General features: G+C 35.7%; 50 protein-coding genes, 1 riboswitch and 1 other annotated feature (2 of these 52 cut by a window edge). Of the genes, 36 read left to right on the plus strand and 14 right to left on the minus strand.

The genetic code is table 11. The features are described from left to right. The 3 genes in view from AC4CVH_RS00580 to AC4CVH_RS00590 are tightly spaced (at most 4 nt apart) and all read right to left on the minus strand, a layout consistent with a single transcriptional unit that may run on beyond the window. Positions 1-504, minus strand: partial view of a SpoVR family protein gene (locus tag AC4CVH_RS00580; protein WP_490785767.1) — the 5' end (the start) only. 768 nt of this gene lie to the left of the window's left edge; only the first 504 of its 1,272 coding nucleotides appear in the window; its start codon is at positions 502-504; its stop codon lies beyond the left edge, outside the window. 4 nt (positions 505-508) lie between these two features. After that, on the minus strand, positions 509-1,693 hold the full coding sequence (yhbH, locus tag AC4CVH_RS00585; RefSeq protein ID WP_490785768.1) for a sporulation protein YhbH: 1,185 nt from the start codon (positions 1,691-1,693) through the stop codon (positions 509-511). A 4-nt stretch (positions 1,694-1,697) separates the two neighbouring features. Beyond that, complete coding sequence (locus tag AC4CVH_RS00590) at positions 1,698-3,620, minus strand: PrkA family serine protein kinase (protein WP_490785769.1); 1,923 nt, start codon at positions 3,618-3,620, stop codon at positions 1,698-1,700. Positions 3,621-3,827: 207 nt separating this feature from the next. Between AC4CVH_RS00590 and AC4CVH_RS00595 the strand changes: the two genes are divergently transcribed. The 6 genes from AC4CVH_RS00595 to feoB all read left to right on the plus strand — a co-directional run bounded on the left by AC4CVH_RS00595 (position 3,828) and on the right by feoB (position 10,936). Further along, positions 3,828-5,147, plus strand: coding sequence for a replication-associated recombination protein A (locus AC4CVH_RS00595; protein WP_490785770.1), 1,320 nt, complete (start codon positions 3,828-3,830; stop codon positions 5,145-5,147). Between the two features lie 22 nt (positions 5,148-5,169). Further along, on the plus strand, positions 5,170-5,904 hold the full coding sequence (locus AC4CVH_RS00600; RefSeq protein WP_490785771.1) for a metallophosphoesterase family protein: 735 nt from the start codon (positions 5,170-5,172) through the stop codon (positions 5,902-5,904). 30 nt (positions 5,905-5,934) lie between these two features. Then, a complete protein-coding gene (gene hemA / locus AC4CVH_RS00605) occupies positions 5,935-7,143 on the plus strand; it encodes a glutamyl-tRNA reductase (RefSeq protein ID WP_490785772.1) in 1,209 nt (402 codons plus the stop codon). A 15-nt stretch (positions 7,144-7,158) separates the two neighbouring features. Continuing rightward, on the plus strand, positions 7,159-8,433 hold the full coding sequence (gene hemL / locus AC4CVH_RS00610; protein WP_490785773.1) for a glutamate-1-semialdehyde 2,1-aminomutase: 1,275 nt from the start codon (positions 7,159-7,161) through the stop codon (positions 8,431-8,433). Between the two features lie 140 nt (positions 8,434-8,573). Beyond that, complete coding sequence (locus tag AC4CVH_RS00615; RefSeq protein WP_490785774.1) at positions 8,574-8,795, plus strand: FeoA family protein; 222 nt, start codon at positions 8,574-8,576, stop codon at positions 8,793-8,795. Between the two features lie 20 nt (positions 8,796-8,815). Continuing rightward, positions 8,816-10,936, plus strand: coding sequence for a ferrous iron transport protein B (gene feoB, locus AC4CVH_RS00620; protein ID WP_490785775.1), 2,121 nt, complete (start codon positions 8,816-8,818; stop codon positions 10,934-10,936). A 52-nt stretch (positions 10,937-10,988) separates the two neighbouring features. Here feoB and AC4CVH_RS00625 read toward each other — a convergent pair whose 3' ends face one another. From AC4CVH_RS00625 to AC4CVH_RS00635, 3 genes are read right to left on the minus strand one after another with little or no spacing between them, the layout of a single operon-like run. After that, entirely contained in the window at positions 10,989-11,801 is an 813-nt protein-coding gene (locus AC4CVH_RS00625; RefSeq protein WP_490785776.1) for an amino acid ABC transporter substrate-binding protein, read from the minus strand. A 36-nt stretch (positions 11,802-11,837) separates the two neighbouring features. Further along, a complete protein-coding gene (locus AC4CVH_RS00630; protein ID WP_490785777.1) occupies positions 11,838-12,506 on the minus strand; it encodes an amino acid ABC transporter permease in 669 nt (222 codons plus the stop codon). A gap of 15 nt (positions 12,507-12,521) precedes the next feature. Then, positions 12,522-13,259 (minus strand): amino acid ABC transporter ATP-binding protein, encoded by a 738-nt coding sequence (locus tag AC4CVH_RS00635; RefSeq protein WP_490785778.1) that lies wholly within the window; start codon positions 13,257-13,259, stop codon positions 12,522-12,524. Positions 13,260-13,305: 46 nt separating this feature from the next. Next, positions 13,306-13,545, minus strand: a binding site (T-box leader). A 155-nt stretch (positions 13,546-13,700) separates the two neighbouring features. On the opposite strand from AC4CVH_RS00635, the gene AC4CVH_RS00640 reads away from it, so the two are divergent. From AC4CVH_RS00640 to AC4CVH_RS00655, 4 genes are all read left to right on the plus strand, one after another. After that, positions 13,701-14,516: a tetratricopeptide repeat protein gene (locus tag AC4CVH_RS00640; RefSeq protein ID WP_490785779.1), complete on the plus strand. Its 816-nt coding sequence runs from the start codon at positions 13,701-13,703 to the stop codon at positions 14,514-14,516. A gap of 63 nt (positions 14,517-14,579) precedes the next feature. After that, positions 14,580-14,659: riboswitch (ZMP/ZTP riboswitch) on the plus strand. Between the two features lie 101 nt (positions 14,660-14,760). Then, a complete protein-coding gene (gene pflB, locus AC4CVH_RS00645; protein ID WP_490785780.1) occupies positions 14,761-16,992 on the plus strand; it encodes a formate C-acetyltransferase in 2,232 nt (743 codons plus the stop codon). Between the two features lie 5 nt (positions 16,993-16,997). Then, positions 16,998-17,741 (plus strand): pyruvate formate-lyase-activating protein, encoded by a 744-nt coding sequence (gene pflA, locus AC4CVH_RS00650; RefSeq protein ID WP_490785781.1) that lies wholly within the window; start codon positions 16,998-17,000, stop codon positions 17,739-17,741. A 107-nt stretch (positions 17,742-17,848) separates the two neighbouring features. After that, positions 17,849-18,388, plus strand: a complete 540-nt coding sequence (locus AC4CVH_RS00655; RefSeq protein WP_490785782.1) for a protein kinase — start codon at positions 17,849-17,851, stop codon at positions 18,386-18,388. Positions 18,389-18,445: 57 nt separating this feature from the next. Here the strand turns inward: AC4CVH_RS00655 and galU are convergent, their stop codons facing one another. The 3 genes from galU to AC4CVH_RS00670 form a co-directional block, all read right to left on the minus strand. Continuing rightward, positions 18,446-19,330 (minus strand): UTP--glucose-1-phosphate uridylyltransferase GalU, encoded by an 885-nt coding sequence (galU, locus tag AC4CVH_RS00660; protein WP_490785783.1) that lies wholly within the window; start codon positions 19,328-19,330, stop codon positions 18,446-18,448. 15 nt (positions 19,331-19,345) lie between these two features. Further along, entirely contained in the window at positions 19,346-20,938 is a 1,593-nt protein-coding gene (locus AC4CVH_RS00665) for a glycosyltransferase 87 family protein (protein ID WP_490785784.1), read from the minus strand. 150 nt (positions 20,939-21,088) lie between these two features. Beyond that, on the minus strand, positions 21,089-21,640 hold the full coding sequence (locus AC4CVH_RS00670) for a hypothetical protein (RefSeq protein ID WP_490785785.1): 552 nt from the start codon (positions 21,638-21,640) through the stop codon (positions 21,089-21,091). A 107-nt stretch (positions 21,641-21,747) separates the two neighbouring features. Between AC4CVH_RS00670 and AC4CVH_RS00675 the strand changes: the two genes are divergently transcribed. From AC4CVH_RS00675 to AC4CVH_RS00685, 3 genes are all read left to right on the plus strand, one after another. Further along, entirely contained in the window at positions 21,748-22,347 is a 600-nt protein-coding gene (locus tag AC4CVH_RS00675; RefSeq protein WP_490785786.1) for a nitroreductase family protein, read from the plus strand. Between the two features lie 131 nt (positions 22,348-22,478). Continuing rightward, positions 22,479-23,849 (plus strand): ATP-binding protein, encoded by a 1,371-nt coding sequence (locus AC4CVH_RS00680; RefSeq protein ID WP_490785787.1) that lies wholly within the window; start codon positions 22,479-22,481, stop codon positions 23,847-23,849. A gap of 21 nt (positions 23,850-23,870) precedes the next feature. Continuing rightward, complete coding sequence (locus tag AC4CVH_RS00685) at positions 23,871-25,055, plus strand: pyridoxal phosphate-dependent aminotransferase (RefSeq protein WP_490785788.1); 1,185 nt, start codon at positions 23,871-23,873, stop codon at positions 25,053-25,055. Between the two features lie 53 nt (positions 25,056-25,108). On the opposite strand, the gene larE is transcribed toward AC4CVH_RS00685, so the two are convergent. Both larE and mntR read right to left on the minus strand, forming a co-directional pair. Continuing rightward, the gene (gene larE, locus AC4CVH_RS00690) at positions 25,109-25,909 is read right to left on the minus strand and encodes an ATP-dependent sacrificial sulfur transferase LarE (protein WP_490785789.1); all 801 of its coding nucleotides are present in this window, start codon (positions 25,907-25,909) and stop codon (positions 25,109-25,111) included. Between the two features lie 92 nt (positions 25,910-26,001). Continuing rightward, positions 26,002-26,472, minus strand: a complete 471-nt coding sequence (mntR, locus tag AC4CVH_RS00695) for a transcriptional regulator MntR (protein ID WP_490785790.1) — start codon at positions 26,470-26,472, stop codon at positions 26,002-26,004. A gap of 146 nt (positions 26,473-26,618) precedes the next feature. Between mntR and AC4CVH_RS00700 the strand changes: the two genes are divergently transcribed. After that, positions 26,619-27,494: an NAD(P)-dependent oxidoreductase gene (locus AC4CVH_RS00700; protein WP_490785791.1), complete on the plus strand. Its 876-nt coding sequence runs from the start codon at positions 26,619-26,621 to the stop codon at positions 27,492-27,494. Positions 27,495-27,587: 93 nt separating this feature from the next. Next, positions 27,588-28,832, plus strand: a complete 1,245-nt coding sequence (locus tag AC4CVH_RS00705; protein ID WP_490785792.1) for a transglutaminase domain-containing protein — start codon at positions 27,588-27,590, stop codon at positions 28,830-28,832. Here AC4CVH_RS00705 and proC read toward each other — a convergent pair. Beyond that, positions 28,821-29,630 (minus strand): pyrroline-5-carboxylate reductase, encoded by an 810-nt coding sequence (gene proC / locus AC4CVH_RS00710; protein WP_490785793.1) that lies wholly within the window; start codon positions 29,628-29,630, stop codon positions 28,821-28,823. The two genes, AC4CVH_RS00705 and proC, sit on opposite strands and share 12 nt — an antisense overlap. Positions 29,631-29,736: 106 nt before the next feature. On the opposite strand from proC, the gene proB reads away from it, so the two are divergent. The 7 genes from proB (at position 29,737) to AC4CVH_RS00745 (ending at position 37,408) form a co-directional block, all read left to right on the plus strand. Further along, positions 29,737-30,546 carry a glutamate 5-kinase gene (gene proB / locus AC4CVH_RS00715; RefSeq protein ID WP_490785794.1) on the plus strand — a complete coding sequence of 270 codons (810 nt, stop codon included), beginning with the start codon at positions 29,737-29,739 and terminating at the stop codon, positions 30,544-30,546. Between the two features lie 22 nt (positions 30,547-30,568). Continuing rightward, positions 30,569-31,825, plus strand: a complete 1,257-nt coding sequence (locus AC4CVH_RS00720) for a glutamate-5-semialdehyde dehydrogenase (RefSeq protein ID WP_490785795.1) — start codon at positions 30,569-30,571, stop codon at positions 31,823-31,825. A gap of 135 nt (positions 31,826-31,960) precedes the next feature. Next, positions 31,961-33,958, plus strand: a complete 1,998-nt coding sequence (locus AC4CVH_RS00725) for a methyl-accepting chemotaxis protein (RefSeq protein ID WP_490785796.1) — start codon at positions 31,961-31,963, stop codon at positions 33,956-33,958. A gap of 80 nt (positions 33,959-34,038) precedes the next feature. Further along, positions 34,039-34,908 carry a DUF1002 domain-containing protein gene (locus AC4CVH_RS00730; protein WP_490785797.1) on the plus strand — a complete coding sequence of 290 codons (870 nt, stop codon included), beginning with the start codon at positions 34,039-34,041 and terminating at the stop codon, positions 34,906-34,908. A gap of 88 nt (positions 34,909-34,996) precedes the next feature. Further along, on the plus strand, positions 34,997-35,329 hold the full coding sequence (locus tag AC4CVH_RS00735) for a cytochrome C biogenesis protein (protein ID WP_490785798.1): 333 nt from the start codon (positions 34,997-34,999) through the stop codon (positions 35,327-35,329). Positions 35,330-35,641: 312 nt separating this feature from the next. After that, on the plus strand, positions 35,642-37,069 hold the full coding sequence (gene hydG, locus AC4CVH_RS00740) for a [FeFe] hydrogenase H-cluster radical SAM maturase HydG (protein WP_490785799.1): 1,428 nt from the start codon (positions 35,642-35,644) through the stop codon (positions 37,067-37,069). Between the two features lie 12 nt (positions 37,070-37,081). Further along, on the plus strand, positions 37,082-37,408 hold the full coding sequence (locus AC4CVH_RS00745) for a hypothetical protein (protein ID WP_490785800.1): 327 nt from the start codon (positions 37,082-37,084) through the stop codon (positions 37,406-37,408). A gap of 80 nt (positions 37,409-37,488) precedes the next feature. Here the strand turns inward: AC4CVH_RS00745 and AC4CVH_RS00750 are convergent, their stop codons facing one another. Next, positions 37,489-37,863: a helix-turn-helix domain-containing protein gene (locus tag AC4CVH_RS00750; RefSeq protein WP_490785801.1), complete on the minus strand. Its 375-nt coding sequence runs from the start codon at positions 37,861-37,863 to the stop codon at positions 37,489-37,491. A 281-nt stretch (positions 37,864-38,144) separates the two neighbouring features. Here AC4CVH_RS00750 and AC4CVH_RS00755 point away from each other — a divergent pair, with 281 nt between their 5' ends. The 12 genes from AC4CVH_RS00755 to AC4CVH_RS00810 all read left to right on the plus strand — a co-directional run bounded on the left by AC4CVH_RS00755 (position 38,145) and on the right by AC4CVH_RS00810 (position 55,597). After that, on the plus strand, positions 38,145-38,333 hold the full coding sequence (locus AC4CVH_RS00755; protein WP_490785802.1) for a helix-turn-helix domain-containing protein: 189 nt from the start codon (positions 38,145-38,147) through the stop codon (positions 38,331-38,333). A 191-nt stretch (positions 38,334-38,524) separates the two neighbouring features. Next, positions 38,525-40,474 carry a DNA gyrase/topoisomerase IV subunit B gene (locus tag AC4CVH_RS00760; RefSeq protein ID WP_490785803.1) on the plus strand — a complete coding sequence of 650 codons (1,950 nt, stop codon included), beginning with the start codon at positions 38,525-38,527 and terminating at the stop codon, positions 40,472-40,474. Between the two features lie 23 nt (positions 40,475-40,497). Beyond that, positions 40,498-43,365, plus strand: a complete 2,868-nt coding sequence (locus AC4CVH_RS00765) for a DNA topoisomerase IV subunit A (protein ID WP_490785804.1) — start codon at positions 40,498-40,500, stop codon at positions 43,363-43,365. Between the two features lie 191 nt (positions 43,366-43,556). Next, positions 43,557-44,261, plus strand: coding sequence for an MIP/aquaporin family protein (locus AC4CVH_RS00770; protein WP_490785805.1), 705 nt, complete (start codon positions 43,557-43,559; stop codon positions 44,259-44,261). A 107-nt stretch (positions 44,262-44,368) separates the two neighbouring features. Beyond that, positions 44,369-44,929 carry a glycerol-3-phosphate responsive antiterminator gene (locus tag AC4CVH_RS00775; RefSeq protein WP_490786297.1) on the plus strand — a complete coding sequence of 187 codons (561 nt, stop codon included), beginning with the start codon at positions 44,369-44,371 and terminating at the stop codon, positions 44,927-44,929. Between the two features lie 51 nt (positions 44,930-44,980). Next, positions 44,981-46,477 (plus strand): glycerol kinase GlpK, encoded by a 1,497-nt coding sequence (gene glpK, locus AC4CVH_RS00780; RefSeq protein ID WP_490785806.1) that lies wholly within the window; start codon positions 44,981-44,983, stop codon positions 46,475-46,477. Between the two features lie 91 nt (positions 46,478-46,568). Next, on the plus strand, positions 46,569-47,141 hold the full coding sequence (locus AC4CVH_RS00785) for a DJ-1 family glyoxalase III (protein ID WP_490785807.1): 573 nt from the start codon (positions 46,569-46,571) through the stop codon (positions 47,139-47,141). After that, positions 47,131-48,378, plus strand: coding sequence for a M16 family metallopeptidase (locus tag AC4CVH_RS00790; protein WP_490785808.1), 1,248 nt, complete (start codon positions 47,131-47,133; stop codon positions 48,376-48,378). The genes AC4CVH_RS00785 and AC4CVH_RS00790 overlap by 11 nt, the downstream gene beginning before the upstream one ends. Before the next feature lie 17 nt (positions 48,379-48,395). Next, positions 48,396-50,147: a single-stranded-DNA-specific exonuclease RecJ gene (gene recJ / locus AC4CVH_RS00795; protein ID WP_490785809.1), complete on the plus strand. Its 1,752-nt coding sequence runs from the start codon at positions 48,396-48,398 to the stop codon at positions 50,145-50,147. A gap of 18 nt (positions 50,148-50,165) precedes the next feature. Continuing rightward, positions 50,166-51,230, plus strand: coding sequence for an undecaprenyldiphospho-muramoylpentapeptide beta-N-acetylglucosaminyltransferase (murG, locus tag AC4CVH_RS00800; protein WP_490785810.1), 1,065 nt, complete (start codon positions 50,166-50,168; stop codon positions 51,228-51,230). 359 nt (positions 51,231-51,589) lie between these two features. Continuing rightward, complete coding sequence (gene nifJ / locus AC4CVH_RS00805) at positions 51,590-55,135, plus strand: pyruvate:ferredoxin (flavodoxin) oxidoreductase (RefSeq protein ID WP_490785811.1); 3,546 nt, start codon at positions 51,590-51,592, stop codon at positions 55,133-55,135. Positions 55,136-55,258: 123 nt separating this feature from the next. After that, positions 55,259-55,597, plus strand: coding sequence for a DUF1292 domain-containing protein (locus AC4CVH_RS00810; RefSeq protein ID WP_490785812.1), 339 nt, complete (start codon positions 55,259-55,261; stop codon positions 55,595-55,597). A 71-nt stretch (positions 55,598-55,668) separates the two neighbouring features. Here AC4CVH_RS00810 and AC4CVH_RS00815 read toward each other — a convergent pair whose 3' ends face one another. Then, positions 55,669-56,313 (minus strand): HAD-IB family hydrolase, encoded by a 645-nt coding sequence (locus tag AC4CVH_RS00815; protein ID WP_490785813.1) that lies wholly within the window; start codon positions 56,311-56,313, stop codon positions 55,669-55,671. A gap of 150 nt (positions 56,314-56,463) precedes the next feature. On the opposite strand from AC4CVH_RS00815, the gene AC4CVH_RS00820 reads away from it, so the two are divergent. Together AC4CVH_RS00820 and AC4CVH_RS00825 are read left to right on the plus strand one after the other, a co-directional pair. Then, positions 56,464-57,282 (plus strand): aminotransferase class IV, encoded by an 819-nt coding sequence (locus AC4CVH_RS00820; protein ID WP_490785814.1) that lies wholly within the window; start codon positions 56,464-56,466, stop codon positions 57,280-57,282. 17 nt (positions 57,283-57,299) lie between these two features. After that, positions 57,300-57,671 carry the start of a flagellar assembly protein A gene (locus AC4CVH_RS00825; RefSeq protein WP_490785815.1) on the plus strand. The gene runs 1,575 nt beyond the window's last position, so 372 of the gene's 1,947 nt are visible here — the first part of the coding sequence; it begins with the start codon at positions 57,300-57,302; its stop codon lies beyond the right edge, outside the window.

Genomic DNA, 57,671 nt, shown 5'->3' on the forward strand with positions numbered 1-57,671 from the left:
TTCTGTCTGGAATTTTACAGCATGGGCTGCATTCAATATTTTTTCAACTTCTTCATATCCTATGCTCGGATCGTTTATATAACTGCGTATTATGTCAGCATCATTTTTAAACATTTCTATAGTATAGTCTGCACGGGTACCCTGGCTGAAAAGTCTGTTGTTTTTGAAAAAATCATTGTGTCCGTACACATGAGCCATGGTAAGTATCTGCAAAAGGAGAGTGTTGTCCTTCATAAGATAGGCTATGCAGGGATTTGAATTTATGACCATTTCATAAGGCAAACCTGCAAGGTTGTATCTGTACAGTGATTCAGAACGGTCATAAGCTTTTCCAAAACTCCAGTGTGGGTATCTTGACGGCATACCAAGGTAAGCTTCATACCCTATCATATCTTTAAAGCCGACAATTTCGAATTCCTGTGGATAGAAATTGAGACCGGATTTTTTAGCTGCAGCTTCAATTTTGATGCACCAGTTTTTTAAGCCGGATAATGAATAGTCCATTAAATCACTCCGTTTCAAATTCTTTTTTTAATATTTTTTTTAAGGATTTCCACAAGTCACCTTTTTCATTTATGGTTACAGCTGTAAAATTCTTTTTTTTAATGCCTCTTTCAAAGATTTCCTTTATATTGCTTCCATAAGAGCTTGGAATAATTTCAGCGTAGCTGAACAGATTGCACACACCACTTAATTTTCTTCCGTATTCGAGTGCCCTGTCGTTGTCTTCAATCCAGTTGTCACCGTCGCTTACATAAAACGTGTATATGTTCCAGTAGGCTGGATTGTAGTTTTCGTATATGACATCGAAAGCTTTTTTAAGGCCGCTTGATATATAGGTTCCACCGGATTCAACCTTATGGAAGAATTCATTTTCAGTGACAAGTTTGGCGGTTGTGGAATGAGCTATGAATTTTACTTCTACGTTGTTGTATTTCATTCTTATGAATTCATATAGTATGAAGAAGAAGGAACGAGCAAGGAATTTCTTGGTATTGTCCATGGAACCGGAGGTATCCATTACGCATATTATTGATGCATTAAGCTCGCGTTTTGGCTTTTCCTTGATTCTAAAATATCTCAGGTCATCTTCCCGAAACGGGAATCTTTTGTTTTTAATATCGCAGATTTTACCACTGTTTTGTTCTTGAAGTGTACGTTTTGTGCTCTGACGTCTTTTTAATTTTTCAACCACGCTTCTTTTCTTTGCAAGCCTCGGGTTTATTCCTTTCTTTTGATAACCGGATTTCTTATTTGAATGTTTTGATATAAGTTCCTTGAATCTTTTTTTATCCATCAGGGGAAGTTCAAGATCTTCAAGGAGATATATCATAAGGTCTTCGAGAGTTATCTCGGTTTCATATATATCTTCACCTTCTTCATTTCCGGGTTTTCCATCCATGCCGGGAATTTTATCCTCTGGAAGTCTTCCTATTTTGTCTCCCTGTTTTTGAGATCCATTTCCACTTCCAATCTGTGAACCTCCATTTCCGTAAATGAAACGATATTCCTTTATCCCTTTTATAGGGATTTTTATCTTCTTGTTTCTGCTTTGTCCTATGATACTTTCTTCTGATATTATGTCTGCAAGATTTTCCTTTATTGATTTTTCTACAAGCTGTCTGTGACGCCGTCTGTCTTCTAGGGATCTGTCATGATGGCTTGCTGAATCGAATTCCCTGAAAATGGCCATAAAATCAGTCCTTCCATAAATTGTTAGCAGCGTATTTTAATATGACGTCACAGCAGTTGTCACAATATCCGTTTGCTTTCATCTCTTGTACCATGGAGTTGTATTTTTCATCCTGTTCCTTGTTTCGAACTTTTGATTTTGTTATAATTCTTGAAAGTTCCTTTACAGAAGTTGTGAGCTTTTTTTCTATAGCTTCTTTTAGAGGCTCATAGGAAGTATAGTCCATTTTGCCGCCGTTTCGTATTACGTAGAACATGTATGAGGTAACATCACTTCGGAAGCCCTTTGAAGAACTTTCGGATATACCTATGTGTTCCTCGATGGATCTCATGAATTCTTCATCAGGGTCGAGTTCTTCACCTGTTGACTGGTCTTTTATTTTATTTTTATTTACAAAGGCTTCTGCATGGTCGAGATAATTGTCAAACAGACTTTCGGCCTGTTCTCTGAAACTGTGAATAAAGGCTCTTGTGACTTCTTTTTCAAGAAATTTATTGTATTCCTTTCTTATAGTGTCTTTTAAAAATGTAATATATCTTTTTTTGCTGTCCTCTGCAGTGTCAAGGTCTTTTACTGACTTTACAAGGCTATCCATGACACTTAGTGGATTTATGCAGTTGTATTCGGAGTTTGAAAGTGCGTTGTCGAGAGCTTTTATAATGAATCTTGTAGATATTCCGGACATTCCTTCTCTCATACCGGCTTCTTCCTTGAGCTCTGAGTAATCTATTTTTTTTGTAGTACCTTTTTCTACGATTTCTTCTCCGTTGTAGATTTTGAGTTTTGTCATTGGATCGACTTTGTTTGATGGCGACAGTCTGGATAGTATGGCGAACATTGCGGCGATTTCAAGGGTATGAGGTGCAATATGGGCGTTAAATCTGCTCTTTGACAGTATTTTTTTATATATCTTGACTTCTTCATTTAGCTCCAGGCAGTAGGGAACTTCTATCTTTACTATCCTGTCAAGAATTGCCTCATTTGTATGGTCTGACTTGAATTTGTTCCATTCGGATTCATTGGAGTGGGCGAGTATTATACCGTCAAAATATATCATTGATCCTTTTCCCGGTGAAGGAATTGACTTTTCCTGGGTTGCAGTTATTATAGTGTGCAAGTATTCAACATCATTTTTGAACACTTCTATGAATTCTACGAGCCCGCGGTTGCCTACGTTGAATGCGCCATTTAATGAAAATATTCTTGGATCATCTTCAGGATACATGTCCATTTTGGATATATCAATAGAACCTGTTAGAACGGAAGTATCCTGATTGTTGGGATCGACAGGAGGTACAACTCCTATCCCTTTTCTGGAGCGTATTGAAAAATCTGTGGTTACAACTGGAAATTTTTCATACTCCCCGTTGTATTCATGCTTTAGTCTGTATTTGCATACGGGACACAAGTCTCCTTCAATTTCAACATTGAGTTTTTCCTCAAAGTCATGCCTAAGATGCTTTGGAATAAGATGGAGAGGCTCCTCCCTCATAGGACAGTCTTTAAGGGCATATATTGGTTTTGCAGTTTCAAGAGCTTTTTTTATTGATTCTACAAGTGATGATTTGCCGGCACCTACAGGTCCTACAAGGTATAGAACCTGTCTTGATTCTTCACCATTCATTGCAGCAGAATGAAAATAATTTACAAGTTTCATGATTACCCGGTCAATCCCGAAAAAATCATTTTTAAAGAAGTTGTATTTTTTTATGGTTTCATTTCCGTATAGTTTTTTAATCCTTGGGTTTTCCTCGGGTTTTAAAATTTCATATCCCTTGTTTACTATTATGTCGTACATTCTTTTGTGAGCTAGTTTTATTATGTCTGGATTTTCCTTTATAATTTGAAGGTATTCCAAAAATGTCCCCTCAAATGTTTCTTTCCTGCTTGCTTCCCTGTCTTTTTTTATTATATCTTTAAAGTCCATTAATATCCTCCTATATACTTCCTTATTTATTAAATGTTTACGCATAATAATTATCTATTATGTATAATGATAGACAGGTATTTATTAAATTATATGAATATGCAGCTTTTTTGGCACTTGAAATTTTGATTTTGTACAAAAAATACTTTGATGTGTCTGCATTTGTGATAGTATTATATTAGATAAATTTATGGTGAAGGTGTTTTTATGGATTATATGCAAAGTTCCATGTTTGACAGAAAGGTGTCATCTCCACTTGCGGAAAGGATGAGACCTGAAAGTATTGATGATTACATAGGTCAGGAGCATATACTGGGCAGTGGGAAAATGCTCAGAAATCTTATATACTCTGATAATATAGGTTCTATGATATTTTGGGGACCGCCGGGGGTTGGAAAAACAACTCTGGCTATGATAATTGCAAAGATTACAAAGGCAAGGTTTGTTACATTCAGTGCAGTTTCCTCAGGAATAAAGGAAATAAAGGAAGTAATGGAGAAGGCAAGAAAAAACAGACAGATGGGCATAAGGACCATAATATTTGTAGATGAAATCCACAGGTTCAACAAGGCACAGCAGGATGCGTTTTTACCTCATGTTGAGAAGGGAAATATAATTCTAATAGGTGCGACGACGGAAAATCCTTCTTTTGAAGTCAATTCGGCGCTTCTTTCAAGATGCAGGGTGTTTGTACTGCGTTCACTTACTGTAGACAATATAGTGGCGCTTCTTAAAAAAGCCATAACCGACAAACGTGGATTTGGATATATGGACATAAAAGTTTCAGATTCAATGCTAAGACTTATTGCAGTCTATGCAAATGGGGATGCAAGAACAGCATTCAATACCCTTGAAATGGCGGTTATGAGTTCTTCGGATGGAAGTGGAAGGGCTTTTATAACAGAAGATATTGTAAAACAGTGTATAGGTAAGAAAGCACTGCTTTATGATAAGGATGGAGAAGAACATTACAATTTAATTTCAGCATTTCACAAGTCAATGAGAAACAGTGATGCAGATGCGGCGCTCTACTGGCTTTCAAGGATGCTGCAGTCAGGGGAGGACCCACTGTACATTGGAAGAAGAATAATTCGTTTTGCTTCCGAGGACATAGGCATGGCAGATTCTTTTGCACTCCAGGTGGCGACTTCTGCGTACCAGGCGGTGAAATTCATAGGAATGCCGGAGTGTGGGGTGAATCTTGCCCATGCGGCAGTTTACATGGCAGTATCTCCAAAGTCAAATGCAGTTTATGCGGCGTACAATAAGACTAAAAATGATGCGCTTGGTACAATTGCAGAGCCTGTACCTCTTCATCTCAGAAATGCACCGACAAAGCTTATGGACGACCTTGGATATCATAAAGGGTATAAATATTCTCATGATTTTGATGGAAAGGTGGCTGATATGCAGTGCCTTCCAGACAACTTGAAGGATAAAAGATATTACATTCCAACGGAAGAGGGAGCAGAAAAAGAAGTGTCGCATAGATTGCTTGAAATAGAGAGACTGAAAAATAAATCCTGAATTTATGGGGAGGGTGTCTGTTGTGAAGTATTTTATAATGTCGGATATTCACGGCAACCTTGAGGCTCTTGAGTCTGCACTTGAAGTTATAGAAAGAAGAGGTTCCGGAAAAATTGTTGTACTTGGTGATATTGTGGGATACATGTGTAATCCAAATGAATGTATAGAAAAAGTGAAAAATTTTGACTGTATCAAGGGAAACCATGACTATGCAGTGGTTAACCGTGAAATGCTTGGATGGTTTAATGAGAATGCAAAGAAGGCTCTCCTCTGGACAATATCAAAACTTGAATACGAAAAAATCGAATTCCTTGATTTGCTTCCTTATGTAAGAAATTATGAAGGATTTACAGTAGTACACGGAGATATTACAGCACCGGAAAAATTTAATTATATAAAGGGAGACAGGGGAATTCTTAAAATAAACTTTGAAAAGATGGAAAAGAATGTTTTGCTTGTTGGACATACTCATTATCCATGTGTGTTTGTTAGAAATAATACAGGAAAAATAAGTCATGTATATGATTTAAATAGCAGGATGAATCTTGATGTGGAAACATGTAAATACATAATAAATGTAGGAAGTGTTGGACAGCCAAGGGATGGAGACAAGAGGGGATGTTTTGTGATGTTTGATGATGAAAACATGAGCATTGAGTATGTGAGGTTTGAATATGATATCTTTAAAACAGCGCAAAAAATGATTGAAAATCATATGCCTGAAATGCTGTATAAGCGGTTGTATATTGGAAGATAGCAGTAGATATGTATATTGGAGTTGATGGATATGATACAACTTGTAGGAATAAGAAGTAATTGTGGTATTGATGTAAGACAGAAGTTTTCTATTGTACCTGCAAGGCTTTATGCGAGTCTGAAGAAGGCTGGGGAAGTACTTGGAAGCATTGTAATTGTGAGCACATGTAATAGGACGGAAGTTTATGTGGATTCCGAAGTTGAGGGTAAAAAACTCATAGATATTTTATTTGAATGCCTTGGATGGGACGTTGGTATTGTAGAATATGTTTTTTATACAGGGCAAAATGGCGCAGTAAAGCATCTCTTCGAAGTCAGTTGCGGATTTCATTCGCGAATTCTCGGTGAAGACCAGATACTTGGACAGATAAAAGATGCCTATGAATCAGCTGTAAAAGCCCAAACGGCAGGAGGGCGGCTTCACAAACTTTTTCAGTGTGCACTTTCCTGTGGAAAAGAGTTCAAGCATACGTGCAAAATGTACGAAATACCTGTATCTGTTCCATCTATAGCTGTAAAAGAGGCAGAAAGTAAAAGATGTGCAAATTACATGATTATAGGATTTGGAAAGATAGGCAAACTGATTTTGAAATACTTGAATAGAACCCGTGCGGAAAAAATATATGTCGTATCAAGAAATCCTGAAAAGGCAGCTTTATCTTTAGAAGGCAGTTCTAGTGGAATAAAATTCGTGGAATTTGATGACAGAAAGAAATTTTACAGTTCCATAGATTGTATTTTCAGCTGTACATCAGCTCCCCATGAAATAATAAGTAAGGGCGAACTTCCTAATTCAAAAATCAGGATATTTGATCTTGCAGTACCGAGAGATGTGAGTTTGGAAGTGAAAGAACTCAGCAATATTTGTGTTTATGACATAGACAGTATAGGAAGAATAGATGGTGAAAACAAGAAAAAAAGAAGAGAAAGAATGTCAAGTTACAGATATATAATTGATAAATATATTAACGAATTTGATAGGTGGAATACACTTCTTGAACTTTCACCCGAGATACAGAAAATAAAGATGTATGGACATTCAATATGTGAGAAGAGAATAAAGACCTATGTAAACAAAAGGCATACAAGGAATGATGAACTTCTTGCAAGGACACTGATAGAAAGTACTGCCAGGGCGTATATAAACAGGGCAATTGATGTACTTAAAGAAGAAAAGATAAAAGGCAGTGAAAGGGAATGTATTGACATCATAAATAGAATATTTTGCAGAAATGATTAGAAGGGAAGGATACATATGAAAAGTGATGATATATTTGAAGAATCCAAACTGTATATGCCGGGGGGAGTAAACAGTCCGGTCAGAGCATTTAAGGATGTTGATGCCAATCCTCCAGTTATAAAAAAAGGCAGTGGTGCTTATATATATGATGAGGATGGAAGAAAGTATATAGACTTTGTTTGTGCATGGGGTCCTATGATTTTAGGGCACTGTGACGAAAGGGTTGTTCGTTCGGTTAAGGCTACCTGTGAAGGTGCATTATCATTTGGCGCTACAACAAAGATTGAACTTGAACTTGCAAAATATATATGCAGGACACTGGATAATGTTGATATGATAAGAATGGTAAATTCAGGTACTGAAGCTACAATGAGTGCTGTAAAACTTGCAAGAGGATACACAGGACGCGACAAGATAATAAAATTTGCAGGGTGTTATCATGGACATTATGATGATTTCCTTGTGGAGGCTGGGTCAGGTGTTATGACTGAGGGAATTCCAGGAAGCTTAGGGGTTCCTGGAGACAGTATAAAAAATACAATAATAGCAAGATACAACGATATTGAAAGTGTGGAAGATATTTTTAGAAAATATGATGACATAGCAGCCGTAATAGTTGAGCCTGTTGCCGGTAATATGGGAGTTGTACCCGGCGATGAAAAGTTTTTGAGGGGACTTAGAGACCTTTGCAGCCACAATGGAAGCATTTTGATATTTGACGAGGTCATGAGCGGATTCAGAGTTGCATACAAGGGAGCGCAGAGCATTTATAAAATAAAGCCCGACCTTACTACTTTTGCTAAAATAATGGGAGGAGGATTTCCATGTGGGGCATACGGTGGAAGGCGTGACATAATGGAAAAATTGTCTCCAATAGGTCCTGTCTATCAGGCTGGTACAATGTCTGGAAATCCTATAGTAATGTCCGCGGGACTTGCCACTTTAAAAGCGCTTCATGAAAATGAATGGTATTATGATTATCTTGAAAAACTGGGAAGCAGACTGCAAAGTGGAGTTGAGAGTATAGCAAAGAAAAAGGGGATTCCTGTTGTAGTGAACAGATGCGGTGCCATGTTTTCAATATTCTTTACAAAAGAAGGAGAAGTGAGAAATTATGAGGATGCAAAAAAGTGTGACACAAAATTGTTTGCAAAATATTTCAGCCATATGATAAGTCATGGAATCTACATTGCACCTTCACAATTTGAATCGGTATTTTTGAGCGTAAAACATACCGAAGAGGATATAGATAAATTTCTTGAGATTTTTGAAAAATTTGATTTACAATAAATAAAAAACAACTGCGACGAATATTTCGCAGTTGTTTTTTCACATTATTTAAACGGTATGCATAGTTTGATTATATAAAGTTAGTTTAAGGTAACTTTATGAGTTCCAGGAAACAATTTTAATTTGAGGAGGATGAAAAGGTGAGGGAACTTAGTAGTGTTGAAACAGGAAATTTTGTAAAGGTTGGCAAACTTGTATCACATGGATTTCTCAGGGAAAGAATGCTTGCAATAGGACTTACAAAAGATGCCGAGGTTCAGGTTATTCAAAGAGGGCCTTCGGGAGATCCGACTGTTTATAACATAAGAGGTGCCATGATAGCTTTAAGAAGAGATGAAGCTTCACTTGTATATGTATATTAAAAATTTTTTTGGAGGTATAAATGGGTCTTACGTATCAGTCTACAGGATTTGATTCTATGAAGGAAATGTACGAGATTAAAAAAAAGGAAGGTGAATATGTAGTTGCTCTTGCAGGAAATCCAAACACAGGCAAAAGTACGGTATTCAATGCATTAACAGGATTGAAACAGCATACCGGAAACTGGCCCGGAAAGACTGTAACAAATGCAAAAGGAGAGTTTAAAATAGGCGCTAGAAACTGTGTTTTGGTTGATCTGCCTGGAACATATTCGCTTTTTTCATCTTCGGTTGAAGAGGAAATTGCAAGGAATTTTATATGTTTTGGAAATTCGGATGCTGTAATTGTAGTGACGGATGCTACGTGTCTTGAAAGAAATCTCAATCTCGTATATCAGATAATGGAGCTTAAACAAAAGGTTATATTGTGTGTGAACTTGATAGATGAGGCGAAAAAGAAAAAGATAGAAGTGGATGGTGAAAAACTACAAGAACAGCTTGGAATTCCTGTTGTGCTTACAGCTGCAAGAAGCATGGATGGAATTGATGATCTTAAGAATACTATAAAGGCTGTGTCTTGTGAGGACATAATTCCAAGACCCAAAAAAATAATTTACAAGGATTATATAGAAGAGGAAGTCGAAAGGATTCAGCCAATTGTTGAGGGACAAAAACTCGGAGTCGATTCAAGGTGGCTTTCTCTTAGGCTTATAGACGGTGATGAGAAGATTGTAGGAAAGATACTTTCTAGAATTGATGATGAGAGAAGACTGCTTGTAGTAAATGAAATGGAGAACATAAAAGCATGCTGCGGGAAGAGCAGTATAAGAGATGATATTACATGCGAAATATATAAAAATGCTGAAATTACAAAGCAGATATGTGTAAAAAATAAAAATGACGGTACAAGCAGAGACAGAAAAATAGACAAGTATGTCACATCAAGAATAATTGGAATACCCATTATGCTTGCCGTGCTTGCAGCTGTGTTATGGATAACAATTGCCGGTGCCAATGTTCCATCTGACATGATTGCAGGAGCTTTGTTCAGTTTTCAGGATAAACTTACAATGTGGTTTACAAATGCAGGCTCCCCAAAATGGCTGTATGGAATCCTGGTGCTTGGGCTTTATAGGACAATGGCGTGGGTGGTTTCCGTCATGCTGCCGCCTATGGCGATATTTTTTCCGCTTTTTACGCTGCTGGAGGATCTTGGATATCTTCCAAGGGTTGCATTCAATATGGATCATTTTTTTAAAAAAGCATGCGCACACGGTAAACAATGTCTCAGCATGTGTATGGGATTAGGGTGTAATTCTGCTGGAATTGTAGGATGCAGGATTATAGAATCGCCAAGAGAAAGACTTATAGCGGTACTTACAAATAATTTCATGCCATGCAATGGTAGATTTCCAACTTTGATTGCCATATCGTCGGTATTTCTGGCAGCAGGTACAGGAGGAAAGTTTTCAAGTATTCTTCCTGCTCTTTCAGTCACGGGAGTAGTGGTGCTTGGAGTCATAATAACTTTAATAACCTCAAAAATACTTTCGAAAACAATTTTAAAAGGATATCCATCTAGTTTTACTCTTGAACTTCCACCATATAGAATTCCTCAGATAGGAAGAGTTGTATATACTTCAATCATAGACAGAACCATATTTGTACTTGCCAGGGCAGTAAGTGTTGCAGCACCGGCAGGAATAATCACCTGGATACTCGCAAATGTGTATATAGGCAATATGAGCATTATAGGACATGCAGCAGCTTTTCTTCAGCCTTTTGCACATTTAATAGGGCTTGACGGGTATATACTTCTGGCCTTTATATTGGGATTGCCTGCAAATGAGATAGTTCTTCCAATACTTATAATGTCTTATTTGTCTACAGGTTCCATGATCGATTTTCAGAGTATAGATTCATTAAGACAAATACTTTTGTCACATGGATGGACATATCTTACTGCACTTAATTCACTTTTATTCTGCCTTTTGCACTGGCCTTGCGGTACCACACTTTTAACAATAAAAAAAGAAACAGGAAGTGCAAAATGGACAGCGGCCGCGGCAGCTATTCCAACAGGAATTGCCATATGTGTATGTTTTATTACAGCCTCCTTTGCGAGACTTTTTGGAGTTTCATAGAAAAATTATAAAAGCCGTGGAATTTAGAAACTCCACGGCTTTTCTGATGAGGTTAATTTTTGCTTGTTATATCTGCGTCAAACCATTTTTCTGATATTTTTTTCAATGTTCCATCTTTCCGCATGGCCTTTAATGCACTGTTTATTTTGGCGATTTTTTCTTTGTTTGCGTCATTTTTAAGCATAGGGAAAGCATTTTCCATTTTTTCTATAGGCTCGCCTGCAAGTTGTAGATTGTAGTTGGAACGTTTTATGGTGTCCATTATAGCAAGTTTGTCTTCGAGAAGGGCATCAGCTCTTCCGAGATTTACTTCTGAAAAAATTGAATTGTAATCGCTGTACTGTTTTAATTTTACTGATCCGCCTTGTTTGTTATATTTTTCAATAGCCTTGTAGAAATTCATTCCTGATTCTACAGCTACTGTTTTACCATTTAAGTCTTTTAGTGATTTTATAGAATTATTGCCTTTTTTTACTGCAAGCTGAACACCAGAGTATACATAAGGATCTGAGAAATAGTATTTTGATTTTCTTTCGTCTGTTATTGTTACCTGATGGGCAATTGTATCTATTTTTCCTGAATCAAGCATTCCTATAAGACCATTCCAGTTTGCAATTACATATTTTACTTTCCAGTTGTTTCTCTTTGCAATTTCATTCCATACGTCTATTTCAAGACCTTTTACCTTATCCTGTCCTTCTCCCTGGTCTACAAATGCAAAAGGCCTGTAATCTGTTGATGTTCCTATTTTGATTGTATTTGAACTGCTGCCTGATTTAGTATCTGTACTGCTTCCGGAGCATCCAGCAAGTATGCCTACTGTAATTAGTGATGTTAAAAGTATTGCAAATAATTTCTTTTTCATTTTATAACCTCCATATGACATAAATATATTTTTAAATTATTTATAAGCTCTTGATAATTTCCTTTCAAGTATTCTCTGAAGAAAATTGAATATTTCAACAAGTATCCAGTATATTATTGCAAGGGCCAGATAACTTTCTAGGACCTTGAAACTTGAAGCTGCATCCATCTGCGCTCTTGCCAGTATTTCTGTAAGCCCAAGAACAAAAGCAAGGGAAGAGCTTTTTAAAAGATCGACAAACTCATTTCCTATTCCAGGAACTGCAATTCTTATAGCCTGTGGATATACTATCCTTTTAAAAGCTTGAGTCTCAGTCATACCTATAGAAAGTGCAGCTTCGATTTGTCCTTTTGGTACGGATTCTATTGCACCTCTTATAATTTCGGCCATGTATGCGGAACCACACAAGCTTAGCCCGAATACCATTGCCTGAAAAGGTGAGATGTTTTTAAGGGGCAATATTATCTGCGGTACGCCGTAGTAGAATATGAATAGCTGTACAAGAAGAGGTGTGCCTCTGAAGAATGATATATACACATTTATTATTTTGTTGACTACTTTAATATTAAGGAGTTTTACTCCAACAAGTAAACTTGCTATTACGAAGCCTATTATTGTGGATATAACTGACATTGAGATTGTATAATGAATATATTTTATGAGATCTGGAAATACATTTATAAAGTATACTACATCGAATTTCATTTTATCTTATCCTCCTTATTTCAATGATACCTGCCTTAAAAATTTAATGGTCCTTTCATTTTTCGGATGATTGAATATATCGTCTGGAGTCCCCATTTCAACTATATTTCCACCATCCATGAATACAACTCTGTCTGCAGCTTCTTTTGCAAACCTCATTTCATGAGTTACTATAATCATTGTAATGTCTTTTGTTGCAAGTTTTTTTATAACATCCATTACTTCACCTACAAGTTCAGGGTCAAGTGCGGATGTTGGTTCGTCAAAAAGCATCAAATCGGGATTTACTGCCATTGCACGTCCAATGCTTACTCTTTGCTGTTGTCCTCCCGAAAGCTTTAGGGGGTAGTAGTTTTGCTTGTCTTCAAGCCCGACTTGTCTTAGTATGTCAGTTGCCTTTTTGAATGCAGAATCTTTGTCCATCTTTTTTACCTGGGTAAGTGGTTCCATGATGTTTTGAACTGCTGTCTTATTGAGAAACAAGTTATAATTTTGAAAAACCATGGATGTATGTTTCCTTATTTCATATACTTGCGATTTTGTTATATTTTTCAAATCAGCTTTTATATCTCCAATTTCTATTGTGCCGCAGTTAGGCATTTCAAGAAGATTTATGCATCGAAGCAAAGTCGATTTACCTGTTCCGGAAGGTCCTATAACAACTACAACTTCACCTTTTTTAACAGTAAGATCTATCCCTTTTAGTACTTCAATTTCATTAAAGGATTTATGAATGTTTTTAATTTTTATCATATTTATTCCTCGCTTATCCATATAAAATAAAAAACCCCCGCCTCTATTCAGAGGCAGAAGGTCATCTGCTGTTCCACTCTGTTTATTATAAATAACATAATAATAGATTTAATGTTGGTACTTATAATACCTCAATGCTATAATGGGCATACCCACTGAAGTCTACTGTAGTTCAATTCAGGGTTCGGGGATGCATTTCAATTGTCTCTACTTGAAACCCTTGCACCTTGTGGGTTTCTCTCTTTAAGTTTGCAACAAATTTACTTCTTCCCGTCTTTACTTTGAATCATATATTAAATTACTTAATTATTATATGATTTACACTTGAATATGTCAACAATATATTTAAGCTACATAATAAGCATAAAAAGTCGAATTACAAAAAAATAACTTTATTGTGAATAGGCTTGTCTTGTATAATGATATAGAGGAGATGATTTGATGCATAAAAAAAGTGTAGCTGTAATTGTGTTTGTCATTGCTGTAATTGCAGTATGTTCAGGGATTTATTATTTTAATAAAGTCAAGCCTTACAATGATATTGTAGCATCGGCAAATAAAGCCATGGATTCAGAAGACTATGACAAGGCAGTAAAGCTTTATAAAGAAGCTCAAACGTATAAGAAAACCAATGATACAACTAAAAATATACAACTTGCAGGTGTATTGAAAAAATCAAAAAGTAATTATAATGCAGCAGTTGAAAAAATGAATCGAAAAGACTATATTGGAGCAATTGATGATTTTAAAAAAGTAGATAAACAAGATAAAAAGAGATATAAGGAATCTGAGAATAAAATTGAAAAGTGCAGAAAATTATATGTGGATAATAATTTAAAACTGGCTAGAAACAGCCTTAATAACAACAATTTTGACGATGCCAATAAGTATTTGGCAAACATATTAAAAATTGACTCGAATAACAGTGAGGTTAAAAAACTTAAAGAGGATATAGCAAAAGCACTGGAAAAAAAGAAACAGGAATCAAAAGAACAATCTTCTTCAAAGGAAGATGATAGTTATACATCTGAAATGGCAATTAATTTAATGTTGAAGATTGATAGAATTGACAAAAATAATCCGGATCTTTCAGTTTATTGTGATAATGTTCCTTATTATAATTCTAGTGGCAAAAAATATTATTTCGTAATTTTAAAAAGCAACTCCCTGCTTAAGTCAGGAGGAAGCGGTACTTTAGACAGTGGTTTAATTGCAAAAGACGGAAGCATGTGTAGTTGGGATGATTTGAAAAAGTAGAAAATTTTTATATTGACATTATGATTTGGATATGATACTTTTTACTTACACAATTTATTTGAAAGTTAATCGTATGACCGGCGGAAGTGGATGTAACCACAGGGAGTATGATTAGAAAAAAGCCGACCGCCTGGGCAACTGAAAAGTCCCAGGCGGTCTTTTTACGGTTTTAAATAGAGAGATTCATCACCCTGGGACTGGTGATTTTTAGAATAGAAAAGATATTTTGAAAAGGAGAATGTTTATGAAAAGTCAGTGGAACGATTTTAAAGATGGAGTTTGGAAAGACAGAATAGACGTAAGAAATTTCATTCAGAAAAATTACAGCCCATATAGAGGAGATGAAGGTTTTTTGACTTCACCTACGAAAAGAACAAATAAAGTATGGGAAATATCAAAAAAACTGATACTTGAAGAGATAAAAAAAGGTGGAGTACTATCTGTTGATACAAAGACAATATCTGGAATAGACAACTTCAAACCGGGTTATATAGATAAAGAAAATGAGGTAATATATGGACTGCAGACAGATGAGCCGCTTAAAAGAATGGTAAATCCTTTCGGGGGTATAAGAATGTCATCCCAAGCACTTGAAGCTTATGGGTATAATACCGATTCAGAAATGCAAAAGATTTTTACAGGATGCAGGAAAACACACAATGAAGCTGTATTTGATGCATATACGGATGAAATGAGGACTGCAAGGCATGTTGGACTTTTAACAGGTCTTCCGGATGCATATGGACGAGGAAGAATTATTGGTGATTTTAGAAGAATTGCATTGTATGGAATTGATTATTTGATAGAGGATAAAAAACGTGATAGAGATTCTTTAAGAGGAGATATGACAGAGAATCTCATAAGGCAGAGAGAAGAAGTTTCAGAACAAATAAAGGCTCTTCACAAGATTAAGAGTATGGCAAAAAAATATGGCGTAGATATATCGAATCCGGCAAAAAATGCAAGGGAAGCAGTACAATTTACTTATTTTGGATATCTTGCAGGAATAAAAGAAAACAATGGTGCGGCAATGTCTCTCGGGAGAGTTTCGACATTCCTCGATATATATATAGAAAGAGACATTGAAAGTGGAATTATAAATGAACAGGAAGCTCAGGAGATTATTGACCAGTTTATAATAAAGCTAAGACTTGAGAGGCATCTTAGAACTCCAGAATACAATGAGCTTTTTGCAGGAGATCCAAATTGGGTTACAGAATCCATAGGAGGTATGGGAATAGACGGTAGAACACTTGTTACAAAGAATTCCTATAGAATTTTGAATACTCTTACAAATCTTGGACCTGCGCCTGAACCAAACATGACAGTTTTGTGGTCTGAAAAGCTCCCGGAAGCTTTTAAGAGATATTGTGCAAGGATGTCTATCGAAACTGATGCCATTCAATATGAAAATGATGATGTTATGAGACCGGTTTATGGAGATGATTATGCAATTGCATGCTGTGTTTCAGGAATGGCAGTAGGCAAGCAAATGCAGTTTTTCGGAGCAAGATGCAATCTTGCAAAGTCTCTTCTATATTCCATAAACGGTGGTGTAGACGAGAAAAAATTTATAAAAGTTGTACCACACATAGAAAAAATGGAAGATAAAGTTCTTGATTATAAAAAAGTAAAAAAGAGTTACGAAAAAGTTCTTGACTATGTTGCAAAATTATATGTAAATACATTGAATACCATACATTACATGCATGACAAATATGCATATGAAGCAAGTCTTATGGCACTTCATGATACATTAGTCCATAGATTTATGGCATGCGGTGTAGCTGGACTTTCAGTTGCTGCAGATTCCTTAAGTGCCATAAAATATGGAAAAGTAAGACCTGTAAGAGATGAAAATGGTATTGCAGTTGATTTTGAAGTTGAAGGAGATTTCCCAAAGTACGGAAATGACGATGACAGAGTTGATGATATAGCAGTTGAAATTGTGACTGAATTTATAAATAAACTTAGAAAAGCTAAAACGTACAGAGGAGCGGAACACACTCTGTCTGCACTTACGATAACCTCAAATGTAATGTATGGAAAGAAAACAGGAACTACTCCGGATGGAAGAAAATCAGGAGAACCGCTTGCTCCAGGAGCAAATCCAATGCATGGAAGAGACAGAGAAGGTGCACTTGCGTCTTTAAATTCGGTTTCAAAGATACCATATAGAAGTGTATGTCAGGATGGAGTTTCAAATACATTTTCAATAGTACCTGATGCACTTGGAAAAGACATGCATTCAAAGGTGTCAAATCTTACATCAATTTTAGACGGGTATTTTTCAAGGGGAGCACATCATTTGAATGTAAATGTGCTAGACAGGGAAACTCTTGTGGATGCCATGGAAAATCCGGAGAAATATCCTACGCTTACAATAAGGGTTTCCGGTTATGCTGTACATTTTGTAAAACTCACACGTGAGCAGCAGATGGAGGTAATAAGCAGAACATTTCATGAGAGGGTGTAGCCTAAGTGGGGAATTTTGGAAAAATTCATTCAATAGAGACAATGGGACTTGTAGACGGACCTGGTATACGGTTTGTAGTCTTTTTAAAAGGATGCAGATTAAGGTGTGCGTTTTGTCACAATCCGGATACGTGGAGTGAAGATGGGGGAGAGAGTGTAACTCCGGAGGAACTTCTAGAGAAGGTTCAAAGATACAGCATGTATTTTGACAGGTCGGAAGGTGGAGTTACAGCTTCTGGGGGAGAACCCCTTATGCAGATGGAGTTTATGATTGAATTTTTCAAGTTGTGTAAAAAGAATAAAATAAATACTGTACTTGATACTGCAGGATTTGGCTGTGGAAATTATGATCAAATTTTAAAATATACAGACCTTGTAATCCTTGATATAAAACATGTAGATGAAAAAGGATATAAAAGTATAGCGAGAGGAGAGATTAATGAGCTATACAAGTTTATTAAATCTCTAAATGTTTCAGAGCATTGCAATAGAGTATGGATAAGACACGTTATGGTTCCTGGAATAACAGACAATATTGAAAGCATGGATAAAATTGTGGAACTTATATCGGAAAGAGTTGATCTGGAAAAGTTTGAAAAGTTTGAAATACTGCCATATCATACTATGGGAGTTTCAAAATACCATAAATTGAAACTGGATTATAGACTTTATGGAGTAGAACCGATGAATAAGGAAAAAGCATTGGAATTTGAAAAGTATGTAAATAATGCTATTGAAAATATTAGATAATATAGTATCAAAAACTTTAGAAACTTAATATTATATAATTAAGGTGAATATTTTTGTTCACCTTGATTATCCTTTGTTCTTATAAAAAGACAAGGGAGGTGATACTCTTGAGAAGAAGACACAGAATCAGCAAGTATATGCCTGTGGATATAACACAGTGTAAGTATCTTGGACATGGGCACAGCGGTGTAGTTTATTTAATGCCGGATTTTAGGGCTATAAAGATATTTAAAAACTCTAAAAGTTGCAGAGAAGAGTTTGATATATTGAAAAAAACAGAATCAAGTAAGCACTTTCCCAAAGCCTATGAACTTGGAAAATATTATATAATAAGGGAATATGCAAGTGGAATTAATGCATATGAATACCTTTTAAAAAATGGAATTGAAAGATCTTTTGTAGAAGAATTTGTAGATTTGTTTGATGATATGAAAAATCTTGGATTCAAAAAACTAGAGATTAGATTTCCACACTTGTTTGTTAAAGATACAGGTAATCTTATGCTTATAGATCCAAGAAAGAGTTATACTGAAAAAATACCCTATCCAAAATCTTTTTTAAGAAAGCTTTCAAAAATGGGGTTAATAAATGAATTTATGGAAACTTTAAATAAAATAAGACCTGATCTTAAATGGAAATACAATTAAAAATGAAAAAGACCGTACAAAGAAGAATTATATATAATTTATCTTTGTACGGTTTTTTTAATCCTTTAAAATTTTGTACCCTTCAGTTACAGATGACATATAGTCTAAAAGGCCATTCTTTAAATTTTGATTTTTCAATGCATAATGTATGTTTGCCTTTAAAAATCCAAATTTGTCACCGGCATCAAATCTTTCTCCAGAAAAGCAATAACCATACATTGCTTCGGTTTGTGACAACTTTTTTAGTGCATCGGTAAGTTGTATTTCACCTCTATTGTCAGGAAAAGTATTTTCGAGAATTTTAAATATTTCGGGAGCTATTATATATCTCCCGAGGATAGCTATATTTGAAGGTGCATCCAAAATAGAAGGTTTTTCAACCATATTTGAAATTTTGTACAATCCAGATTCAATTTCATGACCATCTATTATTCCGTATTTTGGTATGTATTTTTTATCAACAGGTTGTACACCTAAAATAGAAGTTTTGTATTCATTATAGCATTGTATAAGTTGTTTAAGGCAGGGAACTTTGGAGTCTACAATATCATCTCCAAGCATTACTGCAAAAGGTTCGTCATCTACAAAATTTTTTGCAAGACTTATGGCATGACCGAGACCTTTTGGTTCTTTTTGCCTTATATAATATATGTCAGCAAGATTTGATATGTCTTTTACAATTTTTAAAAGCTGGTTTTTATTGCTGTTTGAAAGCTCGTTTTCAAGTTCCACTGATTTATCAAAATGGTCTTCTATAGCTCTTTTGTTCCTTCCTGTAACTATAAGTATTTCTTCAATTCCTGACTTTACAGCTTCTTCGACTATATATTGTATAGTTGGTTTGTCTACTATTGGCAGCATCTCCTTTGGTTGAGCTTTTGTTGCAGGAAGAAATCTTGTCCCCAATCCTGCGGCTGGAATTACAGCTTTCTTTATATTCATGAATATCATATCCTTTCAATTAAATACTTGATAGTGTTTTTTTAGCTTTAATTTGTTTATAACTAGTTTTACAGTGTATATAAATAAAAGTAAATTTAAAAGTGATATTGTATCTCCAAGAAGACTGTGGGATGAGGAAGAAGTCATCATGGATGATTCTTTGAATAAAATTGCATATATATTGAAATAAATTGTTATTGTGTATCCTATGCATAATAAAGTGAAATTTTTTTCCTTTATATATATGGCTGCTATAGTACAGAGGGCCAGTGCAGGAAAAAGATATCTTTCGTGCATTCCTGTAGAGAAAGTGAAAACTCCTGTAATTTGGAGAAAGGCTGCAAGGTATGCAAAGTCGTTTCTCTTAATTTTGGCATAGGAAAACCATGAAAATAGTGTTACAGCTATTATTGCCGCCATTCCCCAGGTTTTATAACTAAGGATTATAAAAGACAGAGAAGTATCTTTATAGTTTGCACCAACTAAATTAAAAAAATTGAATCCATTTACGGAAGCATATGGATATTCGGATATTGTACTTGAATAGAGCTTAAATATCCAAATTGGATTTTTACCTATGGAAAAAGGTAAAATTACAATAACAAAAGTTATTAAAGCCGATAATATACTTTTAATAAACAGGGACGGACGCCTTTCTTTTACAAGATGAAAGAAAAGGACCGGCAAAAATATAATTCCTTGAGGTTTCATAAGTACCGAACAGGTAAAAATTACTGAAGAAAGTACTATTTTGTTTTTGCTCATTAAAAACAGTGAGGCAACTATTAATAAAGTAAAAAATGAATCAACCTGTCCCCAAAGGGTGGAATCTATAAATACTGCAGGATTGAATATATAAAATATACAGGCTAATGCAGCAAATTCAAAGCTAACGTGGTGTTTTGCAATTTTATATATGAAATATCCTGTAAGAACATCTGCAAGTATTGAAGGAAGCTTTAAAAGTAGTGTGTAGTAATTTGAAAAAAGACTGATATGTCCAAGTTTGCCTATTATAGAAAGCACATATATGTACAGTGGAGGATAATCACTATGACCTGCAGAGGAATAAAAATTCATGAAGTTATCTGCTGCAGTAGATGCCCAATTGCTGAAAAGTGATATATCTCCACTGTATCCTTTTATTATAGTTCCGAGACATAATCTTAAAAATAACCCTATAAACATTACAGCAAGTACTATAATTTTCTTATTGGATTCACAAACTTTGAATTTTTTATTCCTTATATTATATAGAAGCAGAATACATATGCCTATGAATATACATGTATACAAAGTAAGTATGGGAGCATATTTATTTGACACGTTATTGTCTTTCATACCTCCTGGAATATTTCCATGAAAATTTTTATTTTTATTCCTGACGTTATTTTGTGGTTTTGGAGATTTCTTGGATTTTGAGTTTTTAAAATCAGGCATTTTTGAAAACTGCATTTTATTTTGATTTTGCAAATTACTTTGTGTTGTAAAATCTTTTGTTGAGGATTTAAAGGTGTTTATAGTATACAAGAATAATATTACAGATAATGCCATCAATGTAATGAGGATTACTTTTATAAATTTATTTTGTGATTTTTCCAGCTGCATTTGAAGACTCCTTTCTTTAATTGGCCTTTAAGTATATTTTCATGGTAAAAACTTAAAAAAACCTTAAGAAATTTATTGATTATGTTAATTTGAAGTTAATATTTAAATAACAAATCCGAGGATGCTGAAATTCCCCGGATTTGTAAATTATTATCTACATGCAAAGCTCTGTATTTGATTTAGATCCATTACAAAGAATACCCATTGATTTCTGAACCATCTGAAACCTGATACATTGTTAAAGCCAATCCCTGTTAACCAGGCCCAAAAACCATTTCCACGTCTAGGCCATATATAAGTAAATCTAAAAAGACAAGGTCTTATTGAAGATGAACCTATAGGAGGAAATGGTGTCGGACCTGGGTGATGCGGCGGTCTTGGAGGAATTTGACCGGGAGGCCTTCCAGGAGGTCTTCCAGGACCGCCGCCACCGGGAGGTCTTCCAGGACCGCCACCACCGGGAGGTCTTCCAGGACCGCCGCCACTAGGAGGTCTTCCAGGACCGCCGCCACCGGGAGGTCTTCCAGGACCGCCACCACCAGGAGGTCTTCCAGATTGTCCACTTCCATGACTTTGCCTTGGCATGAATACTGGAATTTGAACAGGTATGAACTGGATACATGGCATGAAGAATTCTCCTGATAGATAAGGATCACTGTAGTTTAATTCATCATCTTTATCATTCTTAAAGCCATTGAACATGTATACAACTCCTATTTTTGCTTATAATTAATATTATGTGATATGAATAATAATGTGATAAAATAAAATTGAACAAAATGTATTATTAAAAATGGAGGTGCTAAATTATGGAAAAAAATTTTTATAAAGCTGTTGAAGATAGAAGAACTTTTTATGTCATAAACTCTGAAACTACAGTAGATGATGATAGAATAGTTGAAGTTGTGAAAAGTTCTGTAAAAAATGCTCCATCAGCTTTCAATTCACAGAGTGCAAGAGTAGTGGTTCTCTTTGGAAAGTATCATGATAAGTTGTGGGATATTACCAAGGAGGAACTTAGAAAACTTGTTCCACCAGAAAACTTTTCCAGGACAGAGGACAAGATTAATTCGTTTAAGGCAGGACATGGAACTGTTTTGTATTTTGAAGATGAAAGTGTTGTTGAAAGTCTTCAAAAAAAGTTTCCTACGTATAAAGATAATTTTCCTATATGGTCTCAGCAGTCTTCAGGAATTGTCCAATTTGTAATATGGACAGCACTTGAAACGGAAGGACTTGGCGCATCACTTCAGCATTATAATCCACTTATAGACGAACAGGTATATAAAGAATATGGGATTGACAGACAATGGAAATTAATAGCCCAAATGCCTTTTGGAAATCCTGTTGAGAAACCGGGGGATAAGCAATTTATACCTGTTGAGAAAAGAGTAAAGATTTTTAGATAATATAGCAACTTTTGCTTTTGTATTATTTTAGCCAGGTATATTTTCGATTATGTGAAAATTTACCTGGCTAAAAAGTAAAAAGCTATAAATTAATAATACATTATGTATTTTAACAACTCAGGGGGCTTTTTATGAAATACATAGATTTTGAACCGGGGCTTGAAATAGAAAAAATAAGATTTTCTTTGAAGTCCATTTCGATCTATAGAAATTTACTAAGAGACGATATAGTGAAAAGCATGTGTTTACTTTTTGACTGTATGGAAGGTGGGAAGATAGAGTTTGAAAGGTTTTTGTTTTTGTACAGTGATTTTTTCTTTAAATTGACAAAGACAGGGGAAAGTTCACTTGAAGACTATGTCATAAATATGATTGTGTTTGACGAGAATCCATTTTCCTGCGGAAAAAAAAGGGACAACCAGATTGAAATACAGGACAACATTAGGAAGGCTGTTTCGGCAGATCTAAAAAAACTTGAAATTATTGCAAAATTAGACAGCAGAATGATAAAGGATAAAATTGAGTGTTTTGTGGATGATGAATTTAGAGAAATGGTTCGTGGACTACCTGACTGGCATTGTGAAAGTGTTTCGGATTCTGAAGAAAGTGAAGGTTATATAAATGCAATAAAAAACAGATTTCATAAAAGCAGTTCATGGTCTGAATGCGTGGATGATCTTGAAATGTTTTATAGGAAATATGGATACGGCATATTTGCAAAATATAGAGCATTTATATGGGAACATCGAAATGGACAGGGAAATCTTAAAAGTATAAATAATCCTGATCAAATACAACTTTCAGATTTGATTGGATATGAGAATGAACGGTCCGTTGTAATAGATAATACTCTTCAGTTTCTAAATGGATTTTCTGCAAACAATGTGCTTCTTCATGGGGACAGGGGAACAGGCAAGTCATCTACGGTAAAGGCCATATTAAATAAATACTATAAAGAAGGCCTTAGAATGGTTGAACTTCCGAAGTCGCACATTTGTGATTTCCCGGACATAATAAAAATTCTTAAAGACAAGCCACAGAAATTTATAATATTTATAGATGATCTTGTATTTGGAGATGATGAGGAAAGTTATACTTCACTTAAATCCGTGCTTGAAGGAGGACTTGAGAAAAAGTCGAATAATGTTCTGATATACGCAACGTCAAATAGAAGGCATCTTGTGAAGGAGTATTTCGATGACAGATCAGCCTCGCAGTATATGAGGGGAAGCGAAGAGATACATTCAGGAGACAGCAGACAGGAGAAATTATCACTTGCAGACAGATTTGGCATAAATGTAGTTTTTACATCACCTACAAAAAAAGATTATCTTGAAATTGTAGATGGAATAGCAAAAAAGAGGAAACTTGATATAGATTCTTCCGTTTTACACAAAGAAGCCCTTAAGTGGGAAATGTGGTACAATGGGAGATCTGCAAGAACGGCCGTTCAATTCGTTGATTGGATTGAAGGACATGAGTCAGTAAAAAATATAAAGTAAAATATGAGGGGGAATTGATTTATGATATCTGAAGAAATGAAGCAATATGTTTCACAAAGTTCCATTATAAGGGCTATGTTTGAAGAAGGAAAAAAGCTTGCAGAGATTTATGGAGAGGACAATGTTTTTGATTTCAGTCTTGGAAATCCAAATGTAGAGCCGCCTGAAAGTATTAAGCAGGCTGTAATTGATATTGTTAACACTGAACCTCAAAACCTCATTCATGGATATATGAGCAACTCAGGGTATGATGACGTCAGAACAAAAATAGCTGGAAAGTTAAATGAAGAATATAATGTTAAGCTTACAGAAGATAATCTTGTTATGACATGCGGTGCTGCAGGAGGACTCAATATAATGCTTAAAACAATATTGAACCCTTCAGAAGAAGTTATAACTTTTTCACCTTTTTTCGGAGAGTACGAAAATTATGTGAGAAATTTTGGAGGAAAGCTTGTAATTGTGCCTTCAGAAGAAGAAACTTTCGAGCCCGATTTGAATGCGCTTGAAGCTAAAATAAACAAGAAGACAAGAGCTGTTATTATAAATTCGCCAAATAATCCAACTGGAGTTGTTTATTCAGAAAAACTTATAAAAGAACTCGCGGAAATTTTAAATAGGAAGCAGGAAGAACTGAATACTGTAATATACCTTATTTCAGATGAACCCTATAGAGAAATTGCATACGATGGAGTGGAAGTGCCATATATATTGAATTACTATAGAAACTCAATGGTTGGATATTCATATAGTAAATCTCTTTCACTTCCAGGAGAGAGAATAGGATATGTAGCATGCAGCAGTGAGATGGATGGATTTGACGAAGTTATGTCGGGACTTAATGTTGCAAACAGAATTCTTGGTTTTGTAAATGCACCGTCACTTTTCCAGAGGGTTATTGCAAGGTGTATTGACTCAAAAGTGGATGTTGATATATACAAAAAAAACAGGGATGTTCTTTATGACAAGCTTGTGAAATTGGGATTTTCATGTATAAAACCACAGGGGGCCTTTTATTTGTTTCCAAAGACACCTATTCCAGATGATAAGAAGTTTGCAAGTGAGGCAAAAAAATTCAATTTGCTTTTAGTTCCTGGTTCATCATTTAAATGTCCGGGACACTTTAGACTGGCATACTGTGTTTCATACGAAAAAATAGAAAAGTCACTTCCGAATTTTGAAAAGCTTGCAAAACAGTATTTCTAATTAATATAGTTGAAAGAGGAATGTCACTCAAATAACATTCCTCTTTTTAAAATTTATTTTATAGTTTCATTCATGCTTCCAGTTTTATAACCGAGAAGATCCATGGTCACATAAGTAAAGCCGAATTCTTTTAATTTATTTCCCACTTTATCCATAAGGTTTACATCGAACAATTTAGACCTTTCTTCAGGAGATACCTCAATTCGTGCAATTTCACCGTGATGTCTTACTCTAACCTGTCTAAATCCAATATCAAGTAAAAATTGTTCCGCATCTTCCACCATTTTTAATTTCTGGCTGTTTATTTCCCTGCCGTAGGGAAATCTTGAAGAAAGGCAGGCAAAAGATGGTTTGTTCCATGTTGGAAGTCCAAGTTCTTTTGAAAATTTCCTTATGTCCTCCTTTGAAAATTTTGCATCTTTAAGGGGACTTAGCACTCCAAGTTCCTTTGCAGCCTCCATACCTGGTCTGTAGTCACCTACATCATCAAGATTTGAACCATCAAGTACCCATTTAAGGTTGTTTTCTTCAGCTACACGTTTAAGTTTTGAAAACAGTTCCTTTTTACAGTAGTAACATCTGTTTGTTGGATTCTTTGAATATCCCTTTATGTGAAGTTCCTCAGATTCTATGATTATATGCTTTGCACCAAAGGATTTTGCGTATTTCTTTGCCTCGTCCAATTCCCGCTTTGGATAAGTTGAAGATGTGGCGGTTACCGCAACTGCAGAATCACCGAGCACGTCATGAGCAACTTTTAATAGAAAGGTACTGTCAACACCACCGGAGAAAGCTATAATACAGCTTTTAATGTTTTTAAGGTTTTCTTTTAATATTTCCAATTTATTATCCATAAATAATTTCCAACTCCTATGTTATAGAGAAATTTTATTTTAATTATATCACAGTTAAAAAGTATGTCATAATTTAATTATATACATCAGAACTATTTTTCACATTTTATATACTGTTGAAATTTATTATATATATCAGGATTGCTTTTCATGAAAATGGCGTATTTTTTAAAACATTCCACTGTCTGACTATTGATGGTGTGTTCAATTTTTTCTGTTTCTTCAAGTATCGAGTTTTCGTCTATCCCTAGCATTTTCAAAAAATCCTGTATGATATTGTGACGGTCTATTAAATTTTTGGCTATTTTCATTCCACGGCTTTTGAGGGCTATCACGCCGTATTTTTCATATTTCAGTATATTGAGCCGGGATAGTTTTTGAATCATTTTTGTAACGGATGGAGGTTGGACGTTTAGTGAGGTTGAGAGTTCGTGGACTCTTGTATAGCCCGTACCGTTTGACAACCTGTAAATCATTTCAACATAATCTTCCATTGATGCAGTGAGTGTATTTTCATCTTTTTTCATATATTCGTTAAATGTAAAAAATTCACTGTTTTTCATGAATTCACCTGCTCTTTACAAAGTATTTATTAGATTATATGTATGAAAGGCATGGTTGATTACATATAGAGATTGTATATGTACATAAATTGGATGAAAATATATAATTAAATTTGTAATATAAAATTTAAAGGGAGGGACTATACATGAAAGAAGATAGCAAGGTTATAGGATTTATAGGTACAGGTGTAATGGGAAACGGCATGGCTTCTAATCTTATAAAGGGTGGTTTAAATCTTATTGTATATAATAGGAGCAGGGAAAAAGCTGAAAATCTTGTTCAAAATGGGGCTGTGTGGAAGGACACAGTGGAGGAGCTTTCAAGAGAAGCTGATATTATAATATCCATAGTAGGATATCCAAAAGATGTAGAAGAAATATATCTCGGTGAACATGGAGTAGTTGACAATGCCAAAAAGGGAAGCATTATAATAGATATGACAACTTCGAAACCATCTCTTGCAAAGAAAATCTATGAAAAGGCTGCAGAAAAAGGTATATTTTCACTTGATGCTCCAGTTTCAGGTGGAGACATAGGTGCAAGAGACGGTGTACTTTCTATAATGGTAGGCGGTGACAGAGGTATATTTGAAAATGTTAAGCCGATCTTTGAACTTATGGGAAGCAATATAGTGTGGCAGGGGCCTGCAGGAGCAGGACAGCACACTAAAATGTGTAATCAGATTGCTATAGCTGCAAACATGATGGGAGTTTGTGAAGCAATGGTATATGCTAAAAAATCGGGACTTGATCAAGAGAAAGTACTTGAGAGTATATCTAAAGGGGGAGCGAGCAGCTGGTCTTTGAGTAATCTTGCACCTAGAATGATAAAAGGGGATTTTGACCCTGGTTTCTATGTAAAACACTTTGTAAAAGATATGAATATTGCAATTGATGAGGCTGAAAAAATGAATTTGGATACTCCGGCACTCAAACTTTCAAAATCATTATATGATGAACTTTTGGAAAATGGAAAGGGTAGTTACGGCACCCAAGTATTATATAAACTTCTTTCCAAATAAATTAATAAAATTTTAAGGAATTGCCTTTATATTAATTGTATAATATTAATTGTATACTTGTTTATTCAAATTGTTGAAATGGAGATGATAATTGTGTTTAAAGGCATTTCGAAATTTATTATGGGTTCTGTGGTCTTGATGATTTTATCTGTTGGACATACTGTCTATGCGGGTGAAAATTACAAGCTGTGGAACAACGGCAATATCTCCACTGTAGATGAGAATAAAACTTGGACTGTTACATTTAATAAAAATGTGAACATAGATACGGTTGAGGATTCCATAAGGGTTTATAGGGCAAGTGACAATAAGGATGTGGAAGTGAATATTTCTCTCAAGGGAAATAATTGCATTGAAGTATCACCTAAAAAACCATATGAGAAAGGAAAGATTTATGTACTGGAAGTAGGGAATGGTGTAAAGGACATATATGATGACAAAATAAGTCAGCCTGTAAAGTATAATTTTAGAATAGGCAGTGAACAAAATATTGAAGAGAGCGGAGGAATACTGATTTCAAGTTACGAAGAATACTACAATGCGGTCAAGAGCGCCCTTGAAAATTATGATTCAAAGCTTGTGCTCAATATTGAAAATTATGATAGAAATACGTATGGTCTGAATGTAATTGATAAAATAGTTACAGATTATCCTGAACTTAGATCATGGTACAATAGTGCGGTAGGTACATCGCAGCTTCAGGACGATGGTTCTGAAAAACTTTCTATAGATTTTAAATACGATGATACTAGGGATAATATTATAAAAAAGAACAATATGGTAAATGCAAAAGTTTCAAAAATAGTTTCAAGTATAACTAATTCAGGAATGAAGGATTATCAAAAGGAACTTGCATTACATGATTATGTTGTAAATCATGCAAAATATGATACTAGAGCTGACACAAATCTTGAAAGCATGCCGCAGGATTCATATACGGCATATGGCATTTTGATAAATGGAGTAGGGGTGTGCCAGGGATATGCAGATGCCATGTATAGGCTTCTTAAAGAGGCGGGAATAGAAAACAAGATGGTTGTTGGAAGTGCGAACAATGGTACAGGATGGGTTGGACATGCATGGAATATTGTTAAAATACAAGGACAATACTATCAGCTCGATGCTACATGGGATGATCCTGTAACAAGCGATGGATCCAATGTACTTTTACATGATTATTTTAATATTACCGATTCCGAGCTTTCAATAGACCATCAGTGGGAGAATCTTCAGTATCCAAAATGCAATAGTACAAAGTATAATTATCAGGAAGTAAAAAAATCGGAGATAAAAAAACACACAACACTCAATGTGTCGTGTGTTTTTTTATTTTCCTGACATATCAGCTGACTTTTTTATGCTGTCATTTACGGCATTTATTACAGCTGATCTGAAACCGTGTTTTTCAAGAGAGAAAACTCCTTCAATAGTAGTTCCGCCGGGAGAGCACACATTATCTTTTAACTCTCCAGGGTGAAGACCGCTTTCAAGTACCATCTTTGCAGAACCAAGTACTGATTGAGCTGCAAATTTGTATGCACTTTTTCTTGGCATGCCCTGAAGTACTGCCGCATCTGCCATGGCCTCTATGAACATGTATACATAGGCAGGTGAGGAACCGCTTACCCCTGTTACTGCATCCATTAAATTTTCACTTATTACCTCGGATTTGCCGCAACTCTCGAATATTTTTATAACATCTTTTTTATCATCATCTTCGAGATTTCGAGAAAAGCAAATGGCGCTCATTGCTTCACCAACAAGGGCTGGTGTATTTGGCATCACACGTGCAGTTTTAATGTCCCGGTCAAACATGGATTGAGTTTTACGTATTGAAATACCAGCTGCAATTGTAATTATTATTACATCTTTTTTTATTGATGCACGGATTTCATCTATTACCTCTGCATATTTGTTTGGTTTTACAGAAAGCACAATAATGTCTGAAGCTTTGGCGGCTTGAATATTTTCAGATGTAGTTTTTATACCGTATTTCTTTTTTGCATATTCCAGTTTGCTACTGGAGGGATTGCTTGCAATTATCATATCGGAATTAAGTGTATTTGAATTTATAATTCCGCCTATAATTGCCTGTGCCATGTTTCCGCATCCTATAAAACCTAATCTTTTGTTCACTTGCAACACTCCTTGAAAAATTTATAAATTATATGCTATAATTTTTTTTATTGTAGTAATTATTATTAATTATACATCAAAATTAAAATTAGGTGGAAATACTATTATGAATTATAGAGAAAAGTGTTTAAAAGATGTGAAAAAAGTAGTTATAAAGGTTGGAAGCTCAACATTGACGTATAAAAATGGACTCTTAAATCTTTATATGATAGAACATATTGTACGTCAAATTTCTGATATACATAGCATGGGATTTGATGTGGTACTTGTTACGTCAGGTGCAATAGGTGCGGGAATTGGAAAACTTCATATGAAAAAAAGACCTGAGACAATTCCTGAAAGTCAGGCTGCAGCTGCTGTGGGACAGGGACTTCTCATGAATACTTATGAAAAATTTTTTTCAGAGTATGGAAAGACGGTAGCTCAGATACTTATAACGAAAGAAGACATATCTCACAAGGATAGGCTGCTGAATGCAAAAAATACTTTTTCAGCACTGCTTGAGAAGGGTGTAATACCGATAGTAAATGAAAATGATGCAGTTATTGTAGATGAAATAAAGTTTGGAGACAATGATACTTTGTCTGCCAGAGTTTCTTCCATTATAGAGGCTGATCTTCTGATACTTCTTTCAGATATAGATGGTCTTTATGATAAGAATCCAAGATCCAATCCGGATGCTTCACTTATAAAATATGTTCCCGAGATAACAGAAGATATAGAAAGATGTGCCGGAGGTGCAGGAAGTGACCTTGGAACCGGAGGCATGATAACAAAGATAAAAGCCGCAAAGATTGCAGCAGCAGGGAATGTGCTCATGATAATAGCAAGAGGCGATGTGAACGATATAATAAGAGACATAATAAATTTTAAAGATGTCGGTACTCTTTTTGCATCTAAAAATGCAAAGCTTTAAATTCAATAAGGGGTGGTTGATTATGGATATAAAGGAATATGTCTTAAAAAAAGCTGAAAGTGCCAGGAGGGCCTCGAAAAAATTGTCTTACGAGAGTACTGTAGTAAAAAACAATGCTCTTTTGAATATGGCCAGGGCGCTTGTTGAGAACAAGGATTATATAATAGAGGAAAACAAGAAGGATTTGAAATTTGCGAGGGAAAAAGGAATGTCCGAGGCACTTATAGACAGACTTGTCTTAGATTATAAGAGAATAAATGAAATGGCTGATACGCTTGAAAATACTGCAGCTTTGCCCGATCCTGTAGGAGAGGTGACTAAGATGTGGAAGAGACCGAATGGTATGGAAATAGGCAAAATGAGAGTGCCTCTCGGAGTAATTGGAATAATTTATGAGGCCAGGCCAAATGTTACAGTGGACTCTGCGGCTCTATGCATAAAATCAGGAAATGCGGTGGTTTTAAAAGGTGGAAGTGAGGCAATAAAATCCAACACAGCCATATATAAGGTCATATCAAAAGCATGTGTGGATTCTGGAATTGAAGATGGTGCGGTTCAGTTTATAGATATAACTGACAGGGAAGCTGTAAATGTGATGATGAAGATGAATGGTGTTATAGATGTGCTTATACCAAGAGGAGGAGCAAGCCTTATAAAAAATGTTGTTTTGAACTCAACAGTGCCTGTTATAGAAACAGGAATTGGAAATTGTCATGTTTATGTAGACAAATCCGCTGATTTCAAAATGGCAGATGATATAATCGTAAATGCCAAAACACAGAGACCGGGTGTGTGCAATGCCATGGAGACTCTTTTGGTACATGAAGATATAGCAGAAGATTTTTTGCCAGAGATATGCGGTATTCTTGAAAAGCTTGGGGTGGAAATCAGAGGATGCGGTATAACGAAGAAAATTGTGCCTTCTGTAATAAGTGCATCGGAAGACGACTGGAAAACAGAATATCATGATCTCATTCTTGCGGTAAGGGTTGTATCTTCCATTGATGAAGCCATGGATCATATATACAGATATGGTACCCATCATTCCGAGGTCATAGTTACGAATGATTATTCAAAATCTCAAAGATTCTTGAAAGAAGTTGATGCAGCGGCAGTTTACGTAAATGCATCATCACGATTTACAGATGGAGGCCAATTTGGATTTGGTACGGAAATAGGTATTAGTACTCAGAAGCTTCATGCGAGAGGTCCTATGGGACTCAATGAACTTACTACTTCAAAGTATATAATTTATGGTAGTGGCCAAATAAGAAAATAAAGTATAATATAGTTTTAAAATAATATAAATACCACGTTTTTATCTTATAAAATAAAAACGTGGTATTTATACATTTTAGTATTTATTTTTACATCTTATACTATTATAATGTGTTAATAGAGAGGAGAGACATGTATGAAAAGTATCAAGACAAAAATAACCGTTACAGTGATGTTGACATGTATTATAAGCCTTCTTGTCGTATCGGCAGTATCTTTCCAAAGAGTATATATTACAGTTACAGCTGAAGCGGAAAATACAATGAAGGCATCTGTGAGCAGTTATTCTGAAAAAATAAACAGTTGGTTGGATGGAAAAGGAAAAATAGTTGGAGAAATTGCAAGTTCTGTAGAAAGTATAAATCCTTCTGATAAAAGTAAACTTACGTCGTATCTTAAGAAAAAGCTGAAGTCAAGCTTGGATGTACAGGATGTATACTTTGGAACGATGGATAAGAAATTGATAGACGGAGCAGGATGGGTTCCGCCTGCAGGATATGATGTTACAAAAAGAGATTGGTATGATAATGCTGTTAAAAAAGGAAAAATTGTTTATACAAACCCATATGTAGATGCAAGTACTAAAAAAACTATAGTTACAGTGTCTGCACCTGTTAAAGTAAACAATAAAATTGTAGGAGTTGTTGGTTACGATATAGATATGGGAGTTATAACAAACACAGTACAGAATGAAAGGACGATGAAGGGAAGCTATGGCTTTCTAATTGATGGGTCGGGATCATTTATAGTACATAAAAATAAAGCTTTTCAGCCTTCAAAAAACGGACCTAAAAAAGTAAAGTCTGTTATGGATGGAAAACTTTCCAGAATATTTAACGATAAACTTTTTAAACTAAAGGATTATGATGGAGAAGAGAAGTACTTTGCATCGGCAAAAATACCAAGTACAGGGTGGACAATTGGATTTTCAGTTCCAGTATCGGAAATCATGAAGCCTCTAAAGAGTTTGTTTATAATACTTATAATTTTAATACTTGCTGTTCTTGCTATAGTAATATATGTATCTGTATATATGGGAAATAAAATAGGCAGACCTATACTTGCACTTTCAAAAATAGCGGACAGGATATCACACTTTAATCTCGAGTATGACGAGAAGGACTATAAACAGCTTCTGGTATACAATGATGAGATAGGAAAACTGTCGAGGTCATTTGAAATGATGCATAAGGAACTGCTGGAACTTGTCAGGAAGATACGAAATAATTCAGGACATATAAATGAAGCAAGTATGGGAATTTCACAACTATCAGACAACATTTCAGTAAAATATCAGAAAGTTGACAGTGCTGTAAAGTCTGTATCTTCAGGAATTCAGGAAACGAGTGCGGCATCGGAGGAAGTTAATGCATCCATGCAGGAAGTTAATGCAAGTGTAAATGAATTGTCGCAGAGATCAATGGATGGAAGTACAAGTGCAGAAAAATTGAGAAAAAGATCCCTGGAAATGCAGGACAAGAGTAAGGAACATGTTAAAAATATAGAAGACATGTATGGTGAAAAAGAGAGAAAAATAAAGGATACAATTACAAAAACAAAAACCATGGACAACATATCAGACATAGCAGATACCATATCGAATATAGCTGAACAGACCAATTTGCTTGCACTTAATGCTGCGATAGAAGCTGAAAGAGCAGGAGAAAACGGAAAAGGATTCAGAGTTGTGTCCGAGGAGATAAGAAAACTTGCTGAGCAATCAAAGGATTCCGTGGGTGAAATAAAAAGCAAGATTTCAGATGCCCAGGGTGTATTTAAAGTAAATACTGAAAATAGTATGGATATATTGAACTTTATAAATGAAGAGGTTATACCGGGATTGAGATACTTTGAAAATATAGGAAACGAGTATTTCAAGGATTCAGATTTTGTAAGCAAGATGTCGGAAGAAATAGCTTCAATGTCAGAAGAATTAAGTGCTACAGTTGAACAGGTGACTCAGGCTGTTGATAATGTATCTGAAAACATGCAGAAATCAAGTGAAAATATGGAAATAATAGATAACAATATGAAAGAAACATCAAATTCAATATCACAAATGGGCTCTACGGCAGGTGATCAGCTTAAACTTTCACAGGCACTCAAGGAACTTGTTCAAAAATTCACCATTTAAGGTATTTGATTTTGAAGTGCTTCTAAATTATAATTAAGCATGTGATTAAAATTCAATCTGGATAAAGAGGAGTTTTAGAGATGAAATTAAAAGGAATTGCAGATAAGTTGCTTGTTATTTTCATGATTTTGTCTTCAGTAGTTTTATTTTCCGGTAATAAGGTTTTGGCTGATTCATACAAGGTTGTTACTCTTGGAGGAGATCTTACTGAAAAACAAAAAAATAGTATGCTTGAATATTTTGGAGTTGACAGGCAGGATGCGGATATTATAGAGGTGCATATTGATGAAGAAAAGAAGTATCTGAGTGATATTGCAACCAGCGATGAAATTGGTACGAAGTCCATATCATGCGCTTATGTTGAGCCTACAACAAATGGTGGATTGAATGTAACTACAAACAATATATCATGGGTAAGCAGCAGTATGATAGAAAATGCACTTATTACGGCAGGGGTGAAGAATGCCAATGTAAAGGCAGCAGCGCCATTTAAGGTATCAGGCACCGCCGCGCTTACCGGAATACTCAAAGGTTATGAAAATAGTAGTGCAGGAAGTAAAATTGATGAAAACAAGAAGAAAGTTGCAAATGATGAGCTTATGACTACAGGTGAAATTGGAGATAAGATAGGAAAAGACAAGGCAGCCGGTCTTATAAACGATATAAAGACTCAAGTTGTAAAGGACAAGCCAAAGACAGAAGATGGAATAAGAGACATAGTTCAAAATGTAGTTAACAACTACAACATAAATTTAAGTTCAGATGATATTGACAAAATAACTTCACTTATGAATAAGATAAATGGACTTGATTTAAAATTTGGCGATATAAAAAATCAGCTTGGTGGTGTTGCTGATAATCTTAAAGGCGTTTTGTCAAGCGATGAAACCAAAGGATTTTTTGCAAGTATTGTATCAGCAATAAAAAGTTTCTTTTCTGGATTGTTTTAAAAAAATAAAATGCTAAAAGAGATGATTCGTGTAATTATACATGAAATCATCTTTTTCATTATAATATACTTGAGAGGAGATGTATATTTTGAATTTTGAGAACTGTAAGATAGAGACTTTTATACCGGAGGAGTATGTTGATAGACTAAGGGAAAGGCTTAATACTGAAGGAGTACTTACGATAGGAGGCAATTATGACAACTGCATGTCTGTGTCAAAAGTTCAGGGATACTGGAGGCCACTTTCCGGTGCGAATCCATTTGATGGTCAAGTCGGAAAGTTAAGTTGTGAGGAAGAGTGCAAAGTTGAATTTTGCTGCAGAAGTCAACTTGCAAAAATTGCAGTAGATGTAATAAGGGAAGTTCATCCCTACGAGGTACCTGTAATAAATGTTCTTCCAATGTTAAATTATTATCAATAAATTGTGAGATTAAAGATTTTATCGTTGACAACAAGTTTAATATAAGTATACAATATAAGTAATCTTTAGCAATAGTTTTTCTGTTGCTAAAGAAAACATAAAAGCATCTACACCGGATTGTGAAGAATATTCTGAGCAAAATGCTGATAGAGTATATCTGTGGTAAAAAAGAACTTTAATGGATATAAGTAGGATAAAACCACTTGTTATATATTTAGCATATAAAATGCCCATTATTGTACTTGTTTTACATAAATCGATTAAACTTTCAGCTGTGTAGAGAGTTTAATTTTTTATTATCAGGAGGAAGTTATGAAAATAGACAAAAAGTATTTGGATCCTAATTTTAAAGATTTTATCGATGATGACAAGATATGGGAGCAGCTTAATGCAGCAAAAAATCCAGACAGGGCTGAAATAATGGAAATATTTGATAAGGCCAGGTCAAAGGTAAGGCTTGAACCATCGGAAACAGCAAAACTAATCCAACTTCAGGACAAGGATTTGATTGAAGAAATGTTCTCTCTTGCAAGAGAAATAAAAGAAGAGATATATGGGAACAGAATAGTGTTTTTCGCACCTCTTTATATAGGAAACAAATGCATAAACAATTGTCTTTACTGTGGATTCAGAAGAGACAATGGTTCTATAGAAAGAAAGACACTTACGATGGATGAACTCCAAAAGGAAGTTAAAATACTTGAGAAAGCCGGACATAAAAGGCTGATACTTGTATATGGCGAGCATGATGTGTATGATGCCGATTTTATAGCCAGTACAATAAAAAAGGTGTATGAGACGAAAGTTGGGAGAGGAGAAATTAGAAGGGTCAATATAAATGCAGCACCTATGGATGTTGAGGGATATAGAAAACTTCATGAAGCGGGAATAGGAACTTTTCAGATATTCCAAGAAACATATCATCATGAAACTTATAGTAAACTTCATCCTCACGGTGATGTAAAATCTAATTACGATTGGAGACTTTATGGTCTTGACAGGGCAATGGAAGCTGGCATTGATGATCTTGGAATAGGGGCACTTTTCGGGCTCTATGATTGGAGATTTGAAGTTATGGGGCTCTTGTACCATACTATTCATTTTGAAAAAATGTTTGATGGAGTAGGACCACATACTATATCTTTTCCAAGAATAGAAAATGCCCTCGACGTTCCATTTACCCTGAATCCTAAATACAAGGTTTCAGATGAAGATTTCAAAAAGCTTGTTGCAATTTTGAGGCTTTCAGTTCCATATACGGGAATGATACTTACAGCCCGTGAAAGTGAAAAAGTAAGGGAAGAGGTTCTTCCAGTTGGAGTTTCACAAATTGATGCCGGTTCAAGGATAGGAATAGGTGGATATGCTGAATATGAAAGTGGACTTATGCCTGACAAGGAACAGTTCGAACTTGGTGATATGAGAAGTCTTGACCAGGCAATAAGGGATGTTTGCAAGCATGGATGTATACCTTCTTTTTGCACGGCTGATTACAGGTGCGGAAGAACCGGTTCACATTTTATGAGTATAACAAAAAAAGGACTTATTCATAATTATTGTATTCCAAATGCCATATTTACTTTTAAAGAATACCTTCTCGATTATGCTTCAGAAGAGACTAGAAAAGCAGGAAATGAAGTTATTGAATCCACTATAAATAAGTTTGACAAGCCAAAGCAGGAGATAATAAGGAAAAAACTTCAGTCGATAATAGAAGGAAAAAGGGATATATATATATAAAAGAGGTTTGTTATGAGTGATATGAGATTTAAAGAATTTTTACGGGCATCTTTGAAGGAAGTAATCGGGTCGGAAGATATAAAAAAATTGTTTGAAGTGTTGTGTAAAAATACATCGGATTTTTACAATGGCAGACAGGTTAATTTTTGTGAAAGGTTTACAAAAAGGATTGAATATGTCACAGGATATGGAGAAGAATCTTTCATTCCTCAGGAAAAAATTGAGCTTGATGGCAGGTATCTCGTGCTTCTTCAGGGATTTGAAGATGTACCTGATTGTGAAAGGGAACTTCTTGTTTCACTTTTTAAAATAGCTGCAGCATCTTCAAAAATAAAATAAAAAAAATTACCTGCTGAAATTGAGTATGCAGGTAATTTTATTTAAAAAAAGATACGAAAATACATCAAAGAGGGTAAAATTTAGGTGATGTTCTCTTTTGAATTCAGGGCTTTCGCGAGATACTGTGAAAAGCCTTCAATCTTTTTTTTGCTTTTTCTGTCTAGTTTTCTGTATGTCTGTATGAGCAGCACTTCATCTGATGTAAGTTCTATATCAATCTTTTTTTTTGCATCGGTATTATTGATAAACATCTTCCCGGTACCTTCTATGAGCCATTTTTGGGAAATGTTATACTTTTTTTCTATGTTTATAAGAGCTCTGCTGGAAGGCTTGTACCGCCCTTTTATCCAATCAGTTATATTACCTGGAGAATATTTTATAGATAAAGCAAAATCTTTTTTCGTAATATTGAAATATTTGAGTGTAAATTCCAGTCTTTCACCAATAGTGGACATAAATACACCTCCTGTCTGGTTAATTTTATATTGCAATCTTAAATATTAAGTATATATGTATGTTTGTCAAAGAAACAAGGGCAGGAATACTGTAACTTTACAATTACTGATTTCAGTATTATAATTACACTAAGATATAACAATATATGATAATTTTAGCACACTTCTAATTTAAGATATAAATAATTAATTATTGTCAGAGTAAAAACTAACGAATTGATATTTTATGTTGTTAACTTTCAAGTTAGGGGGAGAACATTATAAAAAGTAAAAACACTACCATGTTTGGAATTGAGGTAAAAAAGAGACTTATAGATTTGAATATGACTCAAAGGGAATTGTCTAACGATATAGGTGTAAGTGAGAATTATTTGACTGATATATTAAATGGGAGGCGCTCCGGTAAAAAATACATAAGCTTGATTTTAAAAAGACTTGATATGGATAGTGATTATAACTATACAGAGTGAAATATAAAAATCCAATTGAATACTTGCTTTCAATTGGAGCATATTTTTAATATAATTTGCATAATTTGTTTTCTATATATATAATATTTTTGAAGATTGTGTTTTCAATAAAGTGTGCCTTCTAATAAGAGTAGAAGGTTTTTTTGATAAATGGAATCGTGTAAAAATAATTATATGGGGGTAGGAAGAATATGGCATGCAAAGATGCAAAAAGTGGAGTTTACGATGTAAATTCTCTAACTTCTCTTGAAAAGCTTGAACCAATAAGAGTAAGGCCCGGCATGTATATAGGTTCTACGGGAAGCCGGGGACTTCACCACTGCATATGGGAAATTTTAGACAACTCCATAGATGAAATTTCAAATGGATACGGAGACAGTGCATCGGTCATCATTAACGAGGATGGAAGTGTAACTGTTGAAGATAATGGGAGAGGTGTTCCAACAGGAGTTCATCCTGTAAAGAAAAAGACAGGAGTTGAAATGGTATTTACAGAACTTCACACCGGAGGAAAATTTAATAATAATGTATATAAGACATCCGGAGGACTTCATGGTGTTGGAGCAGCTGTTGTAAATGCTCTTTCAAAGTGGATGGAGGTTGAAGTAAGGCAAAACGGAAATATATATAGACAGCGTTTTGAATATGCCTATGATAGAGCTGCCGGAAAAAACATGCCGGGAACTCCGGTGACAGAACTTGAAGTTGTTGGAGGTTCTAAATCCACAGGCACAAAGGTTAGTTTTATGCCGGATGACAGTGTATTTTCGACTGTAAATTTTAAATTTGATATAATAGACGAGAGAATGAAGGAACTTGCGTTTCAAAACAAGGGAATAACATTGAAGCTTCTGGATATGAGGCATGAAGAACCAGTTCAAAAGCAATATCATTCAGACAGGGGACTTCTTGATTTTATAGAATATCTAAACGAAAGCAAAACGCCTCTAAACAAGGAACCGATATTTTTTTCCGGAGAAAGAAAAGTTAGTGGTATAAGTATGGAAGGCGAGGTATGTATTCAATTTACGAATTCAACTACATATCATATATCAAGTTATGTGAACAATATACCTACAACTGAAGCGGGGACACATGAGAGTGGATTCAAAACAGGAATGACTAGAGCTTTCAAGGACTGTGGAAAAAGATTCAATCTTTTCAAGGATGGAGAGTTTGAAGGTGATGACTTGAGGGAGGGAATGACCGCAATAGTAAAAATAAAAATCACTGAGCCTATATTTGAGGGACAGACCAAGACCAAGCTTGGAAATACAGAAGCGTACACCATGATGAACGACCTTTGCTATACAAAGCTCTGTGAATGGATAGAGGACAACAGGGATATGGCCAGTGTAATAATAAAAAATGCACTGGAATCTGCATCAAGAAGGGAAAAAATAAAAAGGATAAATGAAGCTGAAAAAAAGAAGGTCGGACGTGGTGCGGCACCTCTGGCGGGTAAAATCGCAGTATGTACTATGAGAGACCCTTCAAGCTGTGAATTTATAGTAGTGGAAGGTGATTCAGCAGGTGGTTCAGCCAAACAGGCGAGGGACAGAAGATTTCAAACTATAATGCCGTCAAAGGGAAAAATAATGAATACTGAAAAGCAGAATCTTGAAAATGTCCTTGGAAGTGAGGAGCTCAAGATATTTAATAGTGCAATAGGAACTGGAGTTCTGGAAAATTACAATGAAAAAGATCTCAAGTATGGAAAGATAATAATAATGAGTGATGCGGACGTTGACGGATACCATATCCGTACGCTTTGGATGACGTATATATATAAGTATATGAGAAAGCTTATTTCAAACGGGCATCTTTTTATAGCACTGCCCCCTCTTTACAAAGTCTATAAGAATACAAAAACAAAGAACAGTATAAAATATGCCTACAGTGATGCACAGCTTGCCAATGCCAAAAAGGAAGTAGGCAAAGGCGCGCTTATCCAGAGGTACAAGGGGCTTGGCGAGATGAATCCAGATCAGCTGTGGGAAACTACTTTGAATCCGGAAACTAGGACTCTTCAACAGATAACAATAGAAGATGCGGCAAAGGCGGAAAAGATGGTATCGCTTCTAATGGGCGATGTTGTGGCTCCACGAAAAAAATACATGTACAAATATGCTCAATTTTAAATTTACAAAAGGAATGATTTAATTTGGTCAAAAAAGCGATAATTCCAAAAGACAATAATATAATAAAGCTTCCTATAGAAGAGGCAATGCCGGATAATTATCTTCCCTATGCCGTAGAGGTTGCAAAAGACAGGGCTCTTCCGGATGTACGTGATGGATTAAAGCCGGTTCACAGGAGGATAATATACGGTGCATATATGCTTAAGGCTTTTCCAGACAGACCTTACTATAAATCGGCAAGAATAGTCGGTGACATTTTAGGCAAGTATCATCCCCATGGAGATTCTTCTGTTTATGATGCAATGGTAATACTTGCACAGGACTTTACAACGAGAATGCCACTTATAGACGGACATGGAAACTGGGGAAGCCAGGACGGTGACAGTGCTGCTGCCATGCGTTACACTGAGGCGAGGCTTACTCCGATAGCCATGGAGATGATAGAGCACATGGAAGATGATGTTGTAGATATGCTGGACAATTATTCAGGTTCTGAAAAAGAACCTGAAGTTCTCCCTGTAAGATACCCTAATCTTCTTGTGAATGGAGCCTTTGGAATAGCAGTAGGACTTGCAACAAACATACCTCCACACAATTTATGCGAGGTTATAGATGCTTGTGTGGCACTTATAGATAACCCGCAGCTCGATACCAGCGGACTCATAAAATACATAAAAGGTCCTGATTTGCCTACAGGTGGGATAATAATAGGAAAAAAATCGCTTGAGGCGGCTTACAGTACTGGAGAGGGGCGTGTAACACTTAGAGCGAGAACAAAGATAGAAAAGCTTGAAAGCGGGAGATATGCAATTGTAATAAGCGAGTTTCCATATAGGAGAAGTAAAGCAAGGCTCCTCCAAACGATTTCCAACATGACTGCAGATAAAAAGCACTCCAAAATTCTTGATTCAATATATGATATACGCGATGAATCCGACAGAAGGGGAATACGTGCTGTAATTGAATTTAAAAAGTCCATAGATGAAAAACATGCAGACAAGGTACTTAAATATCTTTTCAAGAAGACTGATCTTCAATGTGGTCTTTCCTTCAATATGGTAGCACTTGCAAAAGGAAAACCCGTTACCCTTTCATTGAAGAAAATCCTGAGTTACTTTATCGAGTACCAAAAGGAAGTTTTGGTAAGAAGAGTAAGAAAGGAACTTAAAACTGCAAAAGATAGATTCCATATAGTTGAGGGATTTATAAAAGCCATTGGAATAATGGATCAAATAATAAAGACCATAAGGTCGTCAAAATCAAGGAAAGATGCCTGTAAGAATATAGTTGAGAATTTTGGATTCACAAAGCCTCAGGCAGATGCAATTCTTGAATTGATGCTCTACAGGCTTACAGGGCTCGAGGTTGTACAGTTTGAAAAGGAGCATGATAAGCTTGAAAAGATTATAAGCAGGATGGAACTTGTGCTTTCAAGTGATACACAGCAGTTTAAAGTAATAAAAAAAGAATTGAAGGAAATAAAAGACAAGTATGGTGACAGCAGGAGAACTTCAATTATAGAAGATGACAGCAGAGCTGACATACAGGTGGACGATTTTATATTGAGTGAGGATATAGTGATTACGGTATCAAATGATGGCTTTATAAAGAGAATTCCACTTAAAAACTATAATCGTTCAAGTAAAAACACAGATGAAATAGAATACAGAGATGAAGATTTCATAAGGTGGCTTCTGAATTCAAATACGCAAAATACAATCATGTTTTTTACCGATGATGGGAATATGTATAAATTGAAAGGTTCCGATCTTCCAGAACTCAAGTGGAGGGACAAAGGTGAAAGACTTGACAATATTGTAAAAGGCTGCAGCCTTTCAAGGGAGAAACTGGTTGCTGTCCTTGACTTGAACCGGGAAAAATATGATTACAATATTTTGATGACTACAAGTGAAGGCGGAATTAAAAAGACGCCTGTTTCCAAGTTCGACACAAGTTATTCCAAGCTTGCTGCTCTCAAGTTGAAAAATGGAGAAAAACTTGTATATGTGAAATTAATCGATAAAAATAGCATTCAAAGATATTTTCATGTTTCAACAAAATGCGGACTTGAATTTATAGTTCCTGCAAAAGATGTGGGGATTCAGGACAGAAACATAGTTAGCAGAAAAATTTTCGAACTTCTCAAGGGAGATTGTGTTTTGAAGATGGAACCTGCTCAAAATAGAGAAATAAAAAAGTTTTATATAGTCATAGACAGGCAAGGAATTTTAAAATCAGTTAAAAGTGCGAGAAAGAGTCTTTACAGTGCAGCAACTGATTCGTGCTCCAGATTATATGTATTTACAAAGGACGGTACTGTTTTTTCAATCCAATCATTTATGCTTGAAAATGCTGAAGATGGAGTAAGTATAGAATCGATTTTTGGAATACATGGAAGAAATGACATACTGTACATTGTTTCTATAAAGGATTTTAGATGCGGTTCATTTTATTTCTTCACAAAACATGGAATGATTAAAAAAACAAAGCTTTCCATGTTTGAGGAAAATAAAATGATGGAAACTGCATATAAATTTAAAGACGAGGATGATGTACTTTTAAAAGTAAAATATTTTCAGGAAGACAAGGGAGATATAGTTATATTTACTGAAAATGGTATGTGCATAAGATTTATGGATCGAAATGTAAACTGTACAGGCAAGATAAGCTGTGGTACGGTTGGAATAAATAGAAAAGATGACGATAGTGTAGTTTATGCAGATATTGTATCCACGGAGGAAAAGACCGTATTTGAATTAAAATGCGAGGATGGAAAAAATATAAGTATGGAACTTTCGGATATAAAACCTCAGAACAGAGGAGGAAGAGGGAGAAACATACTTGATGTGAAAAACAAAGTAGAAAAGGTTATTCCAAAAAAAGGCAATTGAAATATTATGTATTCTATATTATAATGTAGTTGACAAAAGATAGATAACTAGAAAACCACTTTTTAATGGACGCGAGTTAGTCTTGTTTAGGAGGTGGTCTTTTTGTTGCGTGGAGTATTGTAAAAATGTATTCTGCGTAATTGATTGTATTTTCTGCCTTGAAGGTATAAATAATAACTAGGAGGAAGGTCATGACAAAATTAATTGCAGAGTTTGTTGGAACTATGATTCTTATATATCTTGGGGATGGTGTATGTGCAAACTGCACTCTCGCAAAGACAAAGGGTCAGAACGGCGGATGGATGGTAATAGCCACAGGCTGGGCATTTGCAGTTGGAATACCAGCGTTTATATTTGGAAATATAAGTGGTGCGCATTTTAATCCGGCACTTACAATAGGACTTGCCGCTATAGGGAAGTTCCCTGCAGATGAAGTAGCTGGGTATGTCATTGCACAGATGCTTGGGGGAATAGTTGGAGCAGTGCTTGTATGGATAACGTATTTTCCACATTGGGAGCAAACAGATGATAAGGAGGCAAAACTTGGAGTATTCTGTACGGCACCGGCTATAAGAAAGCTGCCGCTGAACTTCCTTACAGAGTTTTTGGTAACTGCGCTTCTTGTATTTTTAATTCTTGGAGTAGGAACTCAACATGCGGCAGCAGGATTTGGAACCTTCTTTGTAACCACGATCATATGGTCAATTGGTCTTTCACTTGGTGGACCTACAGGGTATGCAATGAATCCTGCAAGAGACCTTGGACCTAGAATTGCACATGCAATACTTCCTATTGCAGGAAAAGGGAGTTCAGACTGGTCATATTCATGGGTTCCAGTTTTAGGACCGATACTTGGAGGAATTGTAGGGGCAGCATTTTTTGCGCTCATATTTTAATCCGGTTTATTTGTAACTTGTATAGCTTGAATTACAGAGGATTATAATGTTATTATTAGATAACGGAGCTAAAAACAATCTAAAAAAAGAGGTATATGATTTTGAGTATTAAACTTAAAGAAATATTAATAGAAAATCCAGTTATAGCTGCTATAAGAAATTCAGAGGACCTTGAAAAATCTCTTTCAAGCAGTGCAGGCATAGTATTTGTACTATATGGAGACATACTTGGGATAAGAAGTATATGTGAAAAATTAAGAGAAAATGGAAAAATGGTGTTTACACATATTGATTTGATAGAAGGACTTAGAGGAGACCAGGCTGCTGTAAGGTTTATAAAGGAGTCTGCCAAACCGGACGGGATAATAAGCACAAGAGCGTCGAACATAAAATACGCAAATCACCTTGGAATGTATGCGATACAAAGGATGTTTGCAATAGATTCGCTGTCCCTTAAAACAGGAATCAAAAGTATTAAAGAGACAAACCCCACAGCGGTGGAAGTAATGCCGGGTGTGGCAAATAAAATAATAAGTACTCTGGAAAAAAAGATAAAGGTTCCTATAATTGCCGGAGGTCTTATAACAAACAAGAAGGATGTAATGGATTCACTTTCTGCAGGGGCAGTTGCAGTTTCAACTACAGATGACAACTTGTGGAATTTGTGATGTGCATGTGTTTTGTATAAATAGAAAACGTTATGATAGGGAGGATATGAAATGGCAAAGTATATAATGGCTTTAGATCAGGGAACAACAAGTTCAAGGTGTATATTGTTTAATGAAAAAGGACTTCCTGTAAGTACTTCCCAGAGAGAGTTCAAGCAGATATTTCCTGAAGGAGGTTGGGTTGAACACGACCCGATGGAAATATGGGCTACACAGTTTGGCGTGGCAACAGAAGCACTTTTAAAATCAAATATAAATGCACGGGACATAGAGGCCATAGGAATAACAAACCAGAGGGAAACAACTATAGTATGGGATAGGAGAACAGGACTGCCTGTGTATAATGCTATAGTATGGCAGTGCAGGAGGACTTCGGATTATTGTGACGAACTTAAGGAAAAAGGTGTGGACAAAATAATAAAGGAAAAGACCGGGCTTGTTTTGGACGCTTATTTTTCTGCAACGAAGATAAAGTGGATACTAGACAATGTGCCTACTGCAAGGAGAGAAGCGGAGAAGGGAAATTTGGTATTTGGAAATGTGGATACGTGGCTAATATGGAACTTGACTGGAGGAAAGGTTCATGTAACCGATTATACCAATGCTTCAAGAACCATGCTTTTCAATATACATGACCTCAAATGGGACAAGGATCTTCTTGATATCTTTGGAATTCCTGAATCAATGCTTCCGGAAGTAAAACCTTCGAGCTGTTTGTATGGAGAAAGTGACAAATCCCTGTTTGGAGTAAGTATTAAAATTGCCGGAGATGCAGGAGACCAACAGGCGGCTCTCTTCGGACAAACTTGTTTCAAACCTGGAATGGCAAAAAATACTTACGGAACAGGATGTTTTCTGCTTATGAATACAGGAGATGAGGCGGTTGAGTCTAAAAATGGCCTTATTACTACAATTGCTGTTGGAATAGATGGAAAAGTGGAATATGCTTTGGAAGGAAGTATATTTATAGGTGGAGCGGCCATACAGTGGGTTCGTGATGAACTTAGAATGATCAAGTCGGCTCCAGAGTCTGAAAAGTACTGCAGTGAGGTAGAGGATACAGGTGGGGTATATCTCGTACCGGCTTTTGTAGGCCTTGGTGCTCCATACTGGGACCAGTATGCGAGAGGTACCATGGTTGGAATTACAAGGGGTACGAAAAAGGAGCATTTTATAAGAGCTGTAGTTGAATCTCTGGCATATCAGACCTATGATGTTTTAAAAGCCATGGAGGAAGACTCGAAGATACAGCTCAAGGCACTTAAAGTTGATGGGGGAGCATGTGCAAATGATTTCCTCATGCAGTTCCAATCAGATATACTGGATGTTCAGGTTGACAGGCCAAAGGTAATAGAAACTACAGCACTTGGTGCTGCATATCTTGCAGGAATTGCAGTGGGATACTGGAAAAACAGGCAGGATGTTACGAAGAACTGGGCTATATCCAAAAATTTCAATCCGAACATGGATGATGCACGAAGAAGTGAACTACTTTCAGGATGGCATGATGCCGTAAAAAGATCCATGGGGTGGGTCAAGAGCAAGTAGAAAAATACCGGGGAACTGTTTTTAAACAGTCTCCGGTATTTACTATTTGTCTGGAATTAGTGTAATATATATTTGTAAGGGAGGTATGATTTTGAAAAATGCAGTAGTTTTGATTGATAATGGTTTTGAAGATATAGAAGCGCTTACACCTGTTGATATTTTGAGAAGAGGAGGAGTAAATTGCATAATTGCTTCCGTGAATTCTGAAAAATACAAGAAGAGTTCGAGAAATACAACTATAGCTGTGGACGATGTTATGAGTAATATAGATCCAGATGAATATGAAGCATTGATACTTCCAGGAGGACTTCCAGGTGCAACAAATTTGAGAGACAATGATGATGTAATAGAACTTGTAAAGAGTTTCTATTTTAAAAATAAAATAGTGGCGGCAATATGTGCGGCACCTATAATTTTGAAAAGGGCCGGCATCATAGGAAAAAGCAGGGTTACTTCCAATCCTGGATTCAGGGAGGAACTTTGTGCTGTGAACTACAGTGAAGATATTGTAGTTCAGGATGGAAATATAATAACCAGCAGGGGTGCTGCAACATCAATTTATTTTGCATTCAAAATACTTGAAAACATTTCAGGCGTGGATGTTGTGGAAAAGGTTAAAAAGTCCACGGTTATGAATCTTGTAGAAAGGTATTTTGAAAAGTAGCATGAGGTCCGTTTTACTTCAAAATGGTGTAAAACTTATATATAACCATAGAGAAGGAGATATAACTTCGATGTGCATAGGTTTTGGGGCAGGTGCCATTTGTGAGTACCCCGATTTTACATATGGCACCTCCCATGCACTGGAACATATGATATCAAAAGGTACCCGGCATAGGAGTGAAGAAGAAATAAACAGAATAATGGATGGCCTGTTTGGATTTGAAAATGCAATGACAAACTATCCATATACAATATATTATGGAAGCTGCATGAGGGAAGATGTAAAAGGTGCACTTTCTATATATTCAGATATACTTTTGAACCCTCTTTTCAGGGAAAAAGATTTCAAATCCGAAAAGAACATAATACTTGAGGAGTTTAAAGAATGGAAGGGTGATCCTTACAGGAGATGTCAGGATGTGCTTTTCTCGAATTCATTTAAAAACAGGAGAATAAAAGAGCTCATAATAGGTTCCAGGGATAATATAAAATCTATAACGCTGACTGAAATAGAGGACTTTTACAGACAGTTTTACATCCCTGAAAATTGTGTTGTGAGTTTTTCAACTTCTATGGATTTTGATAATATAGTTGAATTGTTCGAACATTATTTTGGATCATGGAAAAATTTGAAGAGGAATATTGAAGATAAGAAGTGCCGTGAGGTATGTGAGAAAAATATGCCTGGAGTATATAGAGAAACAAAAAAGAATGCCGATGCAGTTAAAATACAATATATTTTCGATATGGGAAATCTAAGGCTTCCAGAGCTCAAGGCACTTGAAATTTTAAATTGCGTCCTAGGTGAAGGAACGAGCAGCCTTTTGTTCGATCGTGTAAGAACTAAAAATGCAGCAGCTTATGAAATAGGAAGCCGTATACAAAATGAGAGAGGGATGCAACTGCTTTCCATAAGCATGGGTACCTCGATTCAAAATGCCGAAAGCTCGATAAACTCAATAGACAGCGTAATAAGGAATATGAAGATGGACAGAAAATATTTAAATGAATATGTATCTATAAAAACTTTTGCAAAGCGGATTGAAATGAAGAGAAAGCTTTTGCTTGAGAGGTCGATCCAGCTTTGCAAGGAACTTACAACGTATGAACTCATGTATGGAAATTTTGAAAGAGTATACGATGAGGTTTCAGAACTTGAAAAGATAGATAGTGAAGCAATATATTCTGTAATGGACAAAGTGCTTGTAAATCCATCTGTGCAGGTACTGGAAATTTAAAGTGGGAGGATGAGATTTTGCAGAAAAGATGGATGCTTAGAAGACGTAGAATAGATGAAAATATATTAAAAAAATATGGCGTATCAGATATTGTACTTTCAATACTTGCGAACCGGGGTATAGTATCTGAACATGAGGTCAAAGATTTTTTAAATCCTTCCATTGACAAAATGTTTGATCCGTTTATGATGAAAGACATGGACAGAGGTACTGATATAATAGCCGATGATTTAAAAAAAGGCAACAAGATAGCGATATATGGAGACTATGATGCCGATGGAGTGACAAGTACATACATACTCTACAAGGGACTTTTAAATTGCGGCGCAGATGTCATATACCACATACCCGACAGGATAAAAGAAGGATACGGAATGAACGTTAAAAGTGTTTATGAGCTTGAAGGGTGCGGAGTGAGAACCATTTTGACCTGTGACAACGGCATATCTGCAAAAAATGAGATAGACAAGGCCCGGGAACTTGGAATGAAAGTTATTGTGACGGATCATCATGATGTACCGTTTTGCAGTGAAGAAGGCTGTAATAAAAAGTATGTAATTCCCGATGCAGATGCGGTAGTTAATCCAAAACAGCAAGATTGCAAATATCCTTTCAAGATGCTCTGCGGTGCCGGTGTAGCTTTCAAATTCATTCAGGCACTCTACATAAAACTTGGCAGAACAGATAATATTATTCATGAGCTTATGCAGTTTGCGGCAATAGGAACAATATGCGATGTAGTTGACCTGGTAGGCGAGAATAGGATAATTGCAAAATTTGGACTTGATGAGATTAATAGTACTGAAAATACAGGAATGAAGTGTCTTATAGAACAAAATTCACTCAAGCCTGGTTCAATAAAGGCCTATCATGTAGGTTTTGTGCTTGGACCATGTATAAATGCAGCGGGAAGACTTGAAAGCGCCCAAATATCCCTTGAACTTTTTATGGAGAAAGATTTAAAGCGTGCGGAGGTTATGGCAAAACATCTGAGAGAGCTTAATCTTTTAAGGCAGGAAATGACACTTAAAAGTACTGAAGATATAGTCAAAGCTGTTGAAACTTCAAACATGAAAAATGACAGGGTGATTGTAGCATACAAAGAAGGTATGCATGAGAGCATTGCAGGCATTGTTGCTGGAAAAATCAAAGAAAAATACAATCTACCGTCTATTGTGCTTACAGATGGAGAGGCTTTTGCAAAAGGTTCGGGAAGATCCATAGATGAATACGATATGTTTTATGAGCTCACAAAATGCTCACGTCTTATGGAAAATTTCGGTGGACACAAAATGGCTGCTGGGATGTCCATAAAAAAAGAAAACATTGAAAAATTGAGAGTTGAGTTAAATAAAAACTGCAGCTTGAAGGATTGCGACATTGTACCTAAAATAATTATAGATCACAGGCTTGCGCTGGACAGTATAAGCTTGGAGCTTATAAATTCGCTTAAGTGTCTTGAACCCTTTGGAAAGGCAAATCCTTCACCGGTGTTTGCAGAGAAGAATATAGAAGTGTTTGCTGTGCATTTTATGGGCGAGAATAAAAACACCGTAAAATTTTCATGCAGGTTAAAGAAAAGCGTCAAAAAGATGGATGCCTTGAGTTTTGATGGAGGCGAAAGGTTCAGGAAAATTGCAGAGAAGCACCACATTTCAAATAATTCAGGAAGTATTTTTATGGATATGGTATTTTCACCGTCTGTGAATGACTACCGAGGGGTTAAGAGTGTCCAGATAATAGTTAAAGATTTTAGATTATCAATTTAATGTGTGGAGGAATAGGTTTTGAAGAAAATAATATTGACAGGTGGAGGATCGGCAGGACATGTGACTCCAAATCTTGCACTGGTTCCAAAACTGAGGGACCTTGGATATAAAGTTGAATATATAGGTACTGAAAATGGAATCGAGAGAAAAATAATAGCAGGTAAGAAAATAAAATATTTTGCAATATCCAGTGGAAAACTCAGAAGATACTTTGATATAAAAAATTTTACAGACCCGTTCAAGGTAATAAAAGGTCTTGTACAGGCTTTTTTTATAATAAAGCGTGAAAAACCGAGTATAGTATTTTCAAAAGGTGGTTTTGTATCAGTACCGGTTGTTATTGCGGCCCATTTTGCAAAAGTGCCGGTTATAGCACATGAGTCAGATATGACTCCGGGGCTTGCAAATAGAATATCTGCTCCATATTGCAGCAGTATATGTGTTACGTTTCCTGAGTCTATACATAAGATAAAGGACGGAAAGGGAATTCTTACAGGTACGCCGATAAGGCAGGAAATAATAGATGGAAGCAGGATAATTGGGAGAAGAATCTGCGGTTTTACAGATGAGAAGCCTGTACTTTTAATAGTTGGAGGAAGTCTTGGTTCAAGATTTATAAATGATATAGTAAGGGATTCGGTTGTACCGCTTATTGAAAAGTACAATGTAATTCACATATGTGGAAGAGGAAATATAGAAAGGAAGCTTCAAGGAATGAAGGGATATGTTCAATTTGAGTATGTGAATGAAGATATGCCGCATATCTTAAATACTGCTGACATTGTTATATCAAGGTCTGGTGCGAATGCAATATTTGAACTCCTTGTACTTAAAAAGCCAAATATACTTATACCGCTGTCGCGAAAATCAAGTAGAGGTGATCAGATATTGAATGCAGCTTCATTTGAAAAAAGTGGATACAGCATGGTACTTGATGAAGATTCTCTTGATTCAAATCTGCTTGTCAATAAAGTAAATGAAGTTTATAAAGACAGAAACATATATATAAATAAGATGAGCAACAGTAAAATAGGGAATGGAGTCGACAAAATAATAGATGTAATAAAGAGGTACAGCAAATAAAAATATAAATCAAATTTATGGAAAAATAGTATATTAAGTTAACGATTTCAGTCATAGTGCGAGTTTCGGTATGAATACGTTAGCTGTTTCAGTTGATTTTATGAAATAATGAATGTGTTGAATTGATACAGATGCCGTTTAAGCTTTAGATTACTTGTAATATTATTGTACACAAAGGAAAAAAAATATTAATACAGCATAAATTTATAATTTACAGATTTACTTTTTTGTTGTAATATAAAAGTGTGATATTAATTGAAATTTTGATTAATATGTTTTTTATGTTTTTATTAAGATCAAGTTGTTGAACAACAATATGTGACCCTATATGACTTAAAAAAATAAAGGAGGAATTTTACATGTCAAGATCTAAACAATCAATGGATGGTAATACAGCTGCTGCACACGTAGCTTATGCGTTTACTGAAGTAGCTGGAATCTATCCTATCACACCATCGAGTCCAATGGCTGATGTTATCGACCAGTGGTCTGCTGCAGGACGTGAAAACATTTTTGGTAATCAGGTTAACGTTGTAGAAATGGAGTCTGAAGCAGGTGCTGCAGGAACTGTTCATGGTTCTCTTGCTGCCGGAGCTATCACAACAACATTTACAGCATCACAGGGTCTTCTTTTGATGATTCCTAATATGTATAAAATTGCTGCTGAACAGCTTCCTTGTGTATTCGACGTATCAGCACGTACTGTTGCTACTCAGTCACTTAATATATTTGGTGATCATAGTGATGTATATGCTTGTCGTCAGACAGGTTTCGCGATGCTTGCTGAAACAAACCCACAGGAAGTAATGGATTTAAGCCCGGTTGCACATCTTTCAGCAATCGAAGGTAAAGTTCCATTTATAAACTTCTTTGACGGATTCCGTACATCCCATGAAATTCAAAAAATAGAAAAATGGGACTATGAAGATCTTAAAGAAATGTGCAACATGGACGCTGTTAAAGCTTTCCGTGAACATGCATTAAACCCAGAACATCCAGCTATGCGTGGTTCTCACGAAAATGGAGATGTATTCTTCCAGCATCGTGAAGCAAGCAACACAACTTATGATAAATTACCAGCTGTTGTTGAAAAATACATGGCTAAAATAAATGAAAAACTTGGTACAAACTATGACTTGTTTAACTACTATGGAGCTCCAGATGCTGATCGTGTTATCATAGCTATGGGATCAATATGCGATGTAGCTGAAGAAGTTATTGATTATTTGACAGCCAAGGGAGAAAAAGTTGGACTTGTTAAAGTTCGTCTATATCGTCCATGGGTATCAAACTCACTTCTTAAAGTTTTACCTAAGACAGCTAAAAAGGTTGCAGTTCTTGACCGTACAAAAGAGCCAGGAGCACTTGGAGATCCACTTTATCTTGATGTAGCTACAACTCTTCGTGAAGCAGGACTTAACGATGTAACATTAACAGCAGGACGTTACGGACTTGGTTCAAAAGACACTCCACCATCCAGCGTATTTGCTGTATATACTGAATTGAAGAAAGATGCCCCTAAGGCTCGTTTCACAATCGGTATAGTTGATGATGTTACAAAATTGAGTTTGCCGGAAGTAAAACCAGCTCCTATTACATCTGCACCAGGAACTGTAGAATGTAAATTCTGGGGTCTTGGCGGTGACGGTACAGTAGGTGCCAACAAGAACTCAACAAAGATCATAGGAGATCATACAGATAAATACATCCAGGCATATTTCCAGTATGATTCAAAGAAAACTGGTGGTGTAACAATATCACATCTTAGATTTGGTGACAAGCCAATCAGAAGCCCATATTATATAAATCAGGCTGATTTTGTTGCATGTCATAACCCATCATATGTCGTTAAAGGATATAAGATGGTTCAGGACGTTAAACCAGGCGGAACATTCATGATTAACTGCCAGTGGTCAGATGATGAACTTGATTCCAAGTTAACTGCTGATGCTAAGAAATACATAGCAGATAACAACATACAGTTGTATACAATCAATGCTATTGACAAGGCAATTGAAATTGGTATGGGAAAACGTACTAATACAATTCTTCAATCTGCATTCTTTAAGCTGGCAAACATCATGCCTATTGATGATGCTGTTAACTTTATGAAAGCTGCTGCTAAAAAATCCTATGGTAAAAAGGGTGATGCAGTTGTAGAGATGAACTACAAGGCAATTGATGCCGGTGTAGATGCTGTTCATAAAGTAGACGTTCCAGCTTCATGGAAGAGTCCAGCAGCAGATCCTAAAGCTCCAGAGCTTACAGGACGTCCAGAAACAGTTAAGATGGTTAAAAATCTTATGAATCCTATCGGACTTATGGATGGAGACAGTCTTCCTGTATCTGCATTTGAAGAAAATCCAGATGGACAGTTTGAAATAGGTGCTGCTGCATATGAAAAACGTGGTACTGCTGTAACTGTTCCAGAATGGGATCAGGATAAATGTATTCAGTGTAACAACTGTGCATTTGTATGTTCTCACGCAACAATTCGTCCATTCATGCTTAGCGCAGATGAAGTAAAAGCTGCTCCTTCAAATATAAAATTAGCTGATACTAAGCCAAAGGCTGGCGAATACAAATTCACAATGAGTGTATCACCACTTGATTGTATGGGATGTGGAGAGTGTATTACCGTTTGTCCTACAAAGGCTATCAAAATGGTACCTCAGGAATCACAGGAAGACCAGCAGCCAGTATTCAACTACTTGGTTGATAATGTAGGCAAGAAGCCTGGAGTTCCAGCTGATACTACAGTTAAGGGTTCACAGTTCAATCAGCCACTTCTTGAGTTCTCTGGAAGTTGTGCAGGATGTGCTGAAACATCTTATGCTCGTTTGCTTACACAGTTGTTTGGTGAACACATGTACATTTCAAATGCTACAGGATGTTCTTCCATCTGGGGTGGACCTGCTGCAACAAGTCCATTCACAGTTAACAAAGATTCAAAGATGGGTCCAGCTTGGGCTAACTCATTGTTTGAAGATAATGCAGAGCATGGATTTGGTATGTATCTTGGACAGAAGACACTTCGTGACCAAGCTATAGCAAAGATTGAGAAGATTGCTGGATCTGACAAGGCATCTGCTGAATTAAAAGCTGCTGCTGAGAAGTTCATGGCAACAAAAGACAGCACAAAAGAAAACACAGCTGCTGCAGATGCATTGGTAGCTGAGCTTGAAAAGGCTGTTGCTGAAGGTTGTGATCTTTCAAAAGAAGTACTCGAAAAGAAGCAGTATCTTGCTAAGAAATCAGTATGGATTCTTGGTGGAGACGGATGGGCATACGATATCGGATTCGGTGGACTTGACCATGTACTTGCTTCAGGAGAAAATGTAAATGTAATGGTATTTGATACTGAGATGTACTCAAATACAGGTGGACAGGCTTCAAAGGCTTCAAACATAGGTGAAGTTTGTCAGTTTGCTGCTGCTGGTAAAGAAGTTGGAAAGAAGAGCCTCGCTGAAATAGCTATGAGCTATGGATACGTATATGTAGCACAGATTGCTCTTGGTGCAAACCCAGCTCAGGCTGTTAAGACTATTGCTGAAGCAGAAGCTTACAACGGACCATCACTTATCATTGGATATGCACCTTGTGAACTTCACGGAGTTAAGGGCGGCATGAACCACTGCCAGGATGAGATGAAGAAAGCTGTAAAGGCTGGATACTGGAATCTGTTCTCCTTCAATCCTCTTAAAAAAGCTGAAGGAAAGAATCCATTCACTCTTACATCTAAACCAGGTGATGGAACTTATCAGGACTTCTTGAATAATGAAACACGTTACACTCGTTTGAAACGTGCATTCCCTGATCGTGCAGAGAAATTATTCGATGAATCCGAAAAATCTGCAAAACAGCGTTACGAACATCTGTTAAGATTAGTAGAACTTTATAAATAATAGGAAAGAGGAGCCACTTGTGGCTTCTCTTTTTTATAAAAATCAATTAAATTCAAAAAAAGCTTTTACTATTTCACAATTAAGGGTAAAATTAAAACATAACACTAAAAAGGAGGTCCATACATGGATAAAAAAAATTTAGAAGACGGTTGTAACTGCGGACATGAACATGAACATCAGCATGTTCATGAAGATTCGTGTGGCTGCGGCTGCGAATGCGGTCATGATCATTCCCATGAACCCATGATGGTAGATCTTGAAGATGAAGAAGGAAATGTAGTACATTGCGAAGTAGTAGATGGATTTGTGTTCAAGGACAATGAATATGCAGTAGTTCAGCATCCCGAGAAGGATAGTGTATATCTTTTCAAGGTTGTAGGGGATGATGAAACTGGAGAGCTTGTAATTCCAGATGATGTTGAATTTGAAGAGGCTTCAAATTATTATTCATCGCTTGAGTAGGTAAAAATACATTTTTACAAATAAATAAGAATAATAAAGAGGCGGATTATAAATTAACAATCCGTCTCCTTTTAGTTCCACTTTAGTATATTTATATTTTTACTGTCTTTTTTCTTGAAATTTATAAGATAGGGATGACCTACAAGGTTAAAAAGGGGAAGATCCGACAGTGAATCTGAAAACATGTATGAATTTTTGAAATCAACTTTTATGTTGTTTTCTTCAAGGTGATTTTTTAGCCTTAGTACCTTTTCCTGTCCCTTGCAGTTTTCTCCTGCTATTTTATTTGAATATATTCCATTTGACTTGATAAACACCGTTCCTATTATTTTGTCGACTTCTTTTATGTCATACAGGGTGTTCAAGTAGAATTCAGGTGACGCAGATATCAAGTATATTTTAAATCCCTGAGATTTTAATTTTCGAATTTCAGAAAGTGCATCCTTGTAAAGTATTTTTTTCAAATGCGTACTGTAAAATTCCTCTGCAAGGGAAGTTAGATACTCCTCTTTCATTCCATCTATAAAATTAATAAAATTTTCTTTCGTTTTTTTTGCTTCCATTATATTTGTAATAAACATCAGGGAAGATCCAAAGGCAAAAGGGGCATGAAATATAAGCGAAGGTTTTTTTCCAATCATGAAAAGATAAAATTCAAGAAGCGTTTCCCTTCGAGTTATAGTAAAGTCAACATCAAATATCGCAAGTTTTTCCAAATTGATCACAACCTTTATCTTTCATTGAACTTTATAATTATATCATAAAATTTTTATTGTGTGGAAATTGTACTTTGGATAATGGTAAAATATAATAGAACCGATATATTAAAATTTTGTTAAATCTAACTATTCAGAGGTGACATAAAATTGAACAGCGACTGTAAGTTTTTTATACAGAACGGTGACGTAAAAGATTTAAGTAAATTTAAAAGTGAAAATGTAACATCTGGTAAGTCTCTCTATGAGGTAATACGGGTTATAGAAAAAAAGCCTCTTTTTTTAAGAGAACACATTGAAAGACTTGAGAATTCATCAAGTAAATCAGGATTGAAACTGTGGCTTACGAGAGAGAGAATGAAAGAGGATATACTTAGACTTATAAATGTGAACAAGTGTACCACAGGCAATATAAAACTTGTATTCAATTATAATGTCGAAAATAATTTTTTATTGTATTTCATAAAATATCATTATCCGGATAAAAGCCAGTATATAGAAGGAGTTGATACTACTTTTTTCTTTGGAGAAAGACATAATCCAAACGCAAAAATTATTGATAATGACTTTAGAAAACGAATAGATATTCGAATAAAGGATAAGAATGTATTTGAGGCGGTGCTTGTGGATAGAAATGGCAATATAACTGAAGGAAGCAGATCCAATATATTTTTTATAAAAGGCAGTAGTGTTGTTACAGCACCTTTGGATCAGGTGCTTCCAGGTACCACGAGGCGTATCATATTTGATATATGCAGTGATATGGGTATACGTGTTATTGAAAGAAAAATAAAGTACACGGAAGCTGAAACTTTTGATGCTGCATTTATATCGGGAACTTCGCCGAAGGTTCTGCCAATAAGAGCCATGGATGAGGCTATATACTCTTCTTCAAATAACAAATTTGTTCTTCAGATAATGAAAGCTTATGATAAGAGGATGCATGAGGATATAAATAGTTTTAGATAATAAGTGGAGGGGAAATTATGAAAAAAATATTTAGGGGAAATTCACTTGAAATCTGTCTTAGAAATGCGGCTGTAGATTTAGGTATTGACCAGGAAAACCTAAATTATAATATTCTGGAAAACAAAAAAGGGTTTTTTAAGAGAAAAGTGGTTATAGAAGTATATGGAGCAAAGGAGAAAAATGATTCTAAAACGGTACCCTCTGAGAAACATGAGGTGAAGAATTCAAATGGAACAATTTCTGTTTCGGGATCAGTTGTAACTGTAAAAGATCCAGATACAGGAGGAAGTCCTGCAGTAATAGAAAAAGGGGAACATATGAAGCTTTTTGTAGATGGGGAAGAAGTGGAAAAAAGCAGTGAAGTGTTCTCAAACAACAAAATACAGGTT

The organism is Clostridium pabulibutyricum (assembly GCF_058242705.1).

What these genes read in the sequence shown, in the direction of transcription:
- yhbH (WP_490785768.1), bottom strand. Translation starts at nt 1,693, where the DNA reads ATGGCCATTTTCAGGGAATTCGATTCAGCAAGCCATCATGACAGATCC.
- AC4CVH_RS00590 (WP_490785769.1), bottom strand. Translation starts at nt 3,620, where the DNA reads ATGGACTTTAAAGATATAATAAAAAAAGACAGGGAAGCAAGCAGGAAA.
- AC4CVH_RS00595 (WP_490785770.1), top strand. Translation starts at nt 3,828, where the DNA reads ATGGATTATATGCAAAGTTCCATGTTTGACAGAAAGGTGTCATCTCCA.
- hemA (WP_490785772.1), top strand. Translation starts at nt 5,935, where the DNA reads ATGATACAACTTGTAGGAATAAGAAGTAATTGTGGTATTGATGTAAGA.
- hemL (WP_490785773.1), top strand. Translation starts at nt 7,159, where the DNA reads ATGAAAAGTGATGATATATTTGAAGAATCCAAACTGTATATGCCGGGG.
- feoB (WP_490785775.1), top strand. Translation starts at nt 8,816, where the DNA reads ATGGGTCTTACGTATCAGTCTACAGGATTTGATTCTATGAAGGAAATG.
- AC4CVH_RS00625 (WP_490785776.1), bottom strand. Translation starts at nt 11,801, where the DNA reads ATGAAAAAGAAATTATTTGCAATACTTTTAACATCACTAATTACAGTA.
- AC4CVH_RS00630 (WP_490785777.1), bottom strand. Translation starts at nt 12,506, where the DNA reads ATGAAATTCGATGTAGTATACTTTATAAATGTATTTCCAGATCTCATA.
- AC4CVH_RS00635 (WP_490785778.1), bottom strand. Translation starts at nt 13,259, where the DNA reads ATGATAAAAATTAAAAACATTCATAAATCCTTTAATGAAATTGAAGTA.
- AC4CVH_RS00640 (WP_490785779.1), top strand. Translation starts at nt 13,701, where the DNA reads ATGCATAAAAAAAGTGTAGCTGTAATTGTGTTTGTCATTGCTGTAATT.
- pflB (WP_490785780.1), top strand. Translation starts at nt 14,761, where the DNA reads ATGAAAAGTCAGTGGAACGATTTTAAAGATGGAGTTTGGAAAGACAGA.
- galU (WP_490785783.1), bottom strand. Translation starts at nt 19,330, where the DNA reads ATGAATATAAAGAAAGCTGTAATTCCAGCCGCAGGATTGGGGACAAGA.
- AC4CVH_RS00665 (WP_490785784.1), bottom strand. Translation starts at nt 20,938, where the DNA reads ATGCAGCTGGAAAAATCACAAAATAAATTTATAAAAGTAATCCTCATT.
- AC4CVH_RS00670 (WP_490785785.1), bottom strand. Translation starts at nt 21,640, where the DNA reads ATGTTCAATGGCTTTAAGAATGATAAAGATGATGAATTAAACTACAGT.
- AC4CVH_RS00675 (WP_490785786.1), top strand. Translation starts at nt 21,748, where the DNA reads ATGGAAAAAAATTTTTATAAAGCTGTTGAAGATAGAAGAACTTTTTAT.
- AC4CVH_RS00680 (WP_490785787.1), top strand. Translation starts at nt 22,479, where the DNA reads ATGAAATACATAGATTTTGAACCGGGGCTTGAAATAGAAAAAATAAGA.
- AC4CVH_RS00685 (WP_490785788.1), top strand. Translation starts at nt 23,871, where the DNA reads ATGATATCTGAAGAAATGAAGCAATATGTTTCACAAAGTTCCATTATA.
- larE (WP_490785789.1), bottom strand. Translation starts at nt 25,909, where the DNA reads ATGGATAATAAATTGGAAATATTAAAAGAAAACCTTAAAAACATTAAA.
- mntR (WP_490785790.1), bottom strand. Translation starts at nt 26,472, where the DNA reads ATGAAAAACAGTGAATTTTTTACATTTAACGAATATATGAAAAAAGAT.
- AC4CVH_RS00700 (WP_490785791.1), top strand. Translation starts at nt 26,619, where the DNA reads ATGAAAGAAGATAGCAAGGTTATAGGATTTATAGGTACAGGTGTAATG.
- proB (WP_490785794.1), top strand. Translation starts at nt 29,737, where the DNA reads ATGAATTATAGAGAAAAGTGTTTAAAAGATGTGAAAAAAGTAGTTATA.
- AC4CVH_RS00720 (WP_490785795.1), top strand. Translation starts at nt 30,569, where the DNA reads ATGGATATAAAGGAATATGTCTTAAAAAAAGCTGAAAGTGCCAGGAGG.
- AC4CVH_RS00725 (WP_490785796.1), top strand. Translation starts at nt 31,961, where the DNA reads ATGAAAAGTATCAAGACAAAAATAACCGTTACAGTGATGTTGACATGT.
- AC4CVH_RS00730 (WP_490785797.1), top strand. Translation starts at nt 34,039, where the DNA reads ATGAAATTAAAAGGAATTGCAGATAAGTTGCTTGTTATTTTCATGATT.
- hydG (WP_490785799.1), top strand. Translation starts at nt 35,642, where the DNA reads ATGAAAATAGACAAAAAGTATTTGGATCCTAATTTTAAAGATTTTATC.
- AC4CVH_RS00745 (WP_490785800.1), top strand. Translation starts at nt 37,082, where the DNA reads ATGAGTGATATGAGATTTAAAGAATTTTTACGGGCATCTTTGAAGGAA.
- AC4CVH_RS00750 (WP_490785801.1), bottom strand. Translation starts at nt 37,863, where the DNA reads ATGTCCACTATTGGTGAAAGACTGGAATTTACACTCAAATATTTCAAT.
- AC4CVH_RS00755 (WP_490785802.1), top strand. Translation starts at nt 38,145, where the DNA reads ATGTTTGGAATTGAGGTAAAAAAGAGACTTATAGATTTGAATATGACT.
- AC4CVH_RS00760 (WP_490785803.1), top strand. Translation starts at nt 38,525, where the DNA reads ATGGCATGCAAAGATGCAAAAAGTGGAGTTTACGATGTAAATTCTCTA.
- AC4CVH_RS00770 (WP_490785805.1), top strand. Translation starts at nt 43,557, where the DNA reads ATGACAAAATTAATTGCAGAGTTTGTTGGAACTATGATTCTTATATAT.
- glpK (WP_490785806.1), top strand. Translation starts at nt 44,981, where the DNA reads ATGGCAAAGTATATAATGGCTTTAGATCAGGGAACAACAAGTTCAAGG.
- nifJ (WP_490785811.1), top strand. Translation starts at nt 51,590, where the DNA reads ATGTCAAGATCTAAACAATCAATGGATGGTAATACAGCTGCTGCACAC.
- AC4CVH_RS00810 (WP_490785812.1), top strand. Translation starts at nt 55,259, where the DNA reads ATGGATAAAAAAAATTTAGAAGACGGTTGTAACTGCGGACATGAACAT.